The following is a 57,671-nucleotide window of genomic DNA, read 5'->3' as shown; positions in this document are numbered from 1 at the left end:
TCGACCGAGCGGACGCGTGCTGCTTCCACCGTCCGCGCCAGCAGTGTATCGAGCCCGCCCTCACCCATCAGCACGGCGAGAGCAGCGGCGGTCGTCCCATTTGGGCTGGTGACCTGCCGGCGCAGTACGGCGGGGTCGTCGCTGCTTTTCCGAGCGAGCAGCCCTGCGCCATAAATCGTCTGCAGAACGAGATCCCGTGCCAGAGCGTCCGGAAGTCCGCCCGCTGTACCCGCCCGTTCCAAGCATTCGAGGAAGTGGAAGACATAGGCTGGCCCGGAGCCCGACACCGCCGTCACGGTGTGCATCAACGCCTCGTCGTCAATGAAGACGACCTTGCCGGCTGGAGACAAGAGCCGCTCCGCCAGATGCCTTTGCTGCTTGCTCGTCATGACGTTGGCGCAGCAAACGAGCATGCCGGCTCCCACCGCGGCCGCCATATTCGGCATGCAGCGCACGATCGGCACGTCTGTCCCGACAACGTCAGCCATTGCGGCGATCTCGATGCCTGCGGCTACCGAGAGGAAGAAGGCGCCGTCTTGCGCAAAACGGAGATAGGCCGGCAGCAGATCGCACAGATGTTGCGGCTTGACGGCGAAGACGATGGCTGCCGGATCAAACCCGGGCGGTATTCCGCTGATATCGACGGAGGCCGTCGCGCCGATAGCCTCGGCGCGCTCCCGAAGCGCCACCACCGGCTCGACTATATGGGCCTTGACCATCCTTTCCCCTGGAAGCCACCCAGCCAGAAGAGCGTAGCCCATGTTGCCGCAGCCGACGATCAGCACGTCGATCGGTTTATCTGCTTGCCTGACAATTTCGGTCACTAGCCAGACCCTTCCTGAGTGAGCGAAGAAAATGTTATGACGAATTTGTTATAAAATCAACTCGGCAATTCGGGCCGACCACATTCTCACCGCTCGATCAACAGGCACTGTATCGTGAGGTGGTTGCCTCCAACATTTACAGGCTCGTCGGTTCAAGCGAGATCGACGTGGTCAAGGCCGCGATGTACGAAATCGGCGCCAAGCTAGGCGCTGCGAAATTCACCGAGGTCACCTCGCCTTCCATTTTCGGAAAGCTTCGATGCCGCATTCGAATCCAGTCAGTCGGGAACGATGGACGACTGCGTTTCGACTTGTCGCCGCATGAGAGATCGGCGAACGGATTCTTCTGTTCGGGTGAACCGAGATGACGATAGTAGTCGCCATAAAGGGTTCGCAAGTTCCCCATATTTCGGTTTCCAGTCGACGCCGAACGGTCTGGCCTCCCCTTCTCGGGTGCAATTCTGTCCAACCAATATTTATGCACCGCACGCGCGTCGTCGCGTGTGATCTCTCCCATCGGCTTGTCGCCGAAAAGGTGATGAAGACATCGACGCTCATTTGGCGCTTTGCCTTCCATCGTTTCTTCTGATCAGAACTTTTGGTGCGGAGTCCGTCGCGGACGATCTCGTCGAAATAGAGCTTCAGCGCTTCCGAAATCTTGTCGTCAGGACGGGACACAATGCCAGTAACAGCGTCAACCACGGGAGAGCTGGCAGGCTCTCCGATCGTGGCCTCGGCCCGCTGTAGGATGGTATCCAGCGGCTCGGCAACGAGGATGTCGGTGAGCGGCCGACAGACGAACCCTAGCGCCTCTGCACGCTTGATAGCGCGCTGGTAACGAATGTGCGCAGCTTTTGGGTTTCGCCCAACATAAGAGACGACCATAGCGTTGTCGGCGGCTTCGTGGAGATCGCGTGACGTACGCGCCTTCAAACGGTCAGTGGTGTCCAAGGCGCGGCGTACGAAAGCACCGCAACCATCGAGCTCTCGTAGCTCCTTTGGGACTCGTCGGTAGTAGTGGAAGCGGTCGCCCCTCTGTTGCAGAAAGCGATCAGCATGGCGCAAGCGCGAAATCAGATAGCGCTAATTTATGCAGCAGAACCAATAACTTGCGGAAGAAGCCGGTGGTACCGTTGGCTGGGATCGAACCAGCGACCTCCGGATCCACAATCCGGCGCTCTAACCAGCTGAGCTACAACGGCACATTTGCCTGGGCGTGATCTCGTCGGAAACGCGTTCCACTTGACCCACTCTGTCGTTCGGCGATGCGTCCTTACGGGCTTATGGATTTTAATTCAAGGCTTTTGCGAAGCAAAGACCACTTCCCCACATCTCGCCGCGTCGAGCAGTATCCCCCGGGCAAAGAAAAAGGCCGGCGGGAGGAGGTGCCGGCCTTTTCCTGTTACGAGCCAGCGGGAGGAGGAGCTGGCTGGTCACCCCGGGAGCAGAGGGAGGAGGTTCCACTCGCCGGGTATTCCTTGATGGCTGGCATCATACGCCTGATCAGTTTGAAGAAAATGCGACCTTTTGTTGCATCTCCTGATCCTGCGCAAATATTAGGCAGCCTTAATGTCCTTGATCGCCTTCTCGAAGGCGGTCTTGATCGGCTTGGAGACGTCTTCGGCCGCCTTGGAAGCGACAGCCTGCAACTCCTTGGCCTGCTCGACCGACAACTCGACGCGCTTGCGCAGGAAGGCGGTCTGCAGTTCGATGACTTCCGACAGCGACTTGGCGCCGATAAGGGCTTCGAGATGCGAGAAACCGGCTTCGGCATTGGCGCGCAGTGCCGCGATGGTCTTGAGCGACAGGTCGCTGGAAACGGTCTTGGCGGTCTCGTAGGTCGACTCCAGAGCCTTCTGGGTCTCCTCGGCGCCGGTCTTGAGCTTGGCATAGGCCTCTTTCGACTGCTCAACGCCCTTTTCGGCGAAAGCGCGGATCTGGTCGGTGGCCTTGGAAGCGTCGAAGCTCGGGAATTCAACGTTTTCGATGGTCTCGGCAGTCTTGGTCCTGGACATTTTCCATCCTTTCAGCGGCAGCGGCTTTGACAGAAAGCCGTCTCGTTCATGTATGGTGGCAATATAAAGGCAAATTTTGTGCATTGCAATATCTTTGTTGCAGTGCACAAAAAATCTTTTGGGCCGTTAACCAAGAGCCCAAATTCCAGCCTTTGCACGTTCTGGCTTGTGGACCTTCGTGGCTGCGGCTTTTATTAACAAAGCGTTAACTGCAATTTTCGCCGCTCCGTGAGGGTTCGCCAAGCGCATGCCGTCCGAATATTCCTTCCTCGACGTCGCCGTGCTCGACGCGGTCCGCCAGCGCTTTGCCGCCGGCGACGCGATCGCGATCCTGTCGGGGGACCTGGAGCAGGTGATCTGGGCCAACGGGCCGGGCGCAGCCGTGTTCGGCTACCCCGACATTGAAGCGATCATCGGCGCCTCGGCGCGGCTGCCGCTGATCGCCCGCCGCCAGATCATGGCCACCAGCGGCTTTCCCGAGATCGGCAGCGACCGCGCCATCATGGTGCGGCTGGCGACGGGAATGACCAGCCGCGCTGTCAGCTTCCTTGCAAGTGCCGTGACGCTGCCCGATGGCGAGAAGGCGATCATGCTGGCGGTACCGGCCGCGCAGACAGGCTCGCGTAGTGCCGCCGAGATCGCCAGCCGGGCGATCGGCGGCTTCACCGAAGACGGCCATTTCATCGCCTTCATCGACGCGGGGGGCAATGTCGAGGCGGCATCGGACGGGTTTTCGAGGCTCGGCATCCAGCCCGCGACGCTGGCCGCCCTGGTGGCGGACGTGACCGCCGAAGGCGAGCGTATCGTCAAGCGCCTCGTTCCGGGCGGCAGCACCTCCTACCCGGCCGGCCTCGCGCGGCTGACGCCTGAGCGGCATCTCCTTGTGGTGATCGACGAGGATCAGCTCGAGGACAACATGCCTGCCGCAGAAGCTCCGGCGGACGGACGGTCCGAAGCGACGGAAAGCCGCGCCAACCGGATTGGCGGCGCGACAACAGCGGCCAAGAGCTTTTCCGCGGAAACCGAGTCTCACCAGGACAATCAGCCGCCGGCGGATGTTTCAAAGACAAAGGCGATCGAGGGACTGACGGGCAATGCCGCGCCCGAGCAGCCGCCAGCCCTCCCTCCAACCGGGCCAGCGCCAGCTGCCGCCGACAATGATCAGCCGGTGGCGGACCGCACGACTGCACAGCATGATCATTGGTACTTCAATGCCGGTGAGGACGACGCGCCAGCCGCGCCGGAGCCGAAGGCCGTGGCCGAAGCAATCGGCACCGAGGCTTCGGCGGACAGCGCGAAAAGGGACGAGGCCGCCTCCCCGACCGCATCGGCCACAGCCCCAACTCGCACCATAGATCGCTCGGCGGCACCGCTGCGCTTTGTCTGGCGCACCGACGCCGAGGGCAGGTTCAGCGCGCTGTCGCCGGAATTCGCCGACATCGTCGGCAAGCCGGCCGCCGACGTAATCGGCCGGCGTTTCAGGGATGTCGCGGCGACCTTCGGCCTTGACGCGTCCGGCGAGATAGCCGGCCTGCTGGAGCGACGCGACACCTGGTCAGGCCGCTCCGTGCTGTGGCCCGTGGTCGGCACCGACCTCAAGATCCCCGTCGACCTCGCGGCTTTGCCTGTCTATGGCCGCAGCCGCGCCTTCGAAGGTTTTCGCGGCTTCGGCGTTGCCCGCGCCAGCGACGCAGTCGTCGATCCGGAAGCGATCGGCATGGCCCTCGTACCCAATGGCCAGGCCTCAGCTTCGTCCGTACCGGAAACCGTCGAAGCTCCCACTGAAGAGCCAAAGACCGAGGAGCCGAACGCGGCGGACCCGTTCAAGGGCGAGGTGCCGGCGCTGACCATCGTGCCAAAACAGGAGCGGCGCTTTGCCGACAAGGTCATCCGGCTGGCCGAACACCGGCAACCGGCCAATGACAAGGGACTGTCGACGCTGGAGCGCAGCGCCTTCCGTGAGATCGGCGAGCGGCTGAAGAAGGAGAGCGCGCCGGCCGAGCCGCCGGAAACCGAAAAGCCCGGCATCGAAAGCCCGACGGAACCGGCGATCAAGACGCCGGCTGAGCCCACGGCGGAGGCCCCGGCCGCGAAGACAGAGGCTTCGATCGAACCCGCCGGCGAGATCGCGGCGACACATGATGCCGTGCCGGATCAGGAGGATGCGGCGCTGGCCGAGCCATCCGAGACCGATGCCGAGGACGAGGCCGATCTCGCACGGCTTGATGGCGGTCACCCGGACGAAGTGAATGATGAGGAGCCCGTCAGCACCTTGCCAGGTGTGAGCGGCTCGTTGCTCGACTACGCCGACCGGAACGATGAATCCGGTCCTGTCGCGAACAATGACGAGCCCCCGGTTTCAGAACCCGCGGTGGCGGAACCGCAGGGGACCGAGCCGGTCGCGGCCGAAGGACCTGATACCAAAGACACCACGCATGCTGCCGTCGAGGATGACGACAGCATGACATCGGCTGATTTTCGCGATGCCGAGGACAATGAGGACTGGGCCGACGGCGAGGAAGCCGCGGCCGCTGATGAGCAGGCCGCCGCACTCACCGGTGAAGCCGCCAGTGCAGCCGACACCGTCGAGAGCGCGGCTGAACGTCCTCGCTTGCGGGTGCCGCCGCTCAAGACCGAAGGGTTCGTGCCATCGGCTTTTTCCGTCGGCGACGAAAGCAAGGCTCCGGACACCTTGCTGCTCGGCAAGCTGCCGGTGCCGCTGCTCATTCATTCGGGCGACCAGTTGCACTATGCGAACGAGGAGTTCCTGAACCTGACCGGTTACGCAGCACTCGAGGACCTCGCTGATGCCGGCGGCCTGGGCGCGCTGTTTGCCGACCCCTATGGGGATGACGGCGCCTCCGACGGGAGCGACCGGACGCTGCGGCTGAAGACGCGCGACGGCCAGGAATTCCCGATCGACGCCATCCTGCGCTCCGTGCCCTGGCGAGACGGCAAGGCCCTGATGCTGGTCGTGCGCCGTTCCGGCGAGGATGACGCGCCTGTGGCCCTGCACGTGGTGGGCGAGGAGCCGACGCAGCCCGACATTTCCGAACTCAAGGCACGCATCGCCGAGATGCGCACCATCATCGACACCGCCACCGACGGCGTCGTGCTGATCGGCAGCGACGGCACCATCCGTTCGATCAGCCGCCCGGCCGAAGCGCTGTTCGGCTTCGACAGCGACGAGGTGACCGGCAAGCCATTCGCCTCGCTGTTTGCCATCGAGAGCCAGCGCGCGGCTCGCGACTATCTCACCGGCCTGTCCGAGCCCGGTGTGGCAAGCGTGATGAATGACGGTCGCGAGGTGATCGGGCGCGAAGCACAGGGGCGCTTCATCCCGCTGTTCATGACCATCGGCCGGCTGCCCAACGACAGCGGCTTCTGTGCCGTGGTGCGAGACATCACGCAGTGGAAGCGAGCGGAAGAGGATTTGACGCAAGCACGCGCGGTGGCCGAACGGGCATCCTCGCAGAAGACCGATTTCCTGGCTCGCATCAGCCACGAGATCCGCACGCCGCTCAATGCCATTATCGGCTTTTCCGAATTGATGGTCGACGAGAAGTTCGGGCCGGTCGCCAATGACCGCTACCGCGACTATCTGCGTGACATCAACCGCTCGGGCAACCATGTGCTCGACCTGGTCAACGACTTGCTCGACATCTCTAAGATCGAAGCCGGCCAGCAGGAAATGGCCTATGAGGCGGTGTCGCTCAACGACACGCTGGCCGAGACCGTGGCGATGATGCAGCCGCAGGCCAACCGCGAACGCGTCATCATCCGCTCAAGCTTCGCCTCGCGGCTGCCGGAAGTGGTGGCGGATCTGCGTTCCGTGCGCCAGATCGCGCTCAACATCCTGTCGAACGCCATCCGCTACACCCAGGCCGGCGGCCAGGTGATCGTCTCGACCGCGTACGAGACCTCGGGCGATGTCGTCATGCGGGTGCGCGACACCGGTATCGGCATGAGCCAGGCCGAGATCGAACAGGCGCTCAAGCCGTTCAAGCAGATCAATGCGCTGAAGCGCGGGCGCGGCGACGGCACCGGGCTCGGCCTGCCGCTGACCAAGGCGATGGTGGAAGCAAACCGTGCTCGCTTCACCATCAATTCGACACCCGGCGAAGGCACGCTCGTCGAGGTCGCTTTTCCCTCGACCAGGGTGCTCGCGGAATAGCGGCTCCAAAAGAAAAGGCGCCCAAAGGACGCCTTAAGAGATGGGATTGCTGTCACAACGGGGGCTTGAGCGAATCAGATCCTCCGGGGGCTGAGGAACGGGATTTCTCCCTCAAGTTACATGCGACTATCGGGGTCGGGCCTTAACAAGTCCTTACCGGGTCGCCAAAAAATTTACGAATGTGTACCACTCGTGAAATCTAGGTAAATTCCCGAGACATGATCCGTTAACCATGACGGGCCGGTCATTCGGCAAGCTGCGGCAGGTTGCGGAACAGCTCCAGCGCCTCCGGGTTGGCAAGCGCTTCCTTGTTCTTGATGGCGCGCCCATGCACCACGTCGCGCACGGCGAGTTCGGTTATCTTGCCAGACTTGGTGCGGGGAATGTCCGGCACGGCGACGATCCTGGCCGGGACATGGCGGGGGCTCGCGCCGCCGCGGATCTTGGCACGAATGCGTTTTTCCAGATCCTCGTCCAACTGGACGCCCACGGCCAGCCGCACGAACAGCACGACGCGCACATCATTGTCGAAATCCTGTCCGATGCACAGCGCTTCCAGGATTTCCGGCATCTGTTCGACCTGGTTGTAGATCTCCGCCGTGCCGATCCGCACGCCGCCCGGGTTGAGCGTGGCGTCCGAGCGGCCGTGGATGATCATGCCGCCGTGCTCAGTCCATTCGGCGAAATCGCCATGGCACCACACATTGTCGAAACGCTCGAAATAGGCCGCCTGGTATTTCTTGCCGTCGGGGTCGTTCCAGAAACCGATCGGCATGGACGGAAAGGCCTTGGTGCAGACCAGTTCGCCCTTCTCCTGCCGGATCGGCTTGCCGTCGTCATCCCAGACATCGACGGCAAGGCCAAGGCCAGGACCCTGGATTTCGCCGGTCCAGACCGGCTCGGTCGGCACGCCGAGCACGAAACACGAGACGATGTCGGTGCCGCCGGAAACCGAAGCCAGATGCACGTCCTTCTTGATGCCTTCGTAGACGAAGCGGAAATCCTCGGGCGACAGTGGCGAACCGGTGGAGGATATCGCCCGCACGGTCGACAGATCGTGACTGCCGATCGGCTTGAGACCGGCCTTGCGCACGGAATCGATAAACTTCGCCGAGGTGCCGAAGAAGGTCATCTTCTCGACGTCGGCGAAGTCGAACAGGACATTGCCGTTGGGATAGAAGGGAGAACCGTCATAGAGCAGCAGCGTCGCACCGGACGCGAGGCCCGACACCAGCCAGTTCCACATCATCCAACCGCAGGTGGTGAAATAGAAGAAGCGATCGCCGTCGACGAGCCCGGCATGCAGCCGATGCTCCTTGACATGCTGGATCAGCGTCCCGCCGGCCGAATGGACGATGCATTTGGGAATGCCCGTGGTTCCGGATGAAAACAGGATGTAGAGCGGATGCGAAAACGCCAGCCGCTCGAAGGTGACGGGCTTGACGGCGAAGGGCGCCAGCGCCTCCTCCATCGCCATGGCCTTGTCGATGACCGCGGCCACATCGACCGAGGTGCCGAGATAATCGACGAGCAGAACCTTGCGGACACTGCTGAGCTTGGCCGCGACCGCCGCGACCTTGTCGGCGACCTCGATCGCCTTGCCATTGTACCAATAGCCGTCGGGCGCGATGAAGATGACGGGCTCGATCTGGCCGAAGCGGTCGAGCACGCCCTGCTCGCCGAAATCGGGTGAGCAGGATGACCACACCGCGCCGATCGAGGCCGCCGCCAGCATCGCCGCGACGGTTTCCGGCATGTTGGGCATCATCGCGGCGATGCGGTCGCCTTTCTTCACCTTGAGCGACAGGAAAAGCTGCTGCAGACGCGAGACCAGGCCATGCAGCTCATTCCAGGACAGCCGCCGCTCGACCTTGTCCTCGCCGCGAAAGACAATCGCCTCGCCGGCACCGGTCTTCTTCAGCAGGTTCTCGGCGAAATTCAGCGTCGCGTCGGGGAAGAAGGCAGCGCCGGGCATCTTGTCGCCATCGGCCAGCACGCGCTCGCTCCCGTTGGTCCATTTGTCGCCGACAAGGCCGGAAAAGTCCCACATCAGGCTCCAGAACGTCTCGCGATCCTCGATCGACCAGCGGTGAAGGTCGGTATAGGAGGAGAACGTGGCGCCGGCTTTCGCCTCCGCGGCCTTCAGGAAAGCCGTCAGTGGCGAAGCTTCGATCCGGTCTTGCGTCGGGGTCCAGAGCGGTACTTCTGCAGCCATGATCGATCCTCCCACGGTCGTCATCGCTTATGCATATCGCAGCGCAGCAGAGCAAGATTTTGTTGGGCCGAGGCGACCAGGTGTGCGCAAATGCCATCGCCGGGCCATAAAGACTTGAAATGCCTCAGTCCTAAGTCGTAGTGACGACTGGGGCACACCCGTCGGGCGATTAATCGGAACGGAAGCATATAGGGCGAGATGCCATCATCCTTGATCCGCCGCGGAGTATGGGCGATCGGCGCTGCCGTGATCGTCATTGCTCTGGTGGTCGCCGCGCTGCCGCTGATCGCCTCGACGCGCATCGTGCGCGACCGCATTGCCTGGGAAATGAGCGCCTGGAGCGGCTTCCGGGTCGCCATCGAAGGCTCGCCGCGTATCGAGGTCTGGCCGAAATTCCGGGCAATCCTGACCGATGTGACGCTGTCCAAGTGGACGGATACCGATGCACCGCCGGTCGTCGAGGCCGAACGGGTGGAAATCGACCTCTCGGCCATGGCTGCATTGCAGGGCGACGTGGCGTTTTCCACGGCGCGACTGGTGCGTCCGACGATCCGCGTGCAGCGCACGACCGATGGCCTGTTCCTGCCCACCGCGCCGACGGGCGGGCGCATCGCGCGCTCCATCGACACGGCGCGCGGCGTGGTCAGTGCCGATCCCGCCAAGCCCGACCTCGACAAGCTGCCGACCGACGCCTTCGGCACGGTCGAGTTCAGGGACGGCCGCATGGTTGCTTCCGTGAACGGCAAGGACGTGGAAATCCTCAGCAGCCTTAGCGGCCAGGCGACCTGGGCGGCGATGAACAGCAATGCGACATTGTCGGCAACCGGTATCTGGCGTGGCGAAAGCGTCGCCCTGGACGCGGCCTCGCCGAAGCCGCTGGTGCTGTTTGCCGGGGGCATGGCGCCGCTCACCCTGTCCTTCAAGGCAGCGCCCGCCACCTTCTCCTTCGACGGCACCGCCAACATGTCCCAGAACGCCTATTTCGACGGCCAGGTGAAGTTCGCGGCACCTTCGCTGCGCCGCGTGCTGGAATGGTCGCAGGCCGGTATCGCGCCGAGCGCGGCGATCGGTTCCGTCAGCATTTCCAGCAAGGTCACGGCGTCGGCCGGTCGCGTCAAATTCGAGAACACCGCGCTCACGCTGGACAACAATCCGGGTATGGGCGCGCTGGACCTGTCGCTTGGCGACGCCCAGCCGGTGATATCTGGCACGCTCGCCTTCGATACGCTCGACCTCAGATCGTTCCTGTCCGCCTTCACGCCGCTGGGGCCGGCAAGCGGGGCTGGACCGGGTGACGTCGACACAAGCTTCGCCGATCGGGTCAATCTCGATCTCAGGCTGTCGGCGGCGCATGCCACGGCTGGCAGTATCCAGCTTGCCGACGTCGCCGCCACCGCCCAGGTCAAGGACGGTCTTTCCGTCTTCGATATCTCCGACGCGTCGGCCTTTGGCGGCAACATCCAGACCAGCCTTCGTTTCGACCGCAAGCCCGAGGGAACACAGGTCGAGATCCGGCTGCTTGCTTCCGATGTCGACGGCGGGGCGTTCGGTACGGCCGCCGGAATGACCCGGCTGGTGCCGGTTGGCACGGGCACCGTTTCGGTCATCCTCAAGGGACCGGGCAGGACCTGGGATTCGATCTTTGAAAACGCCGATGGCTCGGTCTCGGCGACCTTCGGCCCCGGCGCGCTCAGCAAGTTCAACCTGGCGGCCTTTCTCAAGCATACCGAACAGGGCGGCTTCTTCGCGCTCGACGATGTTTCGGACGGAACACTGCCGATCGACGGCGCCGAAGTGAAGGCGACCATTTCGCGCGGCGTGGCGAGGCTGGACAAGGCCGAGGCCAATTCGGCGAAATACAAGATCTGGCTTTCCGGCATCGCCTCCTATGCGGGGCGTGGGCTGGCACTGTCGGGCGGCGTCATCCAACCTGACCAGGCGGCGGCGCAGAAGAACGGCCAGCAGGGGCCCAACCAGTCGTCCTTCTTCGTCGGCGGAACCTGGAGCACGCCGTTCATTTCCCCGATAAGCCGCGGCGTTTCGGGCGAATAGCAGAAGCACGCACCCTTCAGTTGAACGTCGCCTCGTGCGAGAACCGGTTGTCACCCTCGGGGCCAAGCCCGAGGGCACACTTTCGAGCTGCTCACCCGCGCTGCGCCGCCTGTTCGTCGATCTGACGCTGTACCTCCCGCCGCTTGTTGGCGATCGAGGCGACGATGACACCGACCGCGACGACGGCGATCAGGATGGTGCAGGCGGCATTGATCTCCGGTGTCACGCCGAGGCGGACCTGGCTGTAGATCTTCATCGGCAGCGTCGTGGCGCCCGGCCCCGAGGTGAAGCTGGCGATCACAAGATCGTCGAGCGACAGCGTGAAAGCCAGCATCCAGCCCGACACGATCGCCGGCAGGATGACCGGCAGCGTGATCTGGAAGAAAGTCTTCGCCGGCGTCGCGCCGAGATCCATCGCCGCCTCCTCCAGCGAACGATCGAAGGAGACCAGCCGCGATTGCACCACGACGGCCACGAAGCACATTGTGAGCGTGATGTGGGCGAGCGTTACCGTGAAGAAGCCGCGGTCGAGGCCGACGGCAACGAAGAGCAGCAGCAGCGACAGGCCGGTGATGACTTCCGGCATGACCAGCGGCGCGAAGACCATGCCGGAAAACAGCACCCTGCCCCGGAAGCGGGTGTAGCGCGTCAGGGTGAGCGCGGCCAGCGTGCCGAGCACGGTCGCCACCGTCGCCGAAATGACGCCGACACGCGCCGTGACCCAGGTGGCGTCCATCAGGCCCTGATTGTGGAACAGCGACACGTACCATTTGGTCGAGAAGCCGCCCCATACGGTGACGAGCTTGGATTCGTTGAAGGAGAAGACGATGAGCAGCACGATCGGCAGGTACAGGAAGGCGAAGCCAAGCACGATCGAGGTGACGTTGAAGCGGCTCCAGGTGGCGTTCATTTGCCCTGCTCCTGGGCACGCGCCTGTGCCTGTTGGAAAAGCATGATCGGCACGGTCAGCAACAACAGCAGGATGACGGCCACGGCAGACGACACCGGCCAGTCACGATTGGCGAAGAACTCGTTCCAGAGCGTCTTGCCGATCATCAGCGTCTGCGATCCGCCGAGCAGATCGGGGATGACGAACTCGCCGACGGCCGGGATGAACACCAGCAGGCAGCCGGCAATGACGCCGGGCAGCGACAGCGGGAAGGTGATCTTCCAGAAAGCCGATGTTGGCGGGCAGCCGAGATCCTTGGCCGCCTCGATCAGCGAATAGTCCATCTTCTCCAGCGACGAATAGAGCGGCAGCACCATGAACGGCAGATAGGAATAGACGATGCCGATGAAGATCGCCGTGTAGGTGTTGAGGATGATCAGCGGCTGACTGACGATGCCGGTGGCAAGCAATAGCTGGTTGAGCAGCCCCTCGGGCTTGAGAATGCCGATCCAGGCATAGACGCGGATCAGGAACGAGGTCCAGAACGGCAGGATGACCAGCATCAGCAGGGTCGGGCGGATGGTGGCCGGTGCACGTGACATGCCATAGGCGATCGGGTAGCCGACGATCAGCGTCAGCACGGTCGAGATCGCGGCAATGATGACGCTCGTCACATAGGCCTTGAAATAAAGCGCGTCCTGCGTCAGCCAGACATAGTTGTCGAAATTGAGGTCTCGGAACCCGGCGAAGAAGCCGGAGACGCCATCGCTGAAATCGAGCACCGGCGTGTAGGGCGGCATAGCGATCGCCGTCTGCGACATGGAAATCTTGAAGACGATGATGAACGGGATGAGGAAGAAGAACAGCAGCCAGAGGTAAGGGACGATTATGACGAGCCGGTTGACGAAGCCGGCACCCAGCCGCGTCAGGAACGGCGTGGCGACAGTCGATGGTCCGGCGGCATCGGTGACGGCGATGTTGGACATGTCAGCCCCCTACCGCGCCAGCACGACGCCGGCGTCGGGCCGGAAGGACACCCAGGCGCGGTCGTTCCAAGTCAGCGGATCGTCGGTCACCCGCGCCGCATTGAGCGCGCTTGCCCTGATGATCTGCCCGTCATCCAGCCTGATGTGGTAGACGGTCATGTCGCCGAGATAGGCGACGTCGTAGACCTCGCCTTCCAGCGCATTGACAGCGTCCGCCGGCTTCTTCGACGACACCTTGATCTTCTCCGGCCTGATGGCGAAAACGATGTCGGAACCGGCTGCGGTATCGGCGCTGTTTTCAACGACGATCTGGGCACCTGTCGCGCCGGTGATGCGGGTGGTGTTGGCCAAGCGCTCGGCGACCTTGCCCTCGAACATGTTCACGTTGCCGACGAAATGCGCGACGAAGCGCGAGGCCGGGGCTTCATAGACTTCCGCCGGCGTCGCCACCTGCATGACCTCACCCTTGTCCATGATGGCGATGCGATCGGCCATGGTCATCGCTTCTTCCTGGTCGTGGGTGACCACGACGAAGGTCAGCCCAAGTTCCTGCTGCAAATCCATCAGTTCGAACTGGGTCTCCTCGCGCAGCTTCTTGTCGAGAGCCCCCAGTGGCTCATCGAGCAGCAGCACCTTCGGCCGCTTGGCGACCGAGCGGGCAAGCGCGACACGCTGGCGCTGGCCACCGGAAAGCTGGTGCGGCTTGCGCTTGGCGAACTGCTCGAGCTTGACCAGTTTCAGCATCTCGGCGACGCGTTTTTCGATGTCGGGCTTGGGCATGCCTTCCTGCTTGAGGCCGAAGGCGATGTTGTTTTCCACCGTCATATGCGGGAACAGGGCATAGGACTGGAACATCATGTTGACCGGCCGGCGATAGGGCGGAATGCCACGCAGGTCCTGGCCGTCGAGCAGGATGCGGCCGGCCGTCGGTTCCTCGAAGCCTGCGAGCATCCTGAGGAGGGTCGACTTTCCGCAACCGGAGGCACCGAGAAGGGCGAAGAATTCTCGCTCGAAGATCGTCAGCGACAGATTGTTGACGGCGGTGAAGTCACCGAACTTCTTGGTCACTTTGTCGAACTGGATGTATGGCTTGGCGTTCGGGTCGTTCCATGGCGCGAAATCCCTGCGGATGCTGCCAAGCGATTTCATGTCCCCACTCCGTGCTGTTTCTTGCTTCGTGCCCCAAAAATACGCGACCCCGGCAGTTGTCTGCCGGGGTCGCTTCAGATGCTTATTGGCCGGTGACGATCTTGGTCCAGCTGCGCGTGATGATACGCTGTGTCTTGGGATCGTAAGGGGAGACCGTGTAGAGCTTCTGCAAGGTCGCGGCGTCCGGATAGACAGCCGGATCCTCCAGCAGCGCCTTGTCGACAAATTGCTGCGATGCCTTGTTGCCGTTGGCATAGAGCACGTAGTTCGACGATTTGGCGATCACTTCGGGCGTCATCATGTAGTTGATGAATTCGAGTGCCTCGGCGACATGCGGCGCATCGGCGGGGATCGCCATCTGGTCGAACCACATCTGTGCGCCTTCCTTCGGCACGGAATAGCCGATTTCAACGCCTTGCTTGGCCTCGACCGCGCGGTTGCGGGCCTGGAACACGTCACCCGACCAGCCGACCGCGAGGCAGATGTCGCCATTGGCGAGCGCGTTGATGTACTCGGACGAATGGAACTTCCTGATGTAGGGACGGACCTTGAGCAAAGCTTCCTCGGCCTTGGCTATATCGTCCGGCGAAGTGCTGTTCGGGTCGAGGCCTAGATATTTCAACGCCGCCGGTATGATGTCGGCCGGCGAGTCCAGCACGTAGACGCCGCAGTCTTTCAACTTGGCAAGACTATCCGGATTGAAGAACACGTCCCAGCTGTCGATCTTGTCGGTGCCCAGTGCCGCCTGCACTTTCTTCGTGTTGTAGCCGATGCCGACCGTGCCCCACATGTAGTTGACCGAGTATTCGTTGCCGGGATCATATTTGGCGGTTCGCTCGGAAACCGTGTCCCACATGTTGGAGAGGTTCGGCAGTTTCGACTTGTCGAGCTTCTGGAACACACCGGCCTGAATCTGGCGGGCGAGGAAGTTGCCGCTCGGCACGACGACGTCGTAGCCGCTGCCGCCGGCGAGCAGTTTGGTTTCCAGGATCTCGTTGGAATCGAACGTGTCGTAGACGACCTTGATGCCGGTCTTCTTGGTGAAGTCGTCTATGATCGAACTGTCGATATAATCCGACCAGTTGAAGACGTTGACGACGCGATCCTCGGCATGCCCGGCGGGCGTGAACAATGTCAGAAATACCGAGGTCGCCGAAAGCCAGAGCGCTTTGCGGATCATGCTATTCTCCTTTGGTGAGTGTTCCGTCGCCGGCTCGTCGCGACGCGCGACCGGACTTTTGTTTCAGACTATTGAGCTTTCCAGGGGACAACAAGCGGCGATTGGCGCGCCGGTCGCGGCCGCGCGATTGACCCGGACTGGGGGGAATCGCAGTGCCGTCAGAAGCTTTCGCCGCCGCGCGGACAGAAATACAGAAATATGGTCCGGTCTCGATCGGGCCGCCGGGGAGACTTGGCAAGATACGCCTGTCTTGTTGTTGCCGTGTTCCCAGCCTGCCCGGGCGGCAGCGAGGTTGTCAATGGCAAAGCATCGGCCCCCGCATCAATTCGGCGACGGCACCCCAGTGACGCCTGCCCGCCGCGGCCGTGCCTGGCGTTTGAACTCGAGACCGATATGGACAAGCAGCGCCGTGACCACCACCGCGCCGCCGATGATGGTGCGTCCGGACGGCACTTCGGAATGGATGAGCCAGACCCATATCGGCCCAAGGATCGGCTCAAAAGTGCCAAGCAGTGCCGCGATGGCAGCCGGGATCAGCCTCGCGCCGGTGGCGAAGAAGGCAAGGCCGATGCCGAGATTGACCACGCCGAACGCGAAGAGAAAGCCCATGTCGCCGGCCGAGACCGTGAAGGTCGACGCCTGCGAGGCGGCAAGGCCCGCGGCCAGGATCGTGCCGAGACAGGTCGCCGGGGTCATCCTGACGCTGGCGAACCGCCTTGTGATGACGGTGGCGATCGAGAACATGAACGCGATCAGCAGCGCCAGCCCGTCGCCCATGGGCGAGACGGCGCCATTGAGCGATTCCGACACCATGATGGCGACGCCTGCGATGACGGCGGCAATCGCCACCCAGGTCACGACACCAATCCGTTCGCGAAACAGCGCCCAGGCAAACAGCGCCGCCAGAAGCGGCACGCCGGCCTGCATCAAAAGTATGTTGGCGACAGTGGTGTAGGCGAGCGCCACGACGAAGGAAGTCGATGCGATGGCGAAGCAGAAGCCGACGGCAAGGCCGGGCAGGCCCATGTCGCGAAACGATCTCAGCATGCCGCGCCAGCCGTCACGCCAGGCCATGAAGGCGAGCAGGAAGGCGGCGGCCCAAACCGAGCGCCAGAAGACAACCGTCCAGCTGTCACCCACGGTGATGAAGCGGGCGATGGTGCCGCCGAAACTCCACATCAGCGCCGAGAGGAAGACCAGAAGCATGCCGACGCGTTCCTCGCGCGGCGAGGCGGTCGAAGCGACAAGGGCCGGTGATGATGCTGCGTCTGTCATGGGCGCGACTGTCGAGCTTGTGTGGACGGGACGATGCGCAAGAGACGACAAAAAACTGCCCTGTTCGCGTAACGCAAAGACTTGACCCGCGGGTGATCCAGACACAGGCGACGATTGTGGCACCTCTGCCGCCGCGTTACTGGAAGTCGAAAGCGCTCAGGCCCGTCACCATCTCGTCGAGGCCGAGCGGGCGCGTCACCGGCGGTTCGGCACGCGCCAGGCAGCCGACACGCTCGCAAAGCCGGCAGGCGGGTCCGACCGGCGTCGCCACGACGGCGCCTGTTCCCGACTTTCCGGCGGCCGCGCCGGGCAGCGCCGCGCCATAGACGATGTCGTCGCGAAAGCCGATGTCGCAACCGAGCAGCAGCGCAGTGCGGCGCGGACGCTCCGAGAATGCGCCCTGCGGCCCCTCCAGCGTGCGGGCAAGGCACAGGAATTCGGCGCCATCGGGCATTTCCACCGCTTCGACGAAAACTTGGCCGGGCTGGGTGAAAGCGACGTGCACGGGCAGCTTCGGACAGCCGCCGCCGAAGCGGCTATGCGGAAAGCCCTGGCTGCCGGCCCTGCGGAAGCGGTTACCCGCATTGTCGACCTCCAGCATGAAGAACGGCACACCAGGTGCGCCCTGCCGCTGCAGCATCGTCAGCCGGTTCGCCGCCTGCTCGAAGGAGACGCCGAAGCGTGAGCGAAGGACGTCGATGTCGTAGCGCGCGCGGACGGCCGCCCCATGAAAGGCCTGATAGGGCATCATCAGCGCATGCGCGGCATAGCGACCGAGTTCGAAGCGGGCAAGGCGACGGGCTTCGTCCGTGCTCAGCTTGAGCGCCTGGATCTGACCGGCGACCACGACCGTCATGCGGATCAGGCAGGCTTCCATCGCCACTTCGCGCAACTGGTCGAACGGCGACAGCCGCTCCGACAGGAACAGGCGCTGCGAATGGCGATCGTAGCGGCGGCGCCAATTCGGCATTGTGGCGACCGGCAGCACCTTGACGACGATGCCGTATTCGCGCTTCAGCCAGGCCTTCAAGGCACCGAACAGGTCATCGCCGGGATCAAGGACCGCGGTGAACGCCTCCGCCTCCTCCTCGAGTGCGGTAAAATGGTTCGGCCGCCGCTCGAAGGTCTCGTGCACCTCGTCGATCGGCAAACGGGCGCCCGAAAGCGCCGTCGCCCGGCCCTCGCGCGCCAGAAGCTCGTTGAGGTCGGACAGCCGCTCGGCCTGCTCGCGATAGGCGCGGAATAGTTTTATCACCGCGGCCGACGCATTGGGCGCCGCCTCGGCAAGTTCGATCAGCTCCTGATCTCCCGGCAATTCGCCGACCAGCAGCGGATCGGTGAACACCTCCTTCAAGGCCGCGACCGACCCTCTTGCCTCGCCCTGCAGCTCGTGCGGATCGACCTTGTAGACGGAGGCCAACTTGAGGATCAGCTGCACCGTCAGCGGCCGCTGGTTGCGCTCGATAAGGTTGAGATAGGACGGCGAGATGCCGAGCCCCTCGGCCATCGCCGTCTGGGTGAGGCCCTTGGCATTGCGGATGCGGCGAATGCGCGGCCCCGCGAAGATCTTCTGGTCAGCCATCGACTGCCCTTGACAGAAATTTACACGGCATCCGCGATAATTCGATCCTCACCAGTTTACAAACATGACAAATTTACAACAGCCTTCTGTCAAACGCAACACAGGTTTTCCCTTATCTGCGACTATGATTGCTGATTTTTCTGGGAGATTTTGCGCCGCAATGTAAAGTCAGTCACATCGCAGCTCGCCAAAGATTGGTGCGCGGACAAAGTACAGCAATCCTTCGGAGTGACTCATGACTGATTTTTACAACCTCGTTCCCTCGGCGCCGGAAGGTCGCTTCGACGGTATTGAACGCCCCTATTCGCCGGAGGATGTGAAGCGGCTGCGCGGTTCGGTCCAGATTCGTCAGAGCCTTGCCGAAATGGGTGCCAACCGGCTGTGGAAGCTGATCCACGAGGAGGATTTCGTCAACGCGCTCGGCGCCATGTCCGGCAACCAGGCGATGCAGCAGGTGCGCGCCGGGCTGAAGGCGATCTATCTATCGGGCTGGCAGGTCGCGGCAGACGCCAACACCGCCTCGGCGATGTATCCCGACCAGTCGCTTTACCCGGCCAATGCAGCGCCGGAGCTGGTCAAGCGCATCAACCGGACGCTGCAGCGCGCCGACCAGATCGAGACCTCCGAGGGCAACGGGCTCTCGGTCGAGACCTGGTTCGCTCCGATCGTCGCCGACGCGGAAGCCGGCTTCGGCGGACCGCTCAACGCCTTCGAGATCATGAAGGCGTTCATCGAGGCGGGTGCCGCCGGCGTCCATTACGAGGACCAGCTGGCATCGGAAAAGAAGTGCGGCCATCTCGGCGGCAAGGTTCTGATCCCGACAGCCGCGCATATCCGCAACCTCAACGCCGCGCGGCTCGCGGCCGACGTGATGGGCACGCCGACGCTCGTCGTGGCGCGCACCGATGCGGAAGCCGCCAAGCTTCTGACATCCGATATCGACGAGCGCGACCAGCTCTTCGTCGACTACGATGCCGGGCGCACGGTGGAAGGCTTCTACCAGGTCAGGAACGGCATCGAGCCCTGCATCGCGCGGGCCGTCGCCTATGCGCCGTACGCTGACCTGATCTGGTGCGAAACCTCCAAGCCGGACCTGGCGCAGGCCAAGAAATTCGCCGAGGGAGTGCGCAAGCATCATCCAGGCAAGCTGCTCGCCTATAATTGTTCGCCCTCGTTCAACTGGAAGAAGAATCTCGACGACGCGACGATCGCGAAGTTCCAGAAGGAACTCGGCGCCATGGGCTACAAGTTCCAGTTCATCACGCTGGCCGGCTTCCACCAGCTAAACTACGGAATGTTCGAGCTGGCGCGTGGCTACAAGGCGCGGCAGATGGCAGCCTATTCCGAGTTGCAGGAAGCCGAGTTCGCCGCGGAGGCCAATGGCTACACCGCCACGAAGCACCAGCGTGAGGTCGGCACCGGCTATTTCGACGCCGTGTCGATGGCGATCACCGGCGGCAAGTCGTCGACCACCGCCATGCATGAATCGACCGAACACGCACAATTCAAACCGGCCGCCGAATAGCGGCTCGGAAAATACCGAGGAAACGCCCAGCAGGGCTTCAGAAACAGGAGAAGACCAATGGCATCGATAAGCCGCGTCAAGGAACGGGCGGAAGAGCAATCGACCACGATGAGCGTCGACCAGCAGGCGACGATCCGCATGCTCGCCAACGATCTGCACAGACTGAACCAGTCGGTGATGAAGGCGGTCGAGGCGGGCGTCTCGGTGGAGCTGGTGCGCTCGGCCAGGCACCATGGCGGCGATGGCAATTGGGGCGATCTTCTGATCCCGGTAATCGTCACACAGCAGAGTCATGGCTGACCGGCAATCGTTGCAACCGACCTCTCACCTGCGCAGCGGATGCGCAGGTGAATTTTATTTTTATGCAACCAATCCATGGACAGGACAGTACAGTACTATTGCTTGACTCCACTGTTGGGGGAGGCGTCTCCAAGCTCTTTTATTTCAACTTGACATGGAGTGCGATCTCACGCCAATTGTCACCCAGATTTCAACTCTGCATTGAAATAGGGGCGAGCTTTTGGCCGACTTGGGTGCCCAGTGAGTAGCGAGGGGGAGACCGCGAAACATCCGAATCTGGTGACCCAGGGTTCAAGCGCCGAAACGATCCGCAGTCCCTCGCAAGTGCTTGTTGTCGGGAAATCGCCGATCAATCGTGTGGTGGTGTCGAAGATCGTCGAGCGATCCGGGCTCAGGCCAATCTCGGAATCGCCTGACATGGCGGCGAAGACCTTGCGAACACTTGTGCCGAGCGTGATTGTCCTGGACGGCGGCGCGGACAACAAGGACTGCGACAATCTGATGTCCGGCATCGAAACGTTGCGGCGGGCGTCGGGCAAATCGCTTCCTCCCGTCATCCTGCTTTCAACCAAGAACGGCACGCCGGAAAGCCTGGGCCTGCCGAGCGTGATCGACGTCGTGGTCGCGAAGCCGATCACGCCCGAACGGCTGCAACCGGTCATCGATCGCCTGATCAGCCGCTAACCAAGGCGCGATCAATCTCGCTTCGTGATGCTTTGTATCAGTTCGGGCAATTGCCCAAGGTTGGATATCTGGCGGAATCGCGGGTCGGCGACCGGCGCCTCGACATGCTCGAGCACCCAGGTCAGTTCGTGCGGCACATGGACACCCCAGCCGCCGGCCTCGATGGCCGGCACCACGTCCGACTTCAGCGAATTGCCCACCATCATGCTCTTTGCCGGACCGTCGCCGTGGCGGCTGAAGAGGCGGGCATAAGTCGCGGCGTTCTTGTCGCTGACGATCTCGACCGCATCGAACAGGTCACCGAGGCCGGAGCCAGCCAGCTTGCGCTCCTGGTCGAAGAGATCGCCCTTGGTGATCATCACGAGGCGGTACACGCCGGCGAGCTTCTCCACCGTCTCACGCACATGCGGCAAGACCTCGATCGGGTGGGCCAGCATCTCGCGGCCGGCATCGAGGATCCGCGCTATGACCGAAGCCGGGACCCGTCCGTCGGTGACCTCGATCGCCGTCTCGACCATCGACAACGTAAATCCCTTGATGCCGAAACCATAAACGGCAAGGTTGCGCCGTTCGGCTTCGAGCAATCGGGCCGAAATCTGTTTCTCCTCGCCATGGTCGGCAAGCATGGCGGCGAAGCGCTTCTCCGTCATGCGGAAGAACTGTTCGTTCTGCCAAAGCGTGTCGTCGGCGTCGAAGCCTATCGTGGTCACTTCGCTACTGGTTCGCATCGTCGAGTTCTTGAGTTCAGGGACGGGCCGAGCCTAAGCCGAGCCGGGTGCGATTTTCAACCGCGGCGGCAAATGCCGGCAGCGGCTCCCCTTCCCTTCCACAGTGGGGCACGGCTATACTCCGAAATCCGCAACCCAATCTGGTGAATGATGCCGCCTGCAAAAAAGGAAGTCCGTCCGTCGAGCCGCGGAGGACGAGCGCGCACGCCTGCCTTCGTGAAAAACCTGCGTGGTGTGAAGAACTGGAAGGAAGTCAGCGAATGGCTGGAATGGCGTGGCATCGAGGATATCGAATGCATCACGCCTGATCAGGCTGGCGTGGCACGCGGCAAGATGATGCCGTCGAAGAAATTCACCTCCAACACCTCGCTGGCGCTGCCTTCGGCCGTCTTCATGACGACGATTTCAGGCGGCTATCCCGAAGATGGCAACGGCTTCCACTATCCCGAGGATGATGGCGACCTCAAATTGATGCCGGATCTTTCGACACTGACGGTGGTGCCGTGGGAAGAAGACCCGACGGCGGCCGTCATCTGCGACCTCGTCCACCAGGACGGACGCTCGGTCGAATTCACGCCGCGCAATGTGTTGAAGCGCGTGCTTGCAGCCTACGACAAGCTTGGGCTGAGGCCGGTGGTGGCGCCCGAGATCGAATTCTACCTGGTGCGCAAGAATCCGGACCCGGACTATCCGCTGACCCCGCCCGTCGGCCGCTCGGGGCGCGCAATCGGCGGCGGCGCCGGCTATTCGATCGCCGGCGTCAACGAGTTCGACGAACTGATCGACGACATCTACCATTTCTCCGAAAGCCAGGGCCTGGAGATCGACACGCTCATTCACGAGGAGGGCGCCGGTCAGCTCGAGATCAATCTGCGCCATGGCGACCCGATCGAACTCGCCGACCAGGTGTTCATGTTCAAGCGCACCATTCGCGAAGCCGCGCTCAAGCATGAAATCTACGCGACCTTCATGGCCAAGCCGATCCAGGGCCAACCGGGTTCGGCCATGCACATCCATCAGTCGATCGTCGACAAGAAGACAGGCAGGAACATCTTTTCGGCCGAGGACGGCTCGGAAACCCCGGAGTTCTTCCATTTCATCGGCGGCATGCAAAAGCACGTGCCGAACGCGCTGGTGATGTTCGCGCCCTATGTCAATTCCTACCGTCGGCTGACGCAGGCGGCTTCGGCCCCGGTCAACAACAAATGGGGCTATGACAACCGCACCACCGCGTTCCGCGTGCCACGCTCCGACCCTGCGGCGCGACGCGTCGAGAACCGCATCCCGTCCTCCGACGCCAATCCCTATCTGGCGCTGGCGGCATCGCTTGCCTGCGGGCTGATCGGCATCACCCGGAAGATCAAGGCCGAGCCTCCGGTGCTGACGACCGCCAATGCGGACGAGATCGACCTGCCACGCAGCCTGCTTGAAGCCGTCGACCTGTTCGAGGGCGATGAGGAGCTTTGCGCATTGCTGGGCAAGTCCTTCGCCGCCACCTATGCAGCGATCAAGAGGGCGGAATTCGAGACCTTCATGGAAGTGATCAGCCCGTGGGAGCGGGAGTATTTGTTGCTGAATGTTTAGGGGAGTAGGGGGTGACAGACGGTGGCGAAGATCGAATCGTACAGAGATTTGATCGTCTGGCAGCAGGCAATGGACCTGGCTGTATCAATCTACGAAGCGACAAGAGCTTGGCCCAAAGAAGAGATCTATGGATTGACAGCTCAGTTGCGCAGGGCAGCCACCTCCGTGCCCGGCTTCTGATCCGCAAATTGTTCCCTGAATAGGTTCACCCTACTGCCCTATTCCCCTATTCCCCTATTCCCCTATTCCCCTATTCCCCGTGAGCACCATGCCTTACCAATCCCCCATTTCTCCCGGCCGCTCATGGTATGAAGACACGGCGGGACCTAGACCCGAATACCCGGCGCTCGACGGCGACCGGGCCTGCGATGTCGTCATTATCGGCGGCGGCTTTACCGGGCTGTCGGCGGCGACACATCTGGCCAAGGCTGGAACCAATGTCGTCCTGATCGAGGCGTATCGCTTCGGCGACGGCGCTTCCGGACGCAATGGGGGGCAGCTCGGCACCGGCCAGCGCGCCTGGGCCGAAGACCTGGAAGCGGAGTACGGCTTGTCCCGTGCCAAGGCTTTGTTCGATCTTGCCGAGGAGGCGAAGGCGCATCTCATCGAATTCGCCGCCGCCAACCAGATCGATATCGATTATATGCCGGGCCAGCTCTCCGTGGCGCACAAGCCTCGCTATGTCGACGACTACAAGGCGCATGCGGAGATCATGGCCAGCCGTTTCTCCTACCCGCATATCTCTTTCATGGATGCCAAGGAGACGGCGGAGCGGCTTGGTTCGACCGCCTATTTCGGCGGTACACGCGACACCGGCACCGGCCATATCCATCCCATGAAACTGGTGATCGGCACGGCGCGGGTGGCGGCGCAGGCGGGCGCGCAGCTGTTCGAGGGAACGCCATCGACCGGCATCGTTTCGACCGGCGGCAAGGTCAGGGTTTCGACGCCAAGAGGCACCGTGACGGCGCAGAAATGCCTGATCGCGGTCAACGCCTATGGCGGCGCGCTCGAACCGGTGAGTGCCGCGCACATCATGCCGATCGGCTCCTTCATCGGCGCGACCGTGCCTTTGGGGGCGGATTTGAAAGTGCTGCCCGGCGGCGAAGCGGTCGACGATTCCCGCTTTGTCGTGCGCTATTTCCGCAAGTCGAGGGATGGACGGCTGTTGTTCGGGGGACGCGAAGTCTATGGCGTCAACGACCCCAAGGACATCCACATCCATATCCGCCGTCAGATCGCGGAGCTCTATCCGGCATTGAAGGATATCGAGATCACCCATGGCTGGGGCGGCTATGTCGGCATCACGGTGCCAAGGAAACCGTTCGTGCGCGAAGTGATGCCCAATGTGATCTCGGCTGGCGGCTATTCAGGCCACGGCGTCATGCTGTCGAACTTCTTCGGCAAACTCTATGCCGAGACAGTTGCCGGCAACCGCGACCGGCTGAAGCTTATCGAGGACCTGAAAATTCCGCCATTTCCAGGCGGCCGCCGTTTCCGTACGCCCCTGCTTTTCCTGGCGCTCAACTGGTTCGCGCTTCGCGACAGGGTTTAGTGAATGTCCCCCAAGCTGGCTCCGCGGTTTGGGAGAACAACATCCGCGAAAAGAAGGCTTGAAGCGCGTCGCTGAACCCGTTTCGGCGCGACGCAGTTCGGACGGGATCGGATCGCCGTCACGATCTGATGTAATATTGTAATATTCATTGTAACATTTGTTGCCCTAGCGGCACATTGCGTAAATGCCGGCAAAGGGGCAGAATCCCTTATAATGGCGTACTGATGCCACAATCGCGGGTGAAAGGTTCCCGCTTCTGGGCGACTATTCGGGGATTGCTGCGGGCTTGCCCGCGTTGATTTTGGGACCGATGCCGATCGGACGCCGGACTTCCGGCACCGATCGAAAGAACATTGGCCCGCTTATGGAGGTGGTGAGAGTGAGAGAGCCCTTCAGTTTCGGTGCGCCGGAACGTCGGCGCTTTGCCATGCAGTTTGGATACGACATGCGGCCGTCCTTCTGGCAGGAAGTCCGTTCGAACTCGCATCTGGTGATTGCCGCGGTCGGCACCGCCGCGCTGCTTGGCGTCGCCGCGGTGGCGCTCTGGCTGGCATTGCCGACGAGCGAGCGGCAGGCAGCCGCCAGCCCGGAACAGAGCATTCCGGCCACTCCGGTAAAGACGACGAAGATCGTCCCTGGCGGAACCACGGTGGCCGCGGCGGTCGTGCCGGCCCGCAAGTCCGACCAGGTTTCATCGACCGTGGCGCCAGCAAAAGCAAGCATACAGGCGCTTGCGGCCAACGATCCCCGCTGGACCGAGGCACAGCCGAAGCCCGCTTCCGACTCCACTGCCCCCAATCAAACGGCCAAACAGGCTGCGGCGGCGGGCAAGGCAGTGGCGTTCGCGCAGCCGTCAACCAGCACCGATGCCGTTAACGAGCTTGCCAAGGTTGCCGCGCCGGCGCCGGCCGCGAATGTCGGCAAGCCCGATGGCGCGCGGACCGCCGCCATCCCTGAGACGCAGCCGCAAGTGCCGGAACAAAAACCCGCGAATGCACAAGGCGACGATGGCGCGGCCAAGGCGAAGCCGCGAAAAGTGGCGGCGGCAGGCACCGGCCGCGTCCTGCGGGCTGTGACCATGCGCAATGCTCCGAAGAAGGGCGCTACTCCCATCGACACCGTGCCTGCCCGGACTTCGGTGCAATTGATGGGCTGCAAGCAGTGGTGCGAGATTGTCTACAACGGCAAGCACGGCTGGGTCTACAAGAGCTACATCAAGCCCGGCACCTGAGGTTTAAACCGCCAGGCGACCACCCAAAGCGACGCCTCCTGCCTTGCTACTTGTGAGCCTGCAGGGCGCGATGGCGCCGCGCTCGACGTCTCAAGTCGCTCCGGATTTCTCCGCAGCCTGATCGATACAAGCTCATCGGATGAAGAGCCGCCGGAAACGTTGCAGGCGACGCGCCGATTTGCGTTGCATCAGATGCAGCGGCCGCCATCGACCTCCAGCGCCACGCCGGTGATGAAGGCGGCTTCATCCGATGCCAGCCAGAGTGCGGCGTTGGCGATATCGAGCGGGGTCGAAAGCCGGCCGAGCGGGATCGAGGCACGGAATGTCTCGCGGATCTCTGGGGTGTCGGCGCCCATGAACTTCTCCAGCATGCCGGTTTCACCGGCGACCGGGCAGAGACAGTTGACACGGATGTTCTTGGGCGCCAGTTCCACCGCCATCGATTTGGCGGCGGTGATCGCCCAGCCTTTCGAGGCATTGTACCAGGTGAGGCCGGGCCGCGGCCGCAGGCCCGCGGTGGAGGCCGTGGTCAGGATGACGCCACCGCCTTGCCGGTCCATGATCGGCACCACGGCAAGGGCCGCGTGATAGATCGCCTTCATATTGACAGCGGTAATCAGGTCGAAAGTGTCCTCGTCGACCTTGAGCATGTCGCCGTTGCGATGGGTGTAACCGGCATTGTTGACCATGATGTCGATGCGGCCGAAGGCGCTTTTTGCGGCATAGACCATCTCGTCGAATTCGGAGCGCAGCGAAACGTCGGTCTGCGTCCAGATCGCCGCCTCGCCGATTTCATTGGCGACGCGCTCCGCGCCCTTGGCATTGAGATCGGCGACAACCACCCTGGCGCCTTCTTGCGCGAAGCGCTTGGCCATGCCTTCGCCAAATCCCGATGCGGCGCCGGTGATGACGGCAACCTTGTTTTCCAGACGCATGCTTTTCCCGCTCATCGATGTCTTCCAGGAATTAATAAAGCGGCCGACCGCCATGGCCCATGCGGCAACAGACGGAGCGCCATTTCTCCCTTAGCTTTCGTCACATTCACGTTCTATGCTGCAACTGCGAAAGCTTCCGGGGTCTTCGTCCACCGACAAGCCTCCGGCAAGCGCCAGTGTCAAGGGCACATGTGGACCCAATCAATATCGTGCGATTGGTCCTTGATGTGACACCATGGCACTGGAAAATTTAAATCGATTAGAATATATCAGCCGCGTACTCGCGACCGGCGTCAAAGCGGACAGACCATGACCAGCCAGATCATCCCCGTCGACCCTTTCGACTTCATCATTTTCGGCGGCACCGGCGACCTGTCGGAACGCAAGCTGCTGCCGTCGCTCTACTACCGCCAGCGCGACCATCAATTCTCCGAGCCGACGCGCATCATCGGCACCTCGCGCTCGAAGATGAGCGACGAGGAGTTCCGGGCCTTCGCCAGCCAGGCGATCTCCGATCACGTCAAGCCGGCCGATATCGACGCCAAGGAGCTGAAGACCTTCCTGGCACGGCTTTCCTACGTCCCGGCCGATGCGACGAGCGGTGCGGGCTTCGACAAACTGAAAAAGGCGATCGGCGAGAGCGACAGCATCCGCGCCTTTTACCTCGCCGTTGCGCCGGCGCTGTTCGGCGATATCTCGCATAAGCTCAAAGAGCACAAGCTGATCACGTCGAACTCACGCATTGTGCTGGAGAAGCCGATCGGCCGCGACCTTGCCTCGGCGCAGGCGCTCAACGATTTGGTCGGCGACGATTTCCACGAGAGCCAGATCTTTCGCATCGATCACTATCTCGGCAAGGAGACGGTGCAGAACCTGATGGCGTTGCGCTTCGCCAACGCGCTTTACGAGCCGCTGTGGAACTCCGCCCATATCGACCATGTGCAGATCACGGTCGCCGAGACGGTCGGCCTGGAAGACCGCGTCACCTATTACGACAAGGCCGGCGCGCTGCGCGACATGGTGCAGAACCACATGCTGCAGCTGCTCTGCCTCGTCGCCATGGAGGCGCCGTCGTCGATGGACGCGGACGCCGTGCGCGACGAGAAGCTGAAGGTGCTGCGGGCACTGAAACGCATCAACGGCAACGAGGCGCCGAAACACACGGTGCGCGGCCAGTACCGCGCCGGTGCGTCCGCCGGCGGGCCGGTGAAGGGCTATGTCGAGGAGCTCGGCAAGGACAGCAACACCGAGACCTTCGTCGCCATCAAGGCCGAGATCGGCACCTGGCGCTGGGCGGGCGTTCCGTTCTACCTCAGGACCGGCAAGCGGCTGGCGACCCGGGTTTCGGAGATCGTCATCGAGTTCAAGCCGATCCCGCACTCGATCTTCGGCGACAGCGCCGGACCGATCTTCGCCAACCAGCTGGTCATCCGCCTGCAGCCCGATGAAGGCGTCAAGCAGTTCATCATGATCAAGGATCCGGGCCCGGGCGGCATGCGGCTGCGCCAGATCTCGCTCGACATGAGCTTTGCGCAATCCTTCGATGGCCGTGCGCCCGATGCCTATGAACGGCTGATCATGGATGTCATCCGCGGCAACCAGACGCTGTTCATGCGCCGGGACGAAGTCGAGGCGGCATGGAAGTGGATCGACCCGATTCAGAATGCCTGGGAAGGCGCCAAGCAGGAAGCACAGGGCTACACGGCAGGCACCTGGGGGCCGTCGGCCTCGATAGCGCTGATCGAACGTGATGGGCGGACATGGCACGAGAGCAATTGAACAGCGCCAGTTACAACTGGAACGCTTTCCCAGACCGTCCGCATCTGGCGGCGGCACTGGCCGGCCGTGTGGCCGATCGCCTGACCAAGGCGATAGCCGAACGCGGCACGGCAGTGCTGGCGGTCTCCGGCGGTACGACGCCGGGAAAGTTCTTTGCCGCGCTTTCGGTGGCGCCGATCGCCTGGGACAAGGTGATCGTGACGCTCGTCGACGAGCGTTTCGTGCCGGCCTCCTCGCCGCGTTCCAATGCCGGGCTGGTGGCCGCCAATCTGTTGCAGAACGCGGCCAAGGCAGCACGCTTCGTGCCGCTCTACCATGAGGCATCAGGCATCGAGGATGTCGCCGCATCCGACGATGCGGCACTGCGATCCCTGCCCTGGCCGCTCGACGTCGTGGTGCTCGGCATGGGGCCGGACGGCCACACGGCCTCGTTCTTTCCCGATGCCGACGATCTGGCAAGGCTGCTCGACCCGGCCTCCGACAGGATCATCCTGCCGGTTCATGCGGCCAGCGCGGGCGAACCGCGGCTGACTCTGACGCTCGCGCGCGTCATCGATGCCGGCTTCATCGCGCTGCACATCGAGGGCGAGGACAAGCGCACCGCCTTCGACGGCGCGGTCGCGCCCGGACCGCGAAAGCCGATCCGTGCCGTGCTCGACGCCGCACCCAGGCCCGTAGAGGTTTTCTGGGCGCCCTGATTTTACGTTAGTGGTCCCGGCAATTGCGGGAGGATGTTTCCGGGACCTCGCCTGAAAGGACCGACCGCCATGACCGCAAGACGCGACATCGAAGCCATCACCGAGCGTATCCGCCAGCGCTCCAGACCGGGCCGCGAGCGCTATCTCGGCCGTATCGCCGAAGCGTCGAACCAGACCGCCAACCGCTCGGTGCTGTCCTGCGGCAACCTCGCCCACGGCTTTGCGGTCTGCAGTCCCTCGGAAAAGCTGGCGCTCGGTGCCGACAAGGTGCCCAATCTCGGCATCATCACCTCCTACAATGACATGCTTTCGGCGCATCAGCCTTTCGAGACCTACCCTGCCCTGATCAAGGAAGCGGCCCGCGAGGCCGGCGGCATCGCCCAGGTGGCCGGTGGCGTGCCGGCGATGTGCGATGGGGTGACACAAGGCCAGCCCGGCATGGAGCTGTCGCTATTTTCACGCGACGTGATCGCCATGGCCGCGGCGGTCGGCCTGTCCCACAACATGTTCGACGCCGCCGTCTTTCTCGGCGTCTGCGACAAGATCGTACCGGGCCTGGTGATCGCGGCGCTGACCTTCGGCCATCTGCCCGCTGTGTTCATCCCGGCCGGGCCGATGACGACAGGCCTGCCCAACGATGAAAAGGCCAAGGTCCGCCAGCTCTATGCCGAGGGCAAGGCGGGACGCGCCGAACTTCTGGCAGCCGAGTCCAAATCCTACCACGGGCCGGGCACCTGCACCTTCTATGGCACGGCCAATTCCAACCAGATGCTGATGGAGATCATGGGCCTGCACACGCCGGGCGCCTCCTTCGTCAATCCCGGCACGCCCTTGCGCGAGGCCCTGACCCGCGAGGCTACGAAGCGGGCGTTGGCGATCACCGCGCTCGGCAATGCCTATACGCCGGTCGGGCGGATGATCGACGAGCGCTCGATCGTCAACGGCGTCGTCGGCCTGCACGCAACCGGCGGCTCGACCAACCACACGATCCACTTGATCGCGATGGCGGCGGCGGCCGGCATCGCACTGACCTGGCAGGACATTTCCGACCTCTCGGAAGCGGTGCCGCTCTTGGCGCGCGTCTATCCGAACGGGCTTGCCGACGTGAACCATTTCCACGCCGCCGGCGGGCTCGGCTTCCTGATTCGCGAGTTGCTCGACGAAGGCGTCCTGCACGAGGACGTGCAGACGGTGTGGGGCGAAGGCCTGCGGCCCTACGCTGTCGAGGCAAAGCTCGGCGCCGATGGCTCCGTGGTGCGCGAGGCGTCGCCGCGTATCAGCGGCGACGAAAAGGTGCTGGCGCCATTCGGCAAGGCCTTCCAGCCGACCGGCGGCCTGAAGGTGCTGGCTGGCAATCTCGGCCACGCTGTCATCAAGACTTCCGCCGTCAAGCCGGAACGACGTGTCATCGAGGCGCCGGCCAAGGTGTTTGACAGCCAGCAGGGCCTGAACGACGCGTTCAAGGCCGGCACACTTACCGGCGATTTCATCGCCGTGATCCGCTTCCAGGGTCCGAAGGCCAATGGCATGCCGGAATTGCACAAATTGACCACCGTGCTCGGCATCCTGCAGGATCGCGGCCAGCGCGTCGCACTGGTCACCGACGGACGCATGTCGGGCGCCTCAGGCAAGGTGCCGGCGGCGATCCATGTGACACCGGAAGCGGTCGAGGACGGGCCGATCGCCAGGCTCCATGACGGCGACATCATCCGGCTGGACGCCGACGCCGGCACGCTCGAAGTGCTGGTGCCGGGGACCGAGTTCGCGCTGCGCCGTACCGCCGAAGCCGATCTCATCGGCAACGAGTTCGGCTTTGGCCGCGAGCTTTTCGCCGGCTTCCGCCAGTTGGTGGGCCGTGCCGACCACGGCGCCAGCGCCTTCGGAACCGCCTGATCGTCTTCTGGTTTTTCAACAAAAAGGGCGGCCTTGAGCCGCCCTTTTTGCTTGTTCAGCTGGCTGCTACTCGACCTTGAGCTCACTCCGCTCGCCGGCCTTGACCGTAAAGGGTGTTTCCTTGTCGGCCTTGTCGGTGGTGAAATTGGTTACGAGCACGTAGTCGCCCGCCCCCAGCGTGGTCTGCATCTTCTCTCCATAGGCGTAGGTCACCTGCTTGCGCTCGCCCTGGATGTTCTTCTTGGCCTCAAAGATCTTGAAGCCATCCGCGCCGGGCGCGTCGACGGCCAGGACGCCCGCGTTCAGCGTCACGTTGACATCGGTCATCTGCCCGACCGTCACGCTGAAGGGCTGTTCCGTGGACACGGCCTGCACATCGACGCCCATCACATAGTCGCCCGGAGGCAGGTCGAACTGGCTATCGGGCCCGTAGGCGTAGGTCACCTGATCGCGGGTACCGTCGAGCTTCTTGGCGGCCTTGTACACCTTCCAACCCACATCGGTTTCGGCTTTCTCTCCGCCCTGCGTGTAGAAAGCGTTGGCCTTGGCCTTGCCGACACCGACGATGATGTCCTTGTCGACGACCTGGCCGGCGACTAACTGCATGGTCTCGCTCGCCTCGCCGGCTCCCAGCTTCACCGTGACCTTGGTCTCGCCGGCCGGAACGACGTACTTGACCTCGCCGTAATTGCTGTCCGACGTGCCGCCGGGATAGGCGATGCTGATCTGCGCATTGCGGTCGACATCGGCCCCAGGGGCCGGCCGCGCATGGATGGAAATCTCCGCGGCATTCAGGTCAAGCGCCACCTCCGTCGCCTTGTCGGCCGTCAGCGAGACCTTCTGCTCGGCCTTGGCGGCGCCGCTGGTGGCGACGACGACGTAATTGCCGGCAGCAAGATGGAACTTGACGACGTTGTAGCCGGAGTCGACATGGTCGCCGCCGCTTCCCTTGGCGTCATCCTTGAAGATTTCGAAGTAGACGTCGGTCTTTGGTGCCTGACCACCTTCCTTCAGCAACGCTGTCGGGATCAGATTGTAGTCGACCTCGACTGCTTTCGGTTCAGGCGCGGGAGCCGGGGCTGGTGCTGGAGCCGGCGCGGGGGCTGGTTCGGGAGCCGCGACGGTCTCCACCAGCGCTTCCTGCAGCGCCTTCTCGTCGGAGGCCTGGATGTACTTGCCGCCGGTGTTGTCGGCGAGGCAGGCGATCTGCTTGCCTTCATCGGCGGTCAGGCCGAAGCCGACGACGTCGGCGGTGAAGTCGACGCCGGACGCCTCGAGTTCCTTGCCAAGCGCACACGGGTCGCCGCCGCAGGTTTCGAGCCCATCGGTGATGAGGACGACGGTCGCCTTGTCCTCGGTGTATTTCAGCGCTTCGGCCGCCTGCTTGACGGCCGCCGTGAGCGGCGTTTTGCCGAGGAATTTCAGACTGTCGGCGGCGTCCGTGATGGCGCTTGCCGAGCCCGCCTGGGGGGGCACGATCAGCTGGATGTCATCGCAGCTGCCTTTTTCGCGATGGCCATAGGCCATGAAGCCGATTTCGTCGTCGACGGGAACCGATTTGAGCACGGTCCTCAGCGATTCCCTGGCGATTTCGAGCTTGGGCTTGCCGTCGATCTGCGCCCACATCGACCCGGAAGCATCGAGAATGATGATGACCTTGTTGGCGGCAAAGCCGAACGTCGTCATCGACAAAAGGAGGATCGCCGCAGCGATGCTCCGTGCAAGTCCCGCCATCAAAATCTCCTGAGTAGCCGCCCCGCCTGCGGCCCAAAACTATTTGAGCGCGCGTCGCGACACAAGACCGGACGCGGCCATGTTGCTCAGGCGCCAACCGGCGGAGCCGGCCTGAAACTTTCGTGCTCGACGATGGCGCGGTATCGGACATCAGACCGCAATCTCTAGAGGGCGCGGAGCGCAGATTCGGCTCGGCCTTGGCCAGTTGCTGCAGGATCATCACGGCGTCGTCGATGCGACCGGCATTAAACAGGATGAGCGCCCTGTTGGCGATGATGGCGCGGGTTTCCGGATTCAACTGCTGCGCCTTGCCTATCTGGGCCAATGGCGTGGCGGTCTCGCCTGTCAACCCGGCGAAAGGTTGGGAGTCGGGGCTGCCTCCAGGCGGCTCAGTAGGTGGTGCGGCGCTCTTCGGAAGGCGGACGGCCAAACTGCAGCCGGTAGCTCTGGGCAAAATAGGAATGCGAGGTGAAGCCGGTGGCGATCGCCACGTCGAGGATCGGCATGTTGGTCTGGCGCAGCAATTCGCGCGCCCGCTCCAGCCGCAACCGCATATAATAGCGGCCGGGCGTGACATTGAGGTGGCGCAGGAAAAGACGTTCCACCTGGCGCACCGATAGACCCGCCGACTTGGCGAGTTGCACCGCTGACAAGGGTTCATCGAGATGGTCGGCCATCAGTTCGACGATCCGCCTCAACTTCTCCGACTTGCCGGTCAGGTCGCGCTCCGGACCGACGCGCTGGCGGTCGCCGGCCGAGCGGATGCGCTCGTGCTGGAACTGGTTGGCGACGCCATTGGCGAGGTTCGAGCCGAAATCGCCACGCACGATCTCCAGCATCAGGTCGATCGAGGTGGTGCCGCCGGCGCAGGTGTAGCGCTTGCGGTCGATCTCGAAGACATTGCCAGTGCAGTTGATGTCGGGGAAGCGCTCCATGAAGCCGGCGCGGTTCTCCCAATGGATGGTGCATCTGTAGCCGTCGAGCTGTCCGGCCTCCGCCAGCAGGTAGGAACCAACCGACAGCGCGCCGAGCGCGTTGCCGCGCCGGCCCCAGCTGCGCAGGGCCGCCAGCACCTTGCTCTTACCTGGAAATTCCGTCGTCAGGCCAACCGAGACGAAGAGGATATCGACCGGCGGCAGGTCGGCGACGCCGTAGTCGATCTTGAGCGGCAGGCCATTTGAGGCCATCACCGGATCGCCGTCGGCCGACACTGTGGTCCAGCCATAGAAATCGCGGCCGAGCAGACGGTTCGCCGAACGGAACGTGTCTATCGCGGCGGCCAGCGAGAACATGGAGAACTTATCGACCAGCAGAAAGGCGAACTGCCGGCCACCTTGAACGGGATCACTCGTGACCGGCCGTTCCTGGGAAACAGAGGGGTTCGGCAAAGCTGCGGCTTTCAGGTTCAACCCGGGCTCAGAAGGAGGGCCGTTTCAATCCGGCCGCAAGGTATGCGGAAGCTAACGTATTGGCCATCAGCATGGCAATGGTCATCGGCCCGACACCGCCGGGCACAGGGGTGATGGCGCCAGCCTCCCTGGCCGCCTCCGCATAGGCGACGTCGCCGACCAGACGCGACTTGCCCTCGCCTTTCTCGGGCGCGGGAATGCGGTTGATGCCGACATCGATGACGGTGGCGCCGGGCTTCACCCAATCCCCCTTGATCATTTCCGGCCGGCCGACGGCGGCGACAAGAATGTCGGCCGTGCGAGCAAGGGCCGGCAGATCCTTCGTGCGGCTGTGGGCGATGGTGACGGTGCAGTTGGCGGCAAGCAGCAGATTGGCCATCGGCTTGCCGACGATGTTGGAGCGGCCAACGACGACGGCGTTGAGGCCTGACAGATCCTTGCCGCGCACGCGCTCGATCAGAAGCATCGAGCCGGCGGGCGTGCAGGGAACAAAGGCCGTGTCGAGTTCGCCGGTGCCGAGCTTGCCGACATTGATGAAATGGAACCCGTCAACATCCTTCTGAGGCGCGATGGCCTGGATGATCTTGCCTGCGTCGATATGGGCAGGCACCGGCAGCTGAACCAGGATCCCGTTGATGGCCGGATCGGCGTTGAGCTCGGCGATGATCTTGAGCAGCGCCTGCTCAGAGGTCTCGGCCGGCAGCGTGTGCTGCAGCGAATGAAAGCCGCATTCCTTGGCAGTGCGGGATTTGGAGGCGACATAGACCTGGCTCGCCGGATCCTCGCCGACGATGACCACGGCCAGACCGGGCTTGGCCTTTCCCTTGGCGACCAGTTCGGCAGTCAGGGTCTTGACCGTCCGCACCACATCCTCGGCGACGCTTTTTCCGTCAATCACTTCGGCCATGAACCATCCTCAACACTGTTTCGTCCAACGCCGCTTTCGGGAACACAACGCAGCGGCGCCGGCAACATGCAGCGCGGCATTGTCACGAAAATCCCACCACGCAATCCCGCCAAAACGCCGTCCGATGCCGTTTACGCGAAACCGAGCCGCTTTTGTTCGGCCTCGACGACGTATCTTTGTGGCTCAGAAGTAGCGGCGGCGGGCGCGGCTCTCGGTGAGTTCGCGGACCGCCTCGCGAAATTCGCGCAGGCTGGCGCGGATTTCCTCGATCGGCGCGTGCTCTGTGCTTTCCTCGGCCTGCGGAGCCTCCACCGGTGGCTGAGCCGGATAGGCCGGTGGCTGCGGCTGAACGGGCTGCGATGGATGCGGCATTTGCCCGGCATAGGGCGCCATGGCCTGGGCGTAGGGATTGCTGGCCGGCGACTGCGCCTGCCACGGCTGCATTTGCGGATAGCCGGCCTGCTGTGCATGGGGATAGGGCGGCGGCGGATAGAGCGGGTGCAGCGGCATTATCGGCGACCGCGACGGCGGCCCCATCGGCTGGGAATAGGCGGCATCGAAGCCTGACGGGAAAGGCGGCCGCGCATAGTCCGATATCCCTGGCCGGGGCATGAAAGCGGCATCCGGGTTTTGGAAGCCGGAAGGCATGGCAGCATCCGCCGGCCGCGCGTTCTCACCAAAGGCGGCGAACTCGCTGGCATCATCCACCTCCGCGGAGGGCTTGCGGGACACGGCATCGCGCAGCTTCGCCATGAACGCACCGATACGGCCGGGCCTTTCGACGGGAGCGGCTCCGGCCTGTGCCAAGGGCGGTGGTGATGCAGGCGGTGGCGATGCAGGTGCCGGCGGTGGCGGCGCTGGGGGCACCGGCGCTGCCGGCATTGGCGGTGCGGGCGGCGGTGCCGTCCGCAATGCCTGGTCCTCGAGAGGCGGCTTGCGGTCGCGGCGCGACCGCGATGTCGCGGTCTCGCGCAGGCTTTCATAGGCGCCGCGCATCGCGCCGAGACCAATTCCAGAGGCAAAACCCAGGACCAGGCCGGCAAGCGCCATCAGGGCCCGCGACGGGCCTTTCGCTTCAAGCGGCGCGAAAGCCTTGGAGATGACGTTCATATTGGCGGTGTTGATGTCCTTCTGCTCGCCGGTCTCCTTGGCGCGCAGAAGATACTGTTCATAGACGGAGCGCTTGGCGCTGGCCTCGCGCTCCAGTTCACGCATCGACACCAGGTCATTGTTGACGTCGCCGCTGCGCACCTTGAGCTGGGCAAGGCGGGAAGAGAGATCCTGTTCGAGCTGGACGGCCCGTTTCAGGTCGACCTGCAGCGAGGAAGCGATGCGGCGCAATTCACCGGCGATGCGGTCGCGCGCGCCGGCGATCTGCGCGTTGAGCGCCTGGAGTTCGGGATGACGCGGGCCGAGCCGGATGGCGGCGCGGTCGGCCTCCTGCTTGAGCGTCGCATATTGCGAGCGCAGGTCGCTCATCGAGTTGGAGTTGATCTCCTCCGGCAAGGTGCCGGAAAGAACCGAATTGACGTCGATCGAGCGCGCTGAAGCCGCCCTTGCATTGAGCTCCAGCGTGCGGGCGCGGGCGATGGACAGCTGCTCGTTGAGCTTCAGCATCTCGTCGTCGCTGATCAGATGACCCTGTGCGTCAACGAGGTCATGCGAAGCCCTGAAATCCTCGACCTTGCGCTCGGCCGCCTCGACGCCCTTGCGCAGTTCATCGAGCCTTGCCGTCAGTTCGTCGGTCGCGCGGCCGGCCGTATCGGACTGGATCTGGCCGAATGTCTGCAGAAACACATCCGTCATCGTGTTGGCGATGAGAGCCGATTTCTCGCCATTCTGCGTGGTCGCGCTGACGGTGATGACGAAGGTCTTGCCGCCACGCTCGACCGAAAGGCTTTCGGCCAGATTGCCGACGGCAAGCGCACGCCGGCGAACCTCGTCGGCACCGCTCGCGCCATCCTGGCGCGACAGAACCGAGCGAATGAGAGACCTGATGCCGAGCCCGCCGGCACCCTGGCCATTGAACTCCGGATCGTTGGTCAGATTGAGCTTGTCGACGACCTTGTTGAGAACGGTGCCCGAGGTCAGCACCCTGACCTGGTTCTCGACAATGGCAAGGGTGGCGTCGGAGGCGACGACATTCTGGGTGAGGTCGCGATCGGTGAGCTTGAGGTCGCGCGGATCGACGATCAGTTCGGCGGTGGCTTCATATTTCTTCGGCGTCGACAACGCGATCGCTATACCGAGGCCGGCACCGATCAGCGTGGTCGTGATGATCAGCAGCTTTGACCTGGCAATGCCGCGCACCACCTGCATCGGATCGATCAGCGGTTTCCAATGCTGGTCGTCCCCACGATCGCCGAAAGAGCCATCCGTTTCGCCAGATCGGCGGGATACGGATGTGTCATAAGATCGAGCGCTGCCGGAAGGTTTTTCAGGTGCCATCCGTGCGCCCTGCACGGCCGGCGGCAGATCGCCGCTGCCGGCGTCCTCCCGCGAGCGCCAGGCATCGTCCTGTGCGGCCGCTTCCGGCTGCTCGTCCGGCCGGAACGGCTCAACTTCGACGGCGGCCGCGGATGGCGTTGGGTTCGTCCGCGCCTCACGCCGTGAACGGGCAAGGCGATGGCGCGTGGCGGCATCTTCGCGCCATGACGGGTCCGCCCGATCCCCTATCGAGACCAGGGACGCGTCGTCCTCACCGCGCATGGCCTGGCCGAGCGCCAGCAATGAACGCTCGCGCCTCCAGTCTTCACGGTTTTCCCTGTCGACCATTGTCTTGGAGCTTTACCCTTTGGCCACTTGGCAGCGGCGGTCGGCTATTCGTTAAGCCACGCTAAACAAGCATAGGAAACAAAAGGTTAATTTCGGCAGGCCCGCGTGCAAGCTTTTCATAACCTCAAGTGCCGGATTTTCCGGGCATTCGGGCCTCAGAACGGCACGTTAAGCTTTCCCGCCTATGGCTTCCCGGTACATGACCGAAGCTCGCGGCATACCGCAAAGGCGTGCTCTCGCCCGGATCGGCACTTTCGTGGCCGAGCGACGGGGGCTGGTCCGCGACTATTTCTCGGCGATCAGCGGCGCCGGCGGGCGACTGGTGTTTTCGCTGGCCTATTTCATCGCGCTCGCCAACACCTTGTCGATCTCCGAGTTCGGCATGTTCGCCACCGCTTCGGCGGCCGGCGTGATGCTGTCGCGGATCCTGGCCTTCGGTTTCATCTCGGCGCTCTATCGCACCGCCACCATCCGCCCCAACCTGATCGGCACCTTCACCGCCGGCTTCCTGCTGCTCGGCATCGTCTCGCTGCCGCTGCTGGCCGCGGCCTCGTTCGGCGTCTACCTGATCTTCTTCGCCGGCACCGTGCCTCTGTCGGTGTTCTCGGCGATCGTGTTCGCCGAAGCGCTGTTGTGGCGGCCGGTGGAGGTGGCCCTGATCGTCAACAACGGGCTGGGCAAGTTCGGCCGTGCCGCCGTGCTGGCAATCCTGGCGACGGCGCTGCGGGCGCTTGGCGCGGTGCTGTTCATGATCTCGGCGCAGCACAGCATCTGGGCGTGGTCGTGGTTCTATATCGGCGCCAATACCGCCTCGCTGCTACTGGCCTTCGGCTGGTTCTATCCGCGCCAAAGACTGCGGCTGCGCATCGCGCTTTATCTGCGGCGGCTTGCCGATTCCATCTATGTCGCCGGCGCCGAAGTGCTGTTTTATCTGCAATCGGAATTCGACAAGCTGCTGGTGCTGGCGATCGGCGGCCCGCATCTGGCCGGTATCTATGCCATCATCATGCGGCTGGTCGACCTGACCGCGATCCCGATCCGCACCTTCTCCATGATGCTGGTGCAGCGCATGATGCGCGCGCCGGACCTGTTGTCGCGGCTGACGGTCAAGAGCGGCATCGAAGGGGGCGTCTTCCTCGTTTCGACGCTGGCGCTGCTGGTGCTTGGCATCGTGCTGCACTTCTTCCCCAACGCGCTTGGCAGGAATGTCTCCGAGGCCGCGCCGCTGGTGGCGCTGGCGATCTGCGTTCCGGGGCTGCGCAATCTGGTCGAATACCAGGCCGAACTCCTCTTCGCGCGCGGCCAGACGCTGGTACGGGCGCTCAATCTGGGCCTGCTCGCCGCACTGAAGGCGCTGCTTTTGACCTATGTGCTGACCACCATCTCCGATACGTCGAAGCTGGTGCTGTCGCTCAATGTCGTCTTCCTGTTGCTCTATCTCGCGTCGATGCTGCTGACCTATTCGGCAATGCGCAAACCGGCGAAGGCAATCTGAATTCGGGTGAGGCTAATCGAGCCCGATCAGGCGGCGGATGCGGCCGATATCGGTGCCGATGAAGGATTGCATGCCGATCGCCACCTGATCCGGCGCCATGCCGGCAACGAAGCGGCGGAACTCGTCGTCCGACAACGCTTCGCCCGTCCAGTGGACGCGGCAGAATTCTTCCGAACCGTGGAAGTGGCCGGCGCCGTCCAGCAGATCGTCGACATAGCGGCCATAGATCATGCATTCGGAGAATCTGCGCGCCGAGCCGACGACCTCGACCCAGTCGCGGCCATGGACCTTCTCGATCTGACCGCACATGGCAATCACGGCGTCGCGACGCCAGGCAATCAGGGTCGAGATGTAATCGTGGGCCGATATGCGGGACGGGTCGATGCCAAGTGCCGAACCCGCATTGCGTGACCAGATGCGATGCTCGTCATGACCCTCATCCGCCAGCACGCCGTCGCGGCGAAACAGGCGCGCCTTGCCGTCGCGCCAGAAGGCGGCACAGTGGAAAGGCTTGAGGAAAGCGACGTCGGAATCGCAGAAGACCAATACGTCTTCACTAGCATGGGCCGAAATGGCGATACGGCGCAGTTGCTGCACGTGCCAGCCGCGCAGCGGCTGCGTCTTCAGGCTGAGCCAGACACGCCGGCGGAACAGGCTGAGCGGGTCGTCCAAAGCGCGCAGCCAGCGCGGCAGCAGGTCGCGCTCATCGACGATAGTGCGCCGGCTTGTTTCCAGCTGGCGGAAAAGCGCGACATCGCGACGCTCGACCAGGATGTAATGGTGCGCGGCACCCGAGACATGCCGGTCGAGGGTCTCGCACAACAGGCGGCAGCGTTCGAAATCCGGCGCATAGCTTGCCGTCACCACCGCCGCCGTCGGCGTTTTCGGCAACAGGCCCGGGCCGGCAAGGGCGTCTGGAACGAACCGTTTGTTCAACGGAATTCTCCCGCCGTCTCGGCTCCGCGCGACCATCTCTGCTTGATGACCCGCCACAAGAACACCGGATTGCCGACCACATAGCGGCGCCAGAGGCGGCCCGGCTCGACCGCCAGCCGGAACAGCCATTCCAGGCGCAGGCGGCGCATCCACAGCGGCGCGCGCGGCACCGAGCCGCTGAGGAAATCGAGCAGCGCACCGACAGCGACCGGCATGGTGCAATGGCGCTCGTCGATATGACGCGCTATCCACAGTTCCTGTCTTGGCACGCCCATGGCGACCAACAGCATGTCGGGCCGCAGCGCCGCGATCCGGCCGATGATCTCCGGTTCCTGCTCAGCGGAGAAATAGCCGTCATGAACGACCACGAAATTGTGCTGCACGGCAAGGGCGGCCAGCTTGACCGACGCCGCCTCGGCATTGACACGCGTCGCGCCGAGCAGCCCGACGGTCAGCGGCCGCGTCGAGGCCTGCAGGAAGGCTGGCACGAAATCGGTGCCGTTGAGATTGTCCGGAAACGGCGAGCCATAGAGAAGCTTGGCGGCGAGATCGACGCCAATGCCGTCCGGCAGGATGAGGAAATCATCGAGCGCCTCGGCGAAGACCGGGTCGGTATAGGCGATATTGGCATTGTGGGCGTTGAGGAAACTGACCTTGGTGAAGCGCCGCTCGGCGATCAGCCGGTTCAGCAGGGCGATCGCATCGTCCCAGCGGATGGCGAGCACCGAAATGCCGAGGACCGTCTTCAGGCTGTCGAGGCCGAATGCGGCGCGGGCGGTGTGCATGTTCATGCAAACACCTCCCGCCTGACTGCCCCCAGCTTTTCCAGGCCGAGTTGGATGGCGGTATCGAGCGCCTTGACCTGCCGGCGATGGAATGCGCTGCCGTCGACGTCCCGGATGTCGGCCGCGGCAGCCTCCAGCGACCTGGCGAAAGCGACTGGATCGTCGGTGACGACGCAATTGTCGGGACGATGGTCGATGCCGCGCAGCGAGCGGCCGGTGGCGACCGACGGCAGACCGAGTTCGAAGGTTTCGATGGTCTTCAGTTGTACGCCGCTGCCGGCGGTGCTGATCAGCGGGATGACAGCCGCGCCGCTTACGAACGCCCTTGCATCCGGGACACGGCCGACAAACTCGACACCAGGATGCACCGAGGTCACACCGGAAGGCATGTGGCCGGCGATGCGGATGCGGAAATCCGGCCGCAGATGCGGCACCACCTTGGCCAGGAACCAGTCGAGGCCGATGCGGTTCGGCTGCCAGGTCCAGGTGCCGATCAAGGCGGCGTCGCACTCGATCCGGCGCGGGCCTTTCAGCGCGGGCGCGCTGGCGCCGGTCACCAGCGGCAGCACCGCCGAGCGGTTATCGGTGGCGACGCCGAGTGCAGCGCGGTCTTCCTCGGCCAGCGTGAAGACGAAGCGCGCGCGGCGGCAGAGACGCTCTTCGACGATCTTGAGCAGCCTTGCCTCGCGGCGAAACAGCAGGCGCTGGAAAAGGCCGCCGGCGGCGGCCGCATTCTCCCGCGCCGAGAGATGCTCGACATTGTGGGCGACGAAGAGCGAAGGCCGGTCTTCCAGAAGCTTTTCGAAGGCACCGGCGAACTGCACGGAGTTCAGCACATAGCCATCGAACGGACCGGCCCGTTCGATGGCGGCCCGAACATCGCGGTCGGACACCGCGCGCAACTTGACCGATGAGAAGGTCAGGCCTGACAGCATCGCCTTGCCGACCCAGCTGAGCTTTTTCAGTGCCGAGGCGCTTTCCGTGCGAACGTCGACCGCACCCAGCACCACGGTGTTTTCAGGATCGGAAGCGGCTTTCCCGGGCCAAATGAAGCCGATGACCGTGACGCGCGCGCCAGCCCGCCGCAAGGCGGCGATGATCGCGGCATTGGCGATCTCGTAGCCCGAGGCGAGAGCACCGTCGGGCACGATCGATGTGACGAACAGCAGATGCATCTCACCTATCCTGTGGTGTAGCCGGTAGCAAAACGCGGTGAACCCTTGATTAAGCGAGCACAATCGACGCCCGAAAGCCCCTGCCCGACGGGCTTCTCCATGCAAGGTGATTAACGAAACCTTATCACCGTGGTGCTACCAGAACGCGACTCACCATGTGGCTGGACACGGATGATCCCTTTGCCATCGGATGGTTCGGTATCGATCGCTGGACGGTCTCCCCGGCTTGACGTGGAGGCTGTCGAAGCGGTGGTCACCTTGCCGACCTTCAAGCGGCCCGAACAGGTGCTGGAGACGCTGGCTTCGCTCCGCGCCCAGCGGACCGGCAGGCGCTTTGCGGTCATCGTCATGGAGAATGAAGCCGAGGCGCGTGACGGCGCCAAGGCGGTGCTGCCGCTGTTCGAGAGCGGCGAGATACCGGGCATGGTCATCATCGCGCATGAGCGCGGCAATTGCAGTGCCTACAATGCGGGCTGGCAGACGGCGATCCTGCACTTCCCGAACTTCAGGCACCTGCTGGTCATAGACGATGACGAGATCGCCGATCCGCATTGGCTGGAACGCATGTGCCTGGCCGCCGAGACGCTCGGCGCCGATATTGTCGGCGGCCCGCAGGTGCCTGTCTTCGCCGACCCCGCCCACGCGAAATGGGCCGAACATCCTGTCTTCGCGCCACCTTACCGGGAGACGGGACGCGTGGCGGCGCTCTATTCGTCGGGCAATCTCCTGGTCGGTCGCAACGTGCTGATCGCCATGGGGCCGCCCTTCCTCGATCTCAGGTTCAACTTCATGGGCGGCGGCGATTCCGACTTCCTCAGCCGATCGGCCCAAAGGGGCTTCGTGCTCGGCTGGTGCGCCGAGGCAAAGGTGCGCGAAACCGTTCCGGCACGGCGTATCGAAGCCGACTGGATCCGGGCCCGCAGCCTGCGCAACGGCGTGATCTCGACATTGGTCGAGAAGAAGAAGCGCGCCGGCACGCCGCTGGCCGGCGTCAAGGTATTCGCGAAGAGCCTGGCACTGCTTGCCGCTTCGCCGTTTCGCGGCCTGATCCGGCTGGCGCGGACCGGATCGCCGGCGATCGCCGTCTACCCCATCCATGTGGCGCTCGGCCGCGTGCTGGCCGAATTTGGATATGCCAATGAGCAGTATCGCCAGCCCGAGAAAAACTGAGCGCGCCCCGCTCAGCGACGCGTTCACGCGCGACGGCGTCGCGACCGCGGTCGCCGCGCTCCTGTTCACCGTCATCATGGTATCCTTCCGGCCGTTCCAGCCGGCCGGCGCCGAACTCACCGGCGAGGGCGGCGACATCGTCAACCAGCTCGGCTTTGGTTCGCTCGGCGCCATTTCGATCTTCTCGTTGATGGCTTTCGCCGATCCCCGCATCGTGCGCTCGCTGCTCAGCCCGTCCTGGATACTGATGCTGGGTTTCTTCTTCCTGTCGGTGGTGCTGGCGACCGACCCGCCCTCGGCCATGCGCGCGGCTTCCTTCACCATGATCGGCATCCTGACCATGGCAACGATCCTGGCGCTGCCGCGTGATGCCGAATCCTTCTCCAAAGTCATCATCTTCACCGCCGTCGTGGTCATGGGCCTTTCCTATCTCGGCCTGATCGTCTTTCCGCATGAAGCGCTGCACACGGCCGACTCGCAGGAGCCGGAACATGCCGGCCTGTGGCGCGGCGTTTTCACCCACAAGAACATCGCCGGCCCGATCATGGCCTGCTTCAGTTTCGCCGGCCTTTACCTCTACCGGCGCGGACAGCGCTGGTGGGGCGCGGGCATCTTCTGCGCTGCGATGATCTTCATGCTGCACACCGGCTCCAAGACGACCGCCGGGCTGGTGCCGTTCTCGATCCTGATCGTGGTGCTGCCGAGCCTGATGGGCATGCGGCTCGGTACGCCGATCCTGTTTGCGCTGGCGATCATCGCGACGGCGGTCGGCACGCTGGGCATTGTCTTCCTGCCGCCGGTGAAACATCTGGCGGCGATCTATTTCCCCGACATGACCTATACCGGCCGCACGACGCTGTGGGAGTTCGCCGGCTCGATGCTGGCGAAGAAGCCGTGGACCGGCTACGGCTATGAGAGCTTCTGGGGCACGCCGCTGCTGCTCAACCAAGATCAGCCCTTCGATCGTCCCTGGGACATCAGAACGATTGTGCACGGCCATGACGGCTATCTCGACATCGCCGTGCTGATGGGCGTTCCGGCGCTTTGCGTGGCGGTCTACACCTTTCTCATCGCGCCGCTGCGTGACTACATGCGCATTCCGCTGCGCAAGGAAAACATCTATCTCGGCGACTTCTTCATGATGGTGGTGCTGTTCACCGCGCTGAACGCCTTCCTGGAAAGCTTCTTTTTCCATCGCGGCGATCCGGTCTGGCTGTTCTTCGTGCTTGGCGTGCTTGGCCTGAGGCAAGTGTCGCTGCGTCCGATCGCGGTGCGCAAGCCTGCCCGCCCAGTCTGACAGGGCTTTCCGGACGCGGCGCGAACGTTTATGTGAGGCCTTTCCTCGGAGGGCTTTCAGATGACGATCAGGCTTGTTCTCGCCGGCTGCGGCAATATGGGTTACGCCATGCTCGCGGGCTGGCTGAAATCCGGCAAGCTTGCGCCGTCGGCGGTTTTCGTCGTCGAACCCAACGCCGATCTTCGCCAACGCGCCGCCGCACTCGGTTGCGGCACGGCTGGAGATGCCGGCGCTCTTCCAGCCGACGCAGTGCCTGATCTGGTCGTCATCGCGGTGAAGCCGCAAGTGATCCGCGACGTCACCGCCGACTACAAGCGCCTTGGCGACGGGCGCACCACGTTCGTCAGCATCGCCGCCGGCACGCCAGTGGCGACCTTCGAAGGAATCCTGGGAAACCGCGCGCCGATCGTGCGCTGCATGCCCAACACGCCTGCTTCGATCGGCAAGGGCATGATGGTGGTGTTCTCCAATCAACTGGTTTCCGACGACACCAAGCGTTTCGTCGCCGACCTGCTGTCGGCCAGCGGCGAAGTCGCGACCATCGACGACGAGGGCCTGATGGATGCCGTGACCGCCGTGTCGGGATCGGGGCCGGCCTATATCTTCCACTTCATCGAAGCGCTTACGGTGGCCGCGGAGAAGGCGGGCCTGCCGCCGGCAACCGCCAAGCTGCTCGCGATGCAGACAGTCTATGGCGCTGCCTCGCTTGCCGCCGAAAGCCAGGAGGAGCCAGGCGTGCTGCGCCAGCAGGTGACCAGCCCGAACGGCACGACGGCGGCCGCCCTTGGCGTGCTGATGGGCGACGACCGGCTAACCAATCTGCTCACCGAAGCGGTTGAGGCGGCGCGGCTGCGGTCAATCGAGTTGGGGAAGTAAACTCAGGTCGCCCCGTACAGCATCTCGTCCTGCAGCCGGCGCAAGGCGAACAGCCTTGTCGTCGGGTCGGGCACGGCGTTGTCGGCGGTCAGCAGTTCGCCTTTCCTGACCGGCTTCAGCACCCTGCCACCCTCGAGCAGGCCGACCGGCAGGGCGCGCTGGGCACGAGCATCCTCGACCGTCATCGTCCAGGAGCGATAGCAGGTCTCGCCGATCGCATCGAAAATCTCGCCGGCGGCCAAATCCCGCTTGGCGACGGCGCAGACTTCGGCGACGGGCCTTGGCAACGGCACCATGTCGGGCTTGCCGAAAAGCATGATGCGGGCGGCGGTCAGCGGCACTTCCAGTGACGTCAGATGATAGGGCCTGAACAGGCTGTAATAGGGACCGTGGCCGATATGCAAATCGTCCATGCGCTCGATGATGCGCGGATGGGTCGCCTCGACGATGACGAAGACGCCGGGCGCGACGCCCTTGCCGATGGTATAGTCGACGACGCCCTTTTTCGTGAGCAGCCCGCCGTCCTCGCGCGGGATCAGCACCTTGACGAGATCGTCGCGGTCGGCTTTCGGGCCATGCATGCCCGGCACATCGGGCACCAGGCCGGTGGCGTTGGCGATTGCGCACATCTCGACCATGGTCTTGGAACCGTCGACGAACTCGACCAGCATGCGCGGGTTCATGTTGCGGCGGATCGCTTCCTCGCGATAGTCGTCGGGCACGGCGTCACGATTGAGCGGGTTGTTCTTGCCCTTGCCGGCCGAGATGATGGTCAGGCCGAGCGCGGAAGCAAACTCGATCAGTTCCATGCAACTCGACGGCTCGTCGCCGGCGCCGACCGAATAGACCACGCCAAGCCGGTCGGCCTGCTGCTTGAGGTAACAGCCGATGGTGACGTCGGCCTCGACATTCATCATCACCAGATGCTTGCCATGCTCCATCGCCATCAGGTCGAAATCGGCGGCGACGCCCGGCTTGCCGGTGGCGTCGATGACGACGTCGATGAGCGGATTGGTGACCAGCATCTCGTTGGACGTGATGGCGATCCTGCCACTCTCGATGGCGCCGGTGACTTTCGACGCGGAGTCGGCTTCGACCGCCATCGCTTCATCGCCATAGGCGATGCGAATGGCCTCGCGCGCGGTGTGCGGACGCCGCGTGGAGACGGCGCAGACCGAAATGCCCGGCATCAGCATGCCTTGCGTGACCAGATCGGTACCCATTTCGCCCGAACCGATGACGCCGATGCGCACCGGGCGGCCCTCGGCGGCACGCTGGGCGAGATCGCGGGCAAGGCCGGTCAAGGCGACATTGGTCATGCAGATGTCCACAGCTTCTTGATTTGCGGCCGCATTAGCAGGGACTGGTCCCGTGTGCCAACGAAACCGCTCGCAAGCCGCGATTCCCAGCCCAAAATGCCCGAAAAAGGCGCCCTCACCCGACCGATTGGCCCAAAGGGTTGCCAATTGACATTGTTGTGAACAGTCTAAATAAAACATTCGTTTGCTGACAAAGGCAAATGTTCATCGGACCGATGGGTCGACGGGCGTTCGCCGCGAGGCAATTTGGGGAGTGCCTTTGCGCCAAGCTGGCGGCAAAGGCGTGGCTGAGATCAAGGAGCATTGCGAGGCGTAGGCTCGGGCTCCAGGGGAGGAAGAATGGATACAGTTCTCGCTGGCCTGAAGGGGGCCATCGACACGCTCGGTGCGACAATCCTGCTGCCGATCGTCATTTTCATCATAGCCGTGGTCTTGGGGGCCAAGGTCAGCAAGGCCTTCCGTGCCGCCGTCACCATCGGCGTCGCCTTCATCGGTATCAACCTTGTGCTTGGGCTGATGTTCACGTCGATCGGCGACGTCGCCAAGGCCATCGTCACCAACACCGGCATCCATCGCGACATCATCGATGTCGGCTGGCCCTCGGCGGCGGCGATCGCCTTCGGCTCGTCGGTCGGCCTGTGGGTCATTCCGGTCGGCATCCTGGTCAATATCGTGCTGTTGCTGACGCGCATGACGCGCACGCTCAATGTCGACGTCTGGAATTTCTGGCACTTCGCCTTCGTCGGCTCGCTCGTCGTCGCCGCCACCAACAATCTGGCCTACGGCATCGCGATCGCGGCCCTGGTCGCAGCGCTGTCGCTGCTGTTCGCCGACTGGTCGGCGCGCGCGGTGCAGCAATTCTATGGCGTGCCCGGCATTTCGGTGCCGCATCTCGCCTCGGCGCAGATCCTGCCGATCGCCATCATCCTGAACTGGATCATGGACCGCATTCCCGGCATCAACCGCATCAACATCAACACCGAGACCATCGAGCGCCGCTTCGGCGTGTTCGGGGAACCGGTCGTGCTCGGCCTGATCATCGGCCTCGTGCTCGGCGCCATCGCCTTCTACAATGCGGGCGATCTCGGCACGGTGCTGGCCAAAGTGCTGGGCACCGGCATGACACTGGCGGCTGTCATGCTGCTCCTGCCGCGCATGGTGAAGATCCTGATGGAAGGCCTGCTTCCGGTTTCCGACGCGGCGCAGGAGTTCGTGCGCAAGCGCACTGGCGACCGCGAGCTGCTCGTCGGCCTCGATTCGGCGATCCTGATCGGCCATCCGGCCGCGATCTCGTCGTCGCTGATCCTGGTGCCGATCGCGATCATCCTGTCGGTGATCCTGCCGGGCAACCGCGTCATCCTGTTCGCCGACCTCGCGGTCATCCCGTTCATCGTCGCCATGACCGCGCCTCTGGTCAAAGGCAATGTGTTCCGCATGGTGGTGATCGGCACGGTGACGCTGGCCATCGGCTTCTATGTCGCCAACGCGCTGGCGCCGCTGTTCACCAGTGCGGCCGTCGCATCGGGCTTCAAGCTGCCGGCGGATGCGCTGCAGATCACCTCGGTGGTCGACGGCTTCCTGTGGGTTCCCTACGTGATCATCGAGGCGATCCAGGGGCTTGGGCTGGTCGGCATCATTCTGATCGCCGTCGTCATCGCCGCGCTGTTCATCCTCTACCGCCGCAACCCGCTCGGCTGGGAACGGGCAGCGGGCGCCGAGGACGAGCCGGCCGAAGGCACCGCTTAAGCGCCATCGCGCCTTGAACTTGAAACCGTCGTGCGCCCTCCTCGGGCGCACGACTTTTATAGACGGAGCAGAACATGTTCGACAGCCTCATGCAGCTTCTGGATCCCGAAGCGATCGTGCTCGGATCGGATGCCTCGACCAACGAGGAGATCATCCGCGTCCTGGCCGAACGGCTCGAGAGCCTTGGCTATGTCAAAAGCTCCTATGCCGATGCGGTCGTGCGCCGCGAAATGACCATCCCGACGGGGCTGCCGCTGGAGCGCGCCGACAATGTCGCGGTGCCGCATACCGATCCCGAACATGTACTGAAGCCCGGCATCGCGATGGGCACGCTGAGAAAGCCGGTGACGTTCGCCAACATGGAAGATCCCGACGAGAAGCTGCCGGTCGGCTTTGTCTTCCTGCTTGCCATCAATGACAAGGACAAGCAGATTGAAGCGCTGCAGTCCGTCATGGCCACCATCCAGAATCCAGAGGCATTGGACGGCTTGAGGTCCGCCAGGACGCTTGACGACGTACGTGCCGTGCTCGGCTGATAACCAGGGAGAAGCAAGAGATGTCCAGACAAAAAACTATTCTCTTTGCCTGCGGCACGGGCATCGCGACATCGACGGCGGTCAATGTCGCGGTCACCGAGGCCATGAAGAAGCGCGGCCTGACCTTCAACGCGCAACAGGCGAAAGCCACCGAAGTGCCGGGGCTGGCCGACAGCGTCGACTTCATTGTCGCCACCACCCCGATCTCGGCTTCGGTGACCAAGCCGGTCATCAAGGGCCTCGCCTTCCTCACCGGCATCGGCAAGGACAAGGTGCTCGACGAGATCGAGGCGCAACTGCGCAAGTAGATCACCGACGACGCGGCTCCGGCAACGGCGCGCGGCGTCAGGCCACCCTGACGTAGCTCGTCATGCCCGATTTCTGGTGCTCGATGATGTGGCAGTGCAGCAGCCAGTCGCCCGGATTGTCGGCGACAAAGCCGAGCTGAACCTTCTCGTTGGGCTGGATGAGATAGGTGTCGGAAATCAGCGGCTGCACTTGCCGTGTCGAGGACGACAGCACCTTGAAGCTCATGCCGTGCAGATGCATCGGATGCGACTGCGGCGTCAGGTTCTCCATGTCGATGACATAGCTCTTGCCGAGCTTCAGTTCGGCCAGGGGCGCGGTCGGGTCCGGCGTATCGCCCGGCCACGGCACCTTGTTGATGGCCCAGAAACCATAGCCGAGCGAACCGCATATGCTATCGCTCGGGATGTTTTCGGCCGTGGCGCTGAGCGCCAGCGAAATATGCTGGGCGGCGGTGAGGTCCACCTCAGCCACCGGATTGACCTCCAGCGGCGCAACATCACCAATGGCGCGCTTCAGCGAGCGGCCGACCGCGCGCAAGGTGGCGAGCACCTTGGGCTTGGTGCCCCTGACGTCTCGCAGGCTGACGACCGCGCCCTCATCATCCGGCATGCGGATGGCTAGCTCCATGCGCTGGCCCGGCCCCAGCAGCAAGGCATCGGGCGAAAAACGCCGCGGCACCGGATTGCCGTCGAGCGCCATCACGATCGCCTCGGCGCCGTCGACCCGAAAGGCGTAGATGCGGGTAACATCTGATATCGCCACCCGCAGACGCACGAGCCCGCCAGCCGGCGCGTCATATTGCGGCTGATCGAGCCAGTTGGCGGTGCGCACCGTGCCGTAGGTGCCGGTCCTGGCGGCATCGCGCGGCCGGAACTGGTCGATGAACTGGCCGTCGTCGCCAAGACGCCAATCGCGCAGATTGAGGACGAATTCGGCGTCGAATTTCGGGTCGTTCGGATTCTCGACCACGATCACGCCGGTCAGGCCGTGGCCCATCTGCTCCAGCGTGTTGCAATGCGGGTGATACCAGAATGTGCCGGCATCGGGCGGGGCGAAGGCGTAGTCGAAATGATCGCCGGTATAGACATAGGGCTGCACCAGGAAGGGCACGCCATCCATCTTGTTCGGCAGGCGAATGCCGTGCCAATGGATTGTCGTCGGATCGTCGATGGCGTTGACCAGGCGAGCGGCGAAGGGTTCGCCCTTCTTCATCCTCAGTACCGGCGGCATTCCGGCGCTGCCATAGGTCAGCACATTGTTGGTCGGGCCGACGTCCATCAGGCTGGCCTGGATTTTCGCCGTCTGCAGCACCACCGGTTCAGGACTGGCCGCGGCCCAGCTGCCAAACCTGCCGATGGCCGAGAGTCCGACCCCACCGGCGCCAGCAACCGCTGCCGTTTTCAGAAGCCCGCGGCGTGTGAATACGGTCATTTAACGGTCCAACTGCTGAGGTGCCGGGCATCCAGTGCCGCCTTCGACCACAGGCGAGCCACTGGCGCAATGCCGATACTTTGCATATTGGCGATTGTTTGCGCCATGCCTTCGCAACCGAAGACGGTTTTACGTGCATGCGCCTATTGAAGGCACCGGCAAGATCGGAGCCATTGCCTCGCAGTATTCTGCCTGCCGACAGCTGTCGGTCGCGAAGGCCGTCCCGCGAAGTTACCCCTTGTCGACGCTCGCCAGGAAGCGGGCGAAGATTGGATCGAAGCGGTCGGGCGAATCCCAGAACGGCGCATGGCCCGAATTGTCGAGCAGATGCGCCTTGCCTTCCCACAGGTTGGAAATCTTCACGGCCGCGACGAAATCGGTGTTGACGAACGGTTCGTCGATGCCATTCAGAACGGCGATCGGCGGCGTCTTGCCGGCGACGATCTCGCGCTGGTTGCGGCCGGTGCCGGCCGCGAATTTCTCGAACATCAGGCGCCGTGCGCGACCGTCTGTGCGTGCGACAGTGTCGAGGAGAAATGGTTCGAACGGCTCACCGCAGGTGCTGCGCGCATAGGCCTCGACATCGGCGGGAGTGAAACTTTCCTGCCCGGCAAGGTGCATGTGCGGGCTCGGCTTGAAGCCGTTGCCGACCTCCGAGGGCGCCACGGGCGGGGTGCCGGTAATCATCAGCCCGAGCAGGCCGGGAAAGCGATCGATCATCTCCAATCCGATATGGCCGCCAAGCGACCAGCCGAAGACGATGGCCTTGCCGATACCGAGCAGCCCCAGCACTTCGGTCATCGCATCGGCATAACCCTCCATGCTGTAGGACCGGTCCGGATCGATCGCATCACCCGATGCCCCGTGGCCCGGCAGATCGGGGGCGATGATGTGGTAGCGCTCGCCCAGAGGGCTCTCGAGCTGGTTGCGGAAAACAGCTCCGGAAGAGGAGTTGCCGTGGATCAGCAACACGGCGGTGCCTTTGCCACCGGTCTCGCGAACGGCGATCTTGCCGTGGCTGGTTTCAAGGGTCTTCTGAGAGATCGTCATGGTCCGCTCCGTCTGGAATTGCCTTGTTTTAGTGCAGATGCGCAGCAAAGCGCCACAGCTTCCATACCTTTTGCGGGAACCGTCTTCCCGGTCAGGTTGCGTTGAAAAATCCTTTTCAAATAAGAACAATTATGCGTAGATTGTCAATTATCCAACTCCCGATGAACGGGAGGAAAACAGGGAACCGCACGATGAAATCCAAATCCGCAGGCAACAGAATCCGCCATATGCTGATGAGCAGCGCGCTGATCGGCGTGTTTGCCACGGCGAGCGCGCCCGCTTTCGCCGACGTCGTCAAGATAGGCCTGCTCGCACCCATCACCGGGCCCGCCGCGGCGGACGGCCAGGAATTCCAGCGCGGCGTGCAGATGGCGATCGACGAGGCAAACGCGGCCGGCGGCGTTGCCGGCAACACGTTCGAACTGGTGGTCGGCGACGTCAAGGATCAATCAGCCGGCAATGTCACCAGCGCGGTCGAACGCCTGCTCGGCGATCCCGGCGTGCAGTTCATGCTCACCGGTTACGCCAGCTTGACGAATTTCGAGATCGACAACATGGCCGAGGCAGAGATGCCCTACATGCTCGCGGCCACCTCGCAGCAGACCAAGGACATCATCGCGCCGAACCCTGACAAATACATGTGCTGCTGGTCGCTGACGCCATCCTTCGACGCCTACAACACCGACGTCACCCTGTTCGTCGAGAAGCTCGCGGCCGACGGCAAGATCACCTTGCCGACCAAGAAGGTCGCCATCATCTCCTCGGACAACGCCTACTCCAAGACCATCTCCGAAGGCATGAAGAAGACCTTCAAGGAGAAGGGCTGGACCATCACGGTCGACGAGATCGTTCCGTTCGGCGAAGTGACCGACTGGCGCTCGATCCTCGCCAAGGTGCGCGAGAATGTCCCGGACGTCGTCATCAACACCGACTATCTGCCGGGCAATTCGGCATCCTTCCTGAACCAGTTCCTCGAGCAGCCGACCAAGAGCCTGGTCTTCCTGCAATATGCGCCGAGCGTTCCGGAATTCGTCGAACTGACCGGCAAGAAGTCGAACGGTGTCATCTACAATCTCCTGGGCGGAGCGCTGACGACGCCGAAGAACCCGCGCGCCGACGAGGTGGCGGCCAAGTTCAAGGCGAAATACGGTGTCGAGAGCGGGACCTATGGCGTCGGCCTCTACGAAATGACCAATGTCTATTTCGACGCGGTCAAGAAGGTCGGTGGCGCATCGGACCACGCCGCGATCATGAAAGCGCTGTCGGAGACCGACAAGCAGGTCGCCGAGGGCCGGTTGAAATTCGATCCCGCAACCCACCTTGCCACGCAGGGCGACGACTATATCCCAATCACCTTCTTCCAGATCTGGGACGGCCAGCGCACACTGATCTCGCCGGAGAAATACGCAACCGGCGCCTTCAAGCCGCAGCCCTGGATGCAGTGAGGCATGGCCCTGCTTGAACTGGACGACGTGTCGAAGGCCTTCGGTTCGCTGAAGGCCGTCGATGGCGTGTCGTTCAAGGTCGAGGCCGGCGAGATTTTCGGCATCGCCGGCCCGAACGGCAGCGGCAAGAGCACGCTGTTCAACATCATCACCGGCATCCCGTTCGGACCTGACCGGGGCCGCATCCGCTTCGACGGGACCGCCATCAACGGCAAACCAGGGCACGCCATCGCGCGCCTCGGCCTCGCCCGCACCTTTCAGCGCGAGACCTCCTTCGACGGGCTGACCGTTTTCGAGAACGCCTTGATCGGCGCAAGCTACGGCAAGCAGGAAAAGGCGGCCGCGGCCGCCCGCGAAGCCGCCGCCGAAGCGCTGGAGTTCGTCGGACTGGGGTCCTCGTCGTTCGGGAGGCTGGCGGGCGAACTGTCCGTCTTCGAGCGCAAATGCCTGATGCTTGCGACCGCGATCGCCATGCAGCCGCGCATGCTGTTGCTCGACGAGCCGGCGTCGAGCCTGACCAAGCCCGAGATCGAGACATCGATCGGCCTGATCCGCCGCACCGCCGAACGCGGGATCACCATCCTCCTGATCGAGCATGTGCTGACCTTCCTGATGAGCCTGTCGCAACACCTGCTGGTGCTCAACAACGGCCGCGTGCTCGCCGCCGGCGAACCGGGGAGCGTGATCGCCGACCAGCGCGTCATCGAAGCCTATCTCGGAACCAGGAGGGCGGTGGCGTGAATCCCATTCTCACCGTCGAGGGCGTGACCGCAGGCTATGGCCGCGTCACCGTGCTGCACGACATTTCGCTGGAGGCAGGCCGCTTCGGCAATGTCGGCCTGTTCGGGCCCAACGGCCATGGCAAGACGACGCTGCTGCGCGCCATCTCCGGGCTGCTGCAGCCGAAAAGCGGCCGCATCCTGTTCGACGGGCAGGACATCGCCGGCCGTAGCGCCCGCGCCATCGTCGGCACCGGGCTGATCCATGTGCCGCAAGGCAACCGGCTGTTTCCCGACCTCTCCATCGCCGACTGCATGGCGCTGGGCGCCTATTCGTCGCGCGCCCGCCCGCATGAGGCGGAGAACCGCGAGAAGGTGGTCAAGCTGTTCCCCAAACTGGCCGAACGCTGGCGCCAGCGCGTGCGCACGCTGTCGGGCGGCGAGCGCCAGATGGTGTCGATCGGCACGGCGCTGATGAGCCACCCGCGCCTGCTGATCCTCGACGAGCCGACGCTGGGCCTCGCACCCAAGATCAAGGACGAGCTCTGCGCTTCCGTCATGGACATTTCGCGCGGCGGCGTGCCGCTGATCGTCGTCGAGCAGGACATCGAATTCCTGCTCGAGCTGACGCAGCAACTCTACCTCGTCAATCATGGCGCGGTGGCGACCGAGATCAAGCCGGGCGAAAGCCTCGACCACGGCGAGATCATGTCGATGTATTTTGGCCATTAGGATTTCGAACATGAGCGCATTGGCGGAAATCCTGTTCGGCGGCCTGTTCCAGGGCTCGCTCTACGCCATGATGGCGGTCGGTCTGGCCCTGGTCTGGACGACGATCGGCGTGTTCAATTTCAGCCATGGCGTGTTCATGATGCTCGGTGCCTATGTCGCCTGGCAACTGGTTGAACTCGGCCTGCCGGCGGCGGTGGCCTTTCCGGTCGCCGTCGTCGTCATGGCCGGCGTCGGCTGGATCCTGCAGGCGAGCGTCGTGCGGCCGCTGATCGGCCGGCCCAACATCGTGCTGGTCGTCGTCATCACCACGCTTGCCGCCGGCTCGCTGATCGAGAACGGCGCCTTGACCATCTGGGGGCCGCGTTCGAAGCAGATCCCGGCACTGATCGACGGCAACGCCACCATAGGCGGCGTCGGCGTGTCGCTGCACCAGATCGCCATCATCGTCATCACGCCGTTGATCCTGGCGGCGCTATGGATGTTCCTTAACCGCACACGGCTCGGACTGGCGCTGCGCGCCGTGGCGCAGAACGAGGATGCCAGCCATCTGGTCGGGCTGAATGTCACCGCGCTCTACGGACTGGCCTTCGCCATCGCCGCTTCGCTGGCGGGGCTCGCCGGCATCTTCATGGGCGGCTATCGCTTCATGTCGCCTGTCATGGGCAGCGACCCGCTGCTCAAGGCGCTGATCGTCGTCGTCTTCGGCGGCATATCCAGCATATCGGGACCAATCTTCGCCGCCTATCTGATCGGCTTCTTCGAGGCCGCCTGCAGCTACTATTTCGGCCTCTACTGGACGCCGGCATTGCTGTTCGGCGTGCTTATCCTGACCCTGATGGTGCGCCCCGAGGGCATCTTCGCCAGCCGCTCGCGAGGCCTCGCATGACCGACACGACCTCGACGATGGCACCAATCCGCACGGCAGCGGGAACCCCGATCGCGCCGGGCCGCACGCCGTGGAAGCATGAGGCCGTCGGCTTCGTGCTCGGCTTCGCGCTTCTCGCGCTGCTGCCGCTGGTCTTCGGCGACACCTATGCCCGCCACATCCTGATCATGGCCTTCATCTATGCCATCGTCGCCTCGAACTGGGACCTCAGCCTCGGCTATGGCGGCGTCTTCAATTTCGGCCATCTGGCGCTGTTCGGCATCGGCGTCTATGCCTACAGCCTGCTGACCAAGCTGGCCGGGCTCGACCCCTGGATCGCGCTGTTCGCCAGCGGCATCATCGCCACGCTGGCGGCGATCCTGGTAACCATCCCGATCCTGCGGCTGAAAGGCATCTACATCATCCTGGTGACCTTCGGCTTCGCGCAACTGGTGATGCAGGTGATCCTCAGCCAGTCCGACATCACCGGCGGCACGCAAGGCATCGTGCGCATTCCAGGACTCTACTGGTTCGACCACAACATGGTCCGCGACGGCAAATCAGCCTATTTCTACATCGCCCTGGCGCTGCTGGTGGCAAGCACTTTGTTCCTGCGCGTGTTCGTGCGCTCGCGTGCCGGCGCCAGCATCGTGGCGTTGCGCGACAACGAGGAATACGCCATCAGCCGCGGCATCTCGATCGTGCGCCAGCGCATGCTGACGCTGGCCGCCAGCGCCTTCTTCACCGGCATTGCCGGCGCCTTCTATGCCGCTTACCAGCGCAATGCCTCGATCGACGTCTTCGGCATGAGTCTGGCGACCATCATCCTGTCGATGGTGCTGCTGGGCGGCACCAGCACCATCTATGGCGCCATCATCGCCTCCTTCGTGCTGACCGTCTTTGCCGAGTGGATGGCCGATTTCGGGGCATGGCGCCCGATGATCACGGCGGTGCTGATCATCGGTGTGATGCTGGCCTATCCGAGCGGGCTGGCCGGCATGATCAAGGCCGCATGGGGCGCTGTGGCCGGGCGGATCAAACGCCCGGCCTGACGGCCGGAAACAGCAGCGCTGCTCAGCGCACGCCGCACCAGTCGATCACCGAAGCGGCAATCACCTTGGCGGTCTCGACCACCGATTCCACCTCGACATATTCGTTGGCGCCATGGAAACCGTCGCCCGACGGGCCGAAGATGACGCCATCGACACCCGCGCCGGCATAGTGCGCGGCATCGCACACGGCGACGAAGCCGCGTGCCTGCGGCGCCTTGCCGACCGCGGCCTTGCGCTTCATCAGCGACGTCACCAGCGGATGGTCGACGGGCGTATTCATCGGCGGGAAATGAAGACCGCCGAGCTCCCACTGAATGGTCGGCGGATTGTCGCGCAGCCAGGCGTCGGTCTGGGCGAAATGATGGACGAACGCCTCGAAGTCGCTGCGATAGTCGGCCGAATTCTCGTCCGGCAGGAACTTCATGTCGAGATCGAGCACGGCGACATCGGGGATGATGGCCGGGTTGGTCATCACCGTCGGCAAGCCATGCTCGCCAAGACCCGTGCCGCCATGCACGACGCCGATATTGATGGTGTTCATGCCGAGCGGCAGCAGCGGGTGCGACTTTGCCCGCGTCCGGTCCAGCTCATACTGGCGGACGGCCGCAATGAAGCGCGCCGCGATCTCGATCGCGTTGACGCCCGGCGTCAGCCG

Annotated in this window: 46 protein-coding genes, 1 tRNA gene and 2 pseudogenes (2 of these 49 only partly in view); 24 read left to right on the top strand and 25 right to left on the bottom strand. The window is 63.4% G+C overall.

Annotated elements, in window-relative coordinates; genetic code table 11:
* The 5 genes and pseudogenes from proC (EB815_RS13090) to EB815_RS13075 form a co-directional block, all read right to left on the bottom strand.
* On the bottom strand, positions 1–824 hold the 5' portion of the coding sequence (gene proC / locus EB815_RS13090) for a pyrroline-5-carboxylate reductase (RefSeq protein WP_274534543.1). It extends 16 nt beyond the left edge of the window; the window shows 824 of its 840 coding nt (coding positions 1–824); it begins with the start codon at positions 822–824; its stop codon lies beyond the left edge, outside the window.
* Between the two features lie 136 nt (positions 825–960).
* On the bottom strand, positions 961–1,401 hold the full coding sequence (locus EB815_RS13085) for a hypothetical protein (protein WP_155772544.1): 441 nt from the start codon (positions 1,399–1,401) through the stop codon (positions 961–963).
* 398 nt (positions 1,402–1,799) lie between these two features.
* Positions 1,800–1,889, bottom strand: a pseudogene (locus tag EB815_RS34225) (hypothetical protein); the annotation flags it as partial.
* Positions 1,890–1,949: 60 nt separating this feature from the next.
* Positions 1,950–2,026: transfer RNA gene (locus EB815_RS13080), tRNA-His, on the bottom strand.
* A gap of 354 nt (positions 2,027–2,380) precedes the next feature.
* Positions 2,381–2,839, bottom strand: coding sequence for a phasin (locus tag EB815_RS13075; protein WP_056566362.1), 459 nt, complete (start codon positions 2,837–2,839; stop codon positions 2,381–2,383).
* A 247-nt stretch (positions 2,840–3,086) separates the two neighbouring features.
* On the opposite strand from EB815_RS13075, the gene EB815_RS13070 reads away from it, so the two are divergent.
* Complete coding sequence (locus EB815_RS13070) at positions 3,087–7,013, top strand: PAS domain S-box protein (protein WP_056566116.1); 3,927 nt, start codon at positions 3,087–3,089, stop codon at positions 7,011–7,013.
* A gap of 244 nt (positions 7,014–7,257) precedes the next feature.
* On the opposite strand, the gene EB815_RS13065 is transcribed toward EB815_RS13070, so the two are convergent.
* Positions 7,258–9,228, bottom strand: a complete 1,971-nt coding sequence (locus tag EB815_RS13065) for an acetoacetate--CoA ligase (protein ID WP_056566358.1) — start codon at positions 9,226–9,228, stop codon at positions 7,258–7,260.
* 198 nt (positions 9,229–9,426) lie between these two features.
* Between EB815_RS13065 and EB815_RS13060 the strand changes: the two genes are divergently transcribed.
* Positions 9,427–11,280: an AsmA family protein gene (locus EB815_RS13060; protein WP_056566114.1), complete on the top strand. Its 1,854-nt coding sequence runs from the start codon at positions 9,427–9,429 to the stop codon at positions 11,278–11,280.
* A gap of 91 nt (positions 11,281–11,371) precedes the next feature.
* Here the strand turns inward: EB815_RS13060 and EB815_RS13055 are convergent, their stop codons facing one another.
* The 6 genes from EB815_RS13055 to EB815_RS13030 all read right to left on the bottom strand — a co-directional run bounded on the left by EB815_RS13055 (position 11,372) and on the right by EB815_RS13030 (position 18,341).
* Positions 11,372–12,190 carry an ABC transporter permease gene (locus EB815_RS13055; protein ID WP_056566109.1) on the bottom strand — a complete coding sequence of 273 codons (819 nt, stop codon included), beginning with the start codon at positions 12,188–12,190 and terminating at the stop codon, positions 11,372–11,374.
* Positions 12,187–13,155 carry an ABC transporter permease subunit gene (locus EB815_RS13050; RefSeq protein ID WP_056566106.1) on the bottom strand — a complete coding sequence of 323 codons (969 nt, stop codon included), beginning with the start codon at positions 13,153–13,155 and terminating at the stop codon, positions 12,187–12,189. Before EB815_RS13050 ends, EB815_RS13055 begins: the two co-directional genes overlap by 4 nt.
* Before the next feature lie 9 nt (positions 13,156–13,164).
* A complete protein-coding gene (locus EB815_RS13045) occupies positions 13,165–14,304 on the bottom strand; it encodes an ABC transporter ATP-binding protein (RefSeq protein ID WP_056566103.1) in 1,140 nt (379 codons plus the stop codon).
* An 82-nt stretch (positions 14,305–14,386) separates the two neighbouring features.
* Positions 14,387–15,484, bottom strand: a complete 1,098-nt coding sequence (locus EB815_RS13040) for a polyamine ABC transporter substrate-binding protein (RefSeq protein ID WP_056566100.1) — start codon at positions 15,482–15,484, stop codon at positions 14,387–14,389.
* A 321-nt stretch (positions 15,485–15,805) separates the two neighbouring features.
* Positions 15,806–16,759: a DMT family transporter gene (locus EB815_RS13035; protein ID WP_056566098.1), complete on the bottom strand. Its 954-nt coding sequence runs from the start codon at positions 16,757–16,759 to the stop codon at positions 15,806–15,808.
* 136 nt (positions 16,760–16,895) lie between these two features.
* Positions 16,896–18,341: a helix-turn-helix domain-containing protein gene (locus EB815_RS13030; protein ID WP_056566094.1), complete on the bottom strand. Its 1,446-nt coding sequence runs from the start codon at positions 18,339–18,341 to the stop codon at positions 16,896–16,898.
* A gap of 235 nt (positions 18,342–18,576) precedes the next feature.
* Here EB815_RS13030 and aceA point away from each other — a divergent pair, with 235 nt between their 5' ends.
* The 3 genes from aceA to EB815_RS13015 all read left to right on the top strand — a co-directional run bounded on the left by aceA (position 18,577) and on the right by EB815_RS13015 (position 20,850).
* A complete protein-coding gene (aceA, locus tag EB815_RS13025; RefSeq protein WP_056566090.1) occupies positions 18,577–19,866 on the top strand; it encodes an isocitrate lyase in 1,290 nt (429 codons plus the stop codon).
* Between the two features lie 57 nt (positions 19,867–19,923).
* A complete protein-coding gene (locus EB815_RS13020) occupies positions 19,924–20,166 on the top strand; it encodes an SMc00767 family acetate metabolism repressor (protein WP_006202762.1) in 243 nt (80 codons plus the stop codon).
* A 240-nt stretch (positions 20,167–20,406) separates the two neighbouring features.
* The gene (locus tag EB815_RS13015; protein WP_056566087.1) at positions 20,407–20,850 is read left to right on the top strand and encodes a response regulator; all 444 of its coding nucleotides are present in this window, start codon (positions 20,407–20,409) and stop codon (positions 20,848–20,850) included.
* Positions 20,851–20,861: 11 nt separating this feature from the next.
* Here the strand turns inward: EB815_RS13015 and EB815_RS13010 are convergent, their stop codons facing one another.
* Positions 20,862–21,578, bottom strand: coding sequence for an HAD family hydrolase (locus EB815_RS13010; RefSeq protein WP_056566084.1), 717 nt, complete (start codon positions 21,576–21,578; stop codon positions 20,862–20,864).
* Positions 21,579–21,725: 147 nt separating this feature from the next.
* Between EB815_RS13010 and EB815_RS13005 the strand changes: the two genes are divergently transcribed.
* From EB815_RS13005 to EB815_RS12990, 4 genes and pseudogenes are all read left to right on the top strand, one after another.
* Positions 21,726–23,162, top strand: a complete 1,437-nt coding sequence (locus EB815_RS13005) for a glutamine synthetase family protein (RefSeq protein WP_056566081.1) — start codon at positions 21,726–21,728, stop codon at positions 23,160–23,162.
* A 69-nt stretch (positions 23,163–23,231) separates the two neighbouring features.
* A pseudogene (locus EB815_RS13000) lies at positions 23,232–23,333 on the top strand (four helix bundle protein); the annotation flags it as partial.
* 97 nt (positions 23,334–23,430) lie between these two features.
* Positions 23,431–24,717: an NAD(P)/FAD-dependent oxidoreductase gene (locus EB815_RS12995; protein WP_056566078.1), complete on the top strand. Its 1,287-nt coding sequence runs from the start codon at positions 23,431–23,433 to the stop codon at positions 24,715–24,717.
* 379 nt (positions 24,718–25,096) lie between these two features.
* A complete protein-coding gene (locus EB815_RS12990; RefSeq protein ID WP_056566355.1) occupies positions 25,097–25,948 on the top strand; it encodes an SH3 domain-containing protein in 852 nt (283 codons plus the stop codon).
* A 188-nt stretch (positions 25,949–26,136) separates the two neighbouring features.
* Here EB815_RS12990 and EB815_RS12985 read toward each other — a convergent pair whose 3' ends face one another.
* Positions 26,137–26,883: an SDR family oxidoreductase gene (locus EB815_RS12985; RefSeq protein WP_056566352.1), complete on the bottom strand. Its 747-nt coding sequence runs from the start codon at positions 26,881–26,883 to the stop codon at positions 26,137–26,139.
* A gap of 309 nt (positions 26,884–27,192) precedes the next feature.
* Between EB815_RS12985 and zwf the strand changes: the two genes are divergently transcribed.
* The 3 genes from zwf to edd all read left to right on the top strand — a co-directional run bounded on the left by zwf (position 27,193) and on the right by edd (position 31,253).
* Entirely contained in the window at positions 27,193–28,662 is a 1,470-nt protein-coding gene (gene zwf / locus EB815_RS12980) for a glucose-6-phosphate dehydrogenase (RefSeq protein ID WP_056566073.1), read from the top strand.
* Positions 28,644–29,360, top strand: coding sequence for a 6-phosphogluconolactonase (pgl, locus tag EB815_RS12975; protein WP_056566070.1), 717 nt, complete (start codon positions 28,644–28,646; stop codon positions 29,358–29,360). Before zwf ends, pgl begins: the two co-directional genes overlap by 19 nt.
* A gap of 69 nt (positions 29,361–29,429) precedes the next feature.
* Entirely contained in the window at positions 29,430–31,253 is a 1,824-nt protein-coding gene (gene edd / locus EB815_RS12970; RefSeq protein ID WP_056566349.1) for a phosphogluconate dehydratase, read from the top strand.
* 66 nt (positions 31,254–31,319) lie between these two features.
* Here the strand turns inward: edd and EB815_RS12965 are convergent, their stop codons facing one another.
* The 4 genes from EB815_RS12965 to EB815_RS12950 all read right to left on the bottom strand — a co-directional run bounded on the left by EB815_RS12965 (position 31,320) and on the right by EB815_RS12950 (position 38,078).
* Entirely contained in the window at positions 31,320–32,987 is a 1,668-nt protein-coding gene (locus tag EB815_RS12965) for a vWA domain-containing protein (RefSeq protein WP_056566066.1), read from the bottom strand.
* A gap of 389 nt (positions 32,988–33,376) precedes the next feature.
* Positions 33,377–34,396, bottom strand: coding sequence for a GlxA family transcriptional regulator (locus EB815_RS12960; protein WP_171883288.1), 1,020 nt, complete (start codon positions 34,394–34,396; stop codon positions 33,377–33,379).
* 7 nt (positions 34,397–34,403) lie between these two features.
* Positions 34,404–35,303: a bifunctional methylenetetrahydrofolate dehydrogenase/methenyltetrahydrofolate cyclohydrolase FolD gene (gene folD, locus EB815_RS12955; RefSeq protein ID WP_056566063.1), complete on the bottom strand. Its 900-nt coding sequence runs from the start codon at positions 35,301–35,303 to the stop codon at positions 34,404–34,406.
* Positions 35,304–35,486: 183 nt separating this feature from the next.
* Entirely contained in the window at positions 35,487–38,078 is a 2,592-nt protein-coding gene (locus EB815_RS12950) for a GumC family protein (protein WP_056566059.1), read from the bottom strand.
* A 199-nt stretch (positions 38,079–38,277) separates the two neighbouring features.
* On the opposite strand from EB815_RS12950, the gene EB815_RS12945 reads away from it, so the two are divergent.
* Positions 38,278–39,573 (top strand): lipopolysaccharide biosynthesis protein, encoded by a 1,296-nt coding sequence (locus tag EB815_RS12945; RefSeq protein WP_056566057.1) that lies wholly within the window; start codon positions 38,278–38,280, stop codon positions 39,571–39,573.
* A 12-nt stretch (positions 39,574–39,585) separates the two neighbouring features.
* Here the strand turns inward: EB815_RS12945 and EB815_RS12940 are convergent, their stop codons facing one another.
* From EB815_RS12940 to EB815_RS12930, 3 genes are read right to left on the bottom strand one after another with little or no spacing between them, the layout of a single operon-like run.
* Positions 39,586–40,509: a DUF6492 family protein gene (locus tag EB815_RS12940; RefSeq protein WP_056566053.1), complete on the bottom strand. Its 924-nt coding sequence runs from the start codon at positions 40,507–40,509 to the stop codon at positions 39,586–39,588.
* The gene (locus EB815_RS12935; protein WP_056566050.1) at positions 40,506–41,300 is read right to left on the bottom strand and encodes a WecB/TagA/CpsF family glycosyltransferase; all 795 of its coding nucleotides are present in this window, start codon (positions 41,298–41,300) and stop codon (positions 40,506–40,508) included. Before EB815_RS12935 ends, EB815_RS12940 begins: the two co-directional genes overlap by 4 nt.
* The gene (locus tag EB815_RS12930; RefSeq protein WP_056566047.1) at positions 41,297–42,469 is read right to left on the bottom strand and encodes a glycosyltransferase; all 1,173 of its coding nucleotides are present in this window, start codon (positions 42,467–42,469) and stop codon (positions 41,297–41,299) included. The genes EB815_RS12935 and EB815_RS12930 overlap by 4 nt, the downstream gene beginning before the upstream one ends.
* 171 nt (positions 42,470–42,640) lie before the next feature.
* On the opposite strand from EB815_RS12930, the gene EB815_RS12925 reads away from it, so the two are divergent.
* Genes EB815_RS12925 through proC (EB815_RS12915) form a run of 3 tightly spaced genes read left to right on the top strand, consistent with a single transcriptional unit; the run spans position 42,641 to position 45,812 of the window.
* A complete protein-coding gene (locus tag EB815_RS12925; protein WP_056566045.1) occupies positions 42,641–43,639 on the top strand; it encodes a glycosyltransferase family 2 protein in 999 nt (332 codons plus the stop codon).
* Positions 43,608–44,936 carry an O-antigen ligase family protein gene (locus EB815_RS12920; RefSeq protein ID WP_056566042.1) on the top strand — a complete coding sequence of 443 codons (1,329 nt, stop codon included), beginning with the start codon at positions 43,608–43,610 and terminating at the stop codon, positions 44,934–44,936. The genes EB815_RS12925 and EB815_RS12920 overlap by 32 nt, the downstream gene beginning before the upstream one ends.
* Positions 44,937–44,996: 60 nt before the next feature.
* Positions 44,997–45,812 carry a pyrroline-5-carboxylate reductase gene (gene proC, locus EB815_RS12915; RefSeq protein WP_056566040.1) on the top strand — a complete coding sequence of 272 codons (816 nt, stop codon included), beginning with the start codon at positions 44,997–44,999 and terminating at the stop codon, positions 45,810–45,812.
* Between the two features lie 2 nt (positions 45,813–45,814).
* Here proC (EB815_RS12915) and EB815_RS12910 read toward each other — a convergent pair whose 3' ends face one another.
* The gene (locus tag EB815_RS12910) at positions 45,815–47,131 is read right to left on the bottom strand and encodes an NAD(P)H-dependent oxidoreductase (protein ID WP_056566036.1); all 1,317 of its coding nucleotides are present in this window, start codon (positions 47,129–47,131) and stop codon (positions 45,815–45,817) included.
* Between the two features lie 339 nt (positions 47,132–47,470).
* On the opposite strand from EB815_RS12910, the gene EB815_RS12905 reads away from it, so the two are divergent.
* The 3 genes from EB815_RS12905 (at position 47,471) to EB815_RS12895 (ending at position 49,721) form a co-directional block, all read left to right on the top strand.
* Positions 47,471–48,877, top strand: coding sequence for a PTS galactitol transporter subunit IIC (locus EB815_RS12905; protein ID WP_056566034.1), 1,407 nt, complete (start codon positions 47,471–47,473; stop codon positions 48,875–48,877).
* A 74-nt stretch (positions 48,878–48,951) separates the two neighbouring features.
* Positions 48,952–49,413, top strand: coding sequence for a PTS sugar transporter subunit IIA (locus EB815_RS12900; protein WP_056566031.1), 462 nt, complete (start codon positions 48,952–48,954; stop codon positions 49,411–49,413).
* Positions 49,414–49,433: 20 nt separating this feature from the next.
* A complete protein-coding gene (locus EB815_RS12895) occupies positions 49,434–49,721 on the top strand; it encodes a PTS sugar transporter subunit IIB (RefSeq protein ID WP_056566028.1) in 288 nt (95 codons plus the stop codon).
* A gap of 37 nt (positions 49,722–49,758) precedes the next feature.
* On the opposite strand, the gene EB815_RS12890 is transcribed toward EB815_RS12895, so the two are convergent.
* Both EB815_RS12890 and EB815_RS12885 read right to left on the bottom strand, forming a co-directional pair.
* The gene (locus tag EB815_RS12890; RefSeq protein WP_056566025.1) at positions 49,759–51,153 is read right to left on the bottom strand and encodes a multicopper oxidase family protein; all 1,395 of its coding nucleotides are present in this window, start codon (positions 51,151–51,153) and stop codon (positions 49,759–49,761) included.
* A gap of 231 nt (positions 51,154–51,384) precedes the next feature.
* The gene (locus EB815_RS12885) at positions 51,385–52,203 is read right to left on the bottom strand and encodes an alpha/beta fold hydrolase (protein WP_056566022.1); all 819 of its coding nucleotides are present in this window, start codon (positions 52,201–52,203) and stop codon (positions 51,385–51,387) included.
* 191 nt (positions 52,204–52,394) lie between these two features.
* On the opposite strand from EB815_RS12885, the gene EB815_RS12880 reads away from it, so the two are divergent.
* Genes EB815_RS12880 through EB815_RS12860 form a run of 5 tightly spaced genes read left to right on the top strand, consistent with a single transcriptional unit; the run spans position 52,395 to position 57,016 of the window.
* The gene (locus tag EB815_RS12880; protein ID WP_056566019.1) at positions 52,395–53,648 is read left to right on the top strand and encodes an ABC transporter substrate-binding protein; all 1,254 of its coding nucleotides are present in this window, start codon (positions 52,395–52,397) and stop codon (positions 53,646–53,648) included.
* Positions 53,649–53,651: 3 nt separating this feature from the next.
* Entirely contained in the window at positions 53,652–54,389 is a 738-nt protein-coding gene (locus EB815_RS12875) for an ABC transporter ATP-binding protein (RefSeq protein WP_056566016.1), read from the top strand.
* Positions 54,386–55,099, top strand: a complete 714-nt coding sequence (locus EB815_RS12870) for an ABC transporter ATP-binding protein (RefSeq protein WP_056566014.1) — start codon at positions 54,386–54,388, stop codon at positions 55,097–55,099. The genes EB815_RS12875 and EB815_RS12870 overlap by 4 nt, the downstream gene beginning before the upstream one ends.
* A gap of 10 nt (positions 55,100–55,109) precedes the next feature.
* The gene (locus EB815_RS12865; RefSeq protein ID WP_056566011.1) at positions 55,110–55,985 is read left to right on the top strand and encodes a branched-chain amino acid ABC transporter permease; all 876 of its coding nucleotides are present in this window, start codon (positions 55,110–55,112) and stop codon (positions 55,983–55,985) included.
* A complete protein-coding gene (locus EB815_RS12860) occupies positions 55,982–57,016 on the top strand; it encodes a branched-chain amino acid ABC transporter permease (RefSeq protein ID WP_056566008.1) in 1,035 nt (344 codons plus the stop codon). Before EB815_RS12865 ends, EB815_RS12860 begins: the two co-directional genes overlap by 4 nt.
* A 22-nt stretch (positions 57,017–57,038) precedes the next feature.
* Here EB815_RS12860 and EB815_RS12855 read toward each other — a convergent pair whose 3' ends face one another.
* Positions 57,039–57,671: the final stretch of a M20 family metallopeptidase gene (locus tag EB815_RS12855; protein ID WP_056566005.1), read on the bottom strand. 684 nt of this gene lie beyond the right edge of the window; the window shows 633 of its 1,317 coding nt (coding positions 685–1,317); the start codon falls outside the window, past its right edge — the gene reads right to left on this strand; its stop codon occupies positions 57,039–57,041.

The organism is Mesorhizobium loti (genome assembly GCF_013170705.1).
Classification (GTDB): domain Bacteria; phylum Pseudomonadota; class Alphaproteobacteria; order Rhizobiales; family Rhizobiaceae; genus Mesorhizobium; species Mesorhizobium loti_D.
Note: the sequence above shows the minus strand (reverse complement) of the source record. Positions and strands in the feature narration are given on the sequence as shown.

Bases quoted from the DNA above. Each gene is read 5' to 3' on its own strand.
- EB815_RS13085 (WP_155772544.1), bottom strand. From the start codon at position 1,401: ATGGAAGGCAAAGCGCCAAATGAGCGTCGATGTCTTCATCACCTTTTC.
- EB815_RS13075 (WP_056566362.1), bottom strand. From the start codon at position 2,839: ATGTCCAGGACCAAGACTGCCGAGACCATCGAAAACGTTGAATTCCCG.
- EB815_RS13070 (WP_056566116.1), top strand. From the start codon at position 3,087: ATGCCGTCCGAATATTCCTTCCTCGACGTCGCCGTGCTCGACGCGGTC.
- EB815_RS13065 (WP_056566358.1), bottom strand. From the start codon at position 9,228: ATGGCTGCAGAAGTACCGCTCTGGACCCCGACGCAAGACCGGATCGAA.
- EB815_RS13060 (WP_056566114.1), top strand. From the start codon at position 9,427: ATGCCATCATCCTTGATCCGCCGCGGAGTATGGGCGATCGGCGCTGCC.
- EB815_RS13055 (WP_056566109.1), bottom strand. From the start codon at position 12,190: ATGAACGCCACCTGGAGCCGCTTCAACGTCACCTCGATCGTGCTTGGC.
- EB815_RS13050 (WP_056566106.1), bottom strand. From the start codon at position 13,155: ATGTCCAACATCGCCGTCACCGATGCCGCCGGACCATCGACTGTCGCC.
- EB815_RS13045 (WP_056566103.1), bottom strand. From the start codon at position 14,304: ATGAAATCGCTTGGCAGCATCCGCAGGGATTTCGCGCCATGGAACGAC.
- EB815_RS13040 (WP_056566100.1), bottom strand. From the start codon at position 15,484: ATGATCCGCAAAGCGCTCTGGCTTTCGGCGACCTCGGTATTTCTGACA.
- EB815_RS13035 (WP_056566098.1), bottom strand. From the start codon at position 16,759: ATGACAGACGCAGCATCATCACCGGCCCTTGTCGCTTCGACCGCCTCG.
- EB815_RS13030 (WP_056566094.1), bottom strand. From the start codon at position 18,341: ATGGCTGACCAGAAGATCTTCGCGGGGCCGCGCATTCGCCGCATCCGC.
- aceA (WP_056566090.1), top strand. From the start codon at position 18,577: ATGACTGATTTTTACAACCTCGTTCCCTCGGCGCCGGAAGGTCGCTTC.
- EB815_RS13020 (WP_006202762.1), top strand. From the start codon at position 19,924: ATGGCATCGATAAGCCGCGTCAAGGAACGGGCGGAAGAGCAATCGACC.
- EB815_RS13010 (WP_056566084.1), bottom strand. From the start codon at position 21,578: ATGCGAACCAGTAGCGAAGTGACCACGATAGGCTTCGACGCCGACGAC.
- EB815_RS13005 (WP_056566081.1), top strand. From the start codon at position 21,726: ATGATGCCGCCTGCAAAAAAGGAAGTCCGTCCGTCGAGCCGCGGAGGA.
- EB815_RS12995 (WP_056566078.1), top strand. From the start codon at position 23,431: ATGCCTTACCAATCCCCCATTTCTCCCGGCCGCTCATGGTATGAAGAC.
- EB815_RS12985 (WP_056566352.1), bottom strand. From the start codon at position 26,883: ATGCGTCTGGAAAACAAGGTTGCCGTCATCACCGGCGCCGCATCGGGA.
- zwf (WP_056566073.1), top strand. From the start codon at position 27,193: ATGACCAGCCAGATCATCCCCGTCGACCCTTTCGACTTCATCATTTTC.
- pgl (WP_056566070.1), top strand. From the start codon at position 28,644: ATGGCACGAGAGCAATTGAACAGCGCCAGTTACAACTGGAACGCTTTC.
- edd (WP_056566349.1), top strand. From the start codon at position 29,430: ATGACCGCAAGACGCGACATCGAAGCCATCACCGAGCGTATCCGCCAG.
- EB815_RS12965 (WP_056566066.1), bottom strand. From the start codon at position 32,987: ATGGCGGGACTTGCACGGAGCATCGCTGCGGCGATCCTCCTTTTGTCG.
- folD (WP_056566063.1), bottom strand. From the start codon at position 35,303: ATGGCCGAAGTGATTGACGGAAAAAGCGTCGCCGAGGATGTGGTGCGG.
- EB815_RS12950 (WP_056566059.1), bottom strand. From the start codon at position 38,078: ATGGTCGACAGGGAAAACCGTGAAGACTGGAGGCGCGAGCGTTCATTG.
- EB815_RS12945 (WP_056566057.1), top strand. From the start codon at position 38,278: ATGACCGAAGCTCGCGGCATACCGCAAAGGCGTGCTCTCGCCCGGATC.
- EB815_RS12935 (WP_056566050.1), bottom strand. From the start codon at position 41,300: ATGAACATGCACACCGCCCGCGCCGCATTCGGCCTCGACAGCCTGAAG.
- EB815_RS12930 (WP_056566047.1), bottom strand. From the start codon at position 42,469: ATGCATCTGCTGTTCGTCACATCGATCGTGCCCGACGGTGCTCTCGCC.
- EB815_RS12925 (WP_056566045.1), top strand. From the start codon at position 42,641: ATGATCCCTTTGCCATCGGATGGTTCGGTATCGATCGCTGGACGGTCT.
- EB815_RS12920 (WP_056566042.1), top strand. From the start codon at position 43,608: ATGAGCAGTATCGCCAGCCCGAGAAAAACTGAGCGCGCCCCGCTCAGC.
- proC (WP_056566040.1), top strand. From the start codon at position 44,997: ATGACGATCAGGCTTGTTCTCGCCGGCTGCGGCAATATGGGTTACGCC.
- EB815_RS12910 (WP_056566036.1), bottom strand. From the start codon at position 47,131: ATGACCAATGTCGCCTTGACCGGCCTTGCCCGCGATCTCGCCCAGCGT.
- EB815_RS12905 (WP_056566034.1), top strand. From the start codon at position 47,471: ATGGATACAGTTCTCGCTGGCCTGAAGGGGGCCATCGACACGCTCGGT.
- EB815_RS12900 (WP_056566031.1), top strand. From the start codon at position 48,952: ATGTTCGACAGCCTCATGCAGCTTCTGGATCCCGAAGCGATCGTGCTC.
- EB815_RS12895 (WP_056566028.1), top strand. From the start codon at position 49,434: ATGTCCAGACAAAAAACTATTCTCTTTGCCTGCGGCACGGGCATCGCG.
- EB815_RS12890 (WP_056566025.1), bottom strand. From the start codon at position 51,153: ATGACCGTATTCACACGCCGCGGGCTTCTGAAAACGGCAGCGGTTGCT.
- EB815_RS12885 (WP_056566022.1), bottom strand. From the start codon at position 52,203: ATGACGATCTCTCAGAAGACCCTTGAAACCAGCCACGGCAAGATCGCC.
- EB815_RS12880 (WP_056566019.1), top strand. From the start codon at position 52,395: ATGAAATCCAAATCCGCAGGCAACAGAATCCGCCATATGCTGATGAGC.
- EB815_RS12875 (WP_056566016.1), top strand. From the start codon at position 53,652: ATGGCCCTGCTTGAACTGGACGACGTGTCGAAGGCCTTCGGTTCGCTG.
- EB815_RS12865 (WP_056566011.1), top strand. From the start codon at position 55,110: ATGAGCGCATTGGCGGAAATCCTGTTCGGCGGCCTGTTCCAGGGCTCG.
- EB815_RS12860 (WP_056566008.1), top strand. From the start codon at position 55,982: ATGACCGACACGACCTCGACGATGGCACCAATCCGCACGGCAGCGGGA.